The sequence below is a fragment of the Levilactobacillus angrenensis genome (genome assembly GCF_003946085.1).
GTDB lineage: Bacteria > Bacillota > Bacilli > Lactobacillales > Lactobacillaceae > Levilactobacillus > Levilactobacillus angrenensis.
This window is the reverse complement of sequence record NZ_RHOB01000006.1, coordinates 115,343-156,984: the sequence shown is the minus strand read 5'-3', so window position 1 is coordinate 156,984 and position 41,642 is coordinate 115,343. Positions and strand designations below refer to the sequence as shown.

Annotated in this window: 41 protein-coding genes (1 of these 41 cut by a window edge); 26 read left to right on the top strand and 15 right to left on the bottom strand. The window is 50.1% G+C overall.

Annotated features, from left to right (window positions below; translation table 11 throughout):
* Nucleotides 1-555: 555 nt before the first annotated feature.
* From EKM83_RS05220 to EKM83_RS05210, 3 genes are read right to left on the bottom strand one after another with little or no spacing between them, the layout of a single operon-like run.
* Nucleotides 556-1,119, bottom strand: a complete 564-nt coding sequence (locus EKM83_RS05220; RefSeq protein WP_125575573.1) for a Dps family protein — start codon at nt 1,117-1,119, stop codon at nt 556-558.
* A gap of 34 nt (nt 1,120-1,153) precedes the next feature.
* Entirely contained in the window at nt 1,154-1,381 is a 228-nt protein-coding gene (locus tag EKM83_RS05215) for a heavy-metal-associated domain-containing protein (RefSeq protein WP_125575572.1), read from the bottom strand.
* 22 nt (nt 1,382-1,403) lie between these two features.
* The gene (locus EKM83_RS05210) at nt 1,404-1,631 is read right to left on the bottom strand and encodes a heavy-metal-associated domain-containing protein (protein WP_125575571.1); all 228 of its coding nucleotides are present in this window, start codon (nt 1,629-1,631) and stop codon (nt 1,404-1,406) included.
* 238 nt (nt 1,632-1,869) lie between these two features.
* Here EKM83_RS05210 and EKM83_RS05205 point away from each other — a divergent pair, with 238 nt between their 5' ends.
* The gene (locus tag EKM83_RS05205; protein WP_125575570.1) at nt 1,870-3,039 is read left to right on the top strand and encodes an MDR family MFS transporter; all 1,170 of its coding nucleotides are present in this window, start codon (nt 1,870-1,872) and stop codon (nt 3,037-3,039) included.
* Between the two features lie 207 nt (nt 3,040-3,246).
* Entirely contained in the window at nt 3,247-4,365 is a 1,119-nt protein-coding gene (locus tag EKM83_RS05200; protein ID WP_125575569.1) for an AAA family ATPase, read from the top strand.
* 574 nt (nt 4,366-4,939) lie between these two features.
* Here EKM83_RS05200 and EKM83_RS05195 read toward each other — a convergent pair.
* The gene (locus EKM83_RS05195) at nt 4,940-5,698 is read right to left on the bottom strand and encodes an NADPH-dependent oxidoreductase (protein WP_164505598.1); all 759 of its coding nucleotides are present in this window, start codon (nt 5,696-5,698) and stop codon (nt 4,940-4,942) included.
* Entirely contained in the window at nt 5,695-6,165 is a 471-nt protein-coding gene (gene nrdI / locus EKM83_RS05190) for a class Ib ribonucleoside-diphosphate reductase assembly flavoprotein NrdI (RefSeq protein ID WP_125575568.1), read from the bottom strand. The genes EKM83_RS05195 and nrdI overlap by 4 nt, the downstream gene beginning before the upstream one ends.
* A 161-nt stretch (nt 6,166-6,326) precedes the next feature.
* On the opposite strand from nrdI, the gene EKM83_RS05185 reads away from it, so the two are divergent.
* The 3 genes from EKM83_RS05185 (at nt 6,327) to EKM83_RS05175 (ending at nt 10,469) form a co-directional block, all read left to right on the top strand.
* Nucleotides 6,327-6,914 (top strand): hypothetical protein, encoded by a 588-nt coding sequence (locus EKM83_RS05185; RefSeq protein WP_125575567.1) that lies wholly within the window; start codon nt 6,327-6,329, stop codon nt 6,912-6,914.
* A 475-nt stretch (nt 6,915-7,389) separates the two neighbouring features.
* On the top strand, nt 7,390-8,907 hold the full coding sequence (locus tag EKM83_RS05180) for an ABC-F family ATP-binding cassette domain-containing protein (protein ID WP_125575566.1): 1,518 nt from the start codon (nt 7,390-7,392) through the stop codon (nt 8,905-8,907).
* 128 nt (nt 8,908-9,035) lie between these two features.
* Nucleotides 9,036-10,469, top strand: coding sequence for a DHA2 family efflux MFS transporter permease subunit (locus EKM83_RS05175; RefSeq protein WP_125575565.1), 1,434 nt, complete (start codon nt 9,036-9,038; stop codon nt 10,467-10,469).
* 474 nt (nt 10,470-10,943) lie between these two features.
* On the opposite strand, the gene EKM83_RS05170 is transcribed toward EKM83_RS05175, so the two are convergent.
* The gene (locus tag EKM83_RS05170; protein WP_125575564.1) at nt 10,944-11,873 is read right to left on the bottom strand and encodes an AEC family transporter; all 930 of its coding nucleotides are present in this window, start codon (nt 11,871-11,873) and stop codon (nt 10,944-10,946) included.
* Nucleotides 11,874-12,007: 134 nt separating this feature from the next.
* Between EKM83_RS05170 and EKM83_RS05165 the strand changes: the two genes are divergently transcribed.
* Both EKM83_RS05165 and EKM83_RS05160 read left to right on the top strand, forming a co-directional pair.
* Nucleotides 12,008-12,202: a hypothetical protein gene (locus EKM83_RS05165; RefSeq protein ID WP_125575563.1), complete on the top strand. Its 195-nt coding sequence runs from the start codon at nt 12,008-12,010 to the stop codon at nt 12,200-12,202.
* Nucleotides 12,203-12,211: 9 nt separating this feature from the next.
* Nucleotides 12,212-12,391, top strand: a complete 180-nt coding sequence (locus EKM83_RS05160; RefSeq protein ID WP_125575562.1) for a hypothetical protein — start codon at nt 12,212-12,214, stop codon at nt 12,389-12,391.
* A gap of 55 nt (nt 12,392-12,446) precedes the next feature.
* Here EKM83_RS05160 and EKM83_RS05155 read toward each other — a convergent pair whose 3' ends face one another.
* A complete protein-coding gene (locus tag EKM83_RS05155; RefSeq protein WP_164505597.1) occupies nt 12,447-13,289 on the bottom strand; it encodes an SDR family oxidoreductase in 843 nt (280 codons plus the stop codon).
* Between the two features lie 13 nt (nt 13,290-13,302).
* Complete coding sequence (locus EKM83_RS05150; protein ID WP_125575560.1) at nt 13,303-14,283, bottom strand: zinc-dependent alcohol dehydrogenase; 981 nt, start codon at nt 14,281-14,283, stop codon at nt 13,303-13,305.
* A 119-nt stretch (nt 14,284-14,402) separates the two neighbouring features.
* Between EKM83_RS05150 and EKM83_RS05145 the strand changes: the two genes are divergently transcribed.
* The 3 genes from EKM83_RS05145 (at nt 14,403) to EKM83_RS05135 (ending at nt 17,666) form a co-directional block, all read left to right on the top strand.
* The gene (locus EKM83_RS05145; RefSeq protein ID WP_125575559.1) at nt 14,403-15,272 is read left to right on the top strand and encodes a LysR family transcriptional regulator; all 870 of its coding nucleotides are present in this window, start codon (nt 14,403-14,405) and stop codon (nt 15,270-15,272) included.
* Nucleotides 15,273-15,467: 195 nt separating this feature from the next.
* On the top strand, nt 15,468-16,241 hold the full coding sequence (locus tag EKM83_RS05140) for an SDR family NAD(P)-dependent oxidoreductase (protein ID WP_125575558.1): 774 nt from the start codon (nt 15,468-15,470) through the stop codon (nt 16,239-16,241).
* Nucleotides 16,242-16,331: 90 nt separating this feature from the next.
* Nucleotides 16,332-17,666, top strand: coding sequence for a gluconate:H+ symporter (locus EKM83_RS05135; protein WP_125575557.1), 1,335 nt, complete (start codon nt 16,332-16,334; stop codon nt 17,664-17,666).
* A 56-nt stretch (nt 17,667-17,722) separates the two neighbouring features.
* Here EKM83_RS05135 and EKM83_RS05130 read toward each other — a convergent pair whose 3' ends face one another.
* Nucleotides 17,723-18,721, bottom strand: a complete 999-nt coding sequence (locus tag EKM83_RS05130; protein WP_125575556.1) for a LacI family DNA-binding transcriptional regulator — start codon at nt 18,719-18,721, stop codon at nt 17,723-17,725.
* Nucleotides 18,722-18,820: 99 nt separating this feature from the next.
* On the bottom strand, nt 18,821-20,194 hold the full coding sequence (locus tag EKM83_RS05125) for a hemolysin family protein (RefSeq protein WP_125575555.1): 1,374 nt from the start codon (nt 20,192-20,194) through the stop codon (nt 18,821-18,823).
* Between the two features lie 403 nt (nt 20,195-20,597).
* On the opposite strand from EKM83_RS05125, the gene EKM83_RS05120 reads away from it, so the two are divergent.
* The 6 genes from EKM83_RS05120 to yjeM all read left to right on the top strand — a co-directional run bounded on the left by EKM83_RS05120 (nt 20,598) and on the right by yjeM (nt 24,859).
* Complete coding sequence (locus tag EKM83_RS05120; RefSeq protein ID WP_125575554.1) at nt 20,598-20,963, top strand: hypothetical protein; 366 nt, start codon at nt 20,598-20,600, stop codon at nt 20,961-20,963.
* A 219-nt stretch (nt 20,964-21,182) separates the two neighbouring features.
* A complete protein-coding gene (locus tag EKM83_RS05115; protein ID WP_125575553.1) occupies nt 21,183-21,641 on the top strand; it encodes a hypothetical protein in 459 nt (152 codons plus the stop codon).
* Nucleotides 21,642-21,790: 149 nt separating this feature from the next.
* On the top strand, nt 21,791-22,126 hold the full coding sequence (locus EKM83_RS05110; protein ID WP_125575552.1) for a type II toxin-antitoxin system Phd/YefM family antitoxin: 336 nt from the start codon (nt 21,791-21,793) through the stop codon (nt 22,124-22,126).
* Nucleotides 22,126-22,446, top strand: coding sequence for an addiction module toxin RelE (locus EKM83_RS05105; RefSeq protein ID WP_125575551.1), 321 nt, complete (start codon nt 22,126-22,128; stop codon nt 22,444-22,446). Before EKM83_RS05110 ends, EKM83_RS05105 begins: the two co-directional genes overlap by 1 nt.
* A 276-nt stretch (nt 22,447-22,722) precedes the next feature.
* Nucleotides 22,723-23,148 (top strand): Hsp20/alpha crystallin family protein, encoded by a 426-nt coding sequence (locus tag EKM83_RS05100; protein WP_125575550.1) that lies wholly within the window; start codon nt 22,723-22,725, stop codon nt 23,146-23,148.
* 217 nt (nt 23,149-23,365) lie between these two features.
* Nucleotides 23,366-24,859 carry a glutamate/gamma-aminobutyrate family transporter YjeM gene (gene yjeM, locus EKM83_RS05095; RefSeq protein WP_125575549.1) on the top strand — a complete coding sequence of 498 codons (1,494 nt, stop codon included), beginning with the start codon at nt 23,366-23,368 and terminating at the stop codon, nt 24,857-24,859.
* Between the two features lie 339 nt (nt 24,860-25,198).
* On the opposite strand, the gene EKM83_RS05090 is transcribed toward yjeM, so the two are convergent.
* Nucleotides 25,199-26,047 carry an aldo/keto reductase gene (locus tag EKM83_RS05090; protein WP_125575548.1) on the bottom strand — a complete coding sequence of 283 codons (849 nt, stop codon included), beginning with the start codon at nt 26,045-26,047 and terminating at the stop codon, nt 25,199-25,201.
* A gap of 101 nt (nt 26,048-26,148) precedes the next feature.
* The gene (locus tag EKM83_RS13280; RefSeq protein ID WP_164505596.1) at nt 26,149-26,307 is read right to left on the bottom strand and encodes a hypothetical protein; all 159 of its coding nucleotides are present in this window, start codon (nt 26,305-26,307) and stop codon (nt 26,149-26,151) included.
* A 191-nt stretch (nt 26,308-26,498) separates the two neighbouring features.
* On the opposite strand from EKM83_RS13280, the gene EKM83_RS05085 reads away from it, so the two are divergent.
* From EKM83_RS05085 to EKM83_RS05070, 4 genes are all read left to right on the top strand, one after another.
* Nucleotides 26,499-28,844 (top strand): cation-translocating P-type ATPase, encoded by a 2,346-nt coding sequence (locus EKM83_RS05085; RefSeq protein WP_125575547.1) that lies wholly within the window; start codon nt 26,499-26,501, stop codon nt 28,842-28,844.
* Nucleotides 28,845-28,933: 89 nt separating this feature from the next.
* The gene (locus EKM83_RS05080) at nt 28,934-29,458 is read left to right on the top strand and encodes a DUF1836 domain-containing protein (protein ID WP_125575546.1); all 525 of its coding nucleotides are present in this window, start codon (nt 28,934-28,936) and stop codon (nt 29,456-29,458) included.
* A gap of 94 nt (nt 29,459-29,552) precedes the next feature.
* A complete protein-coding gene (mazE, locus tag EKM83_RS05075) occupies nt 29,553-29,789 on the top strand; it encodes a type II toxin-antitoxin system PemI/MazE family antitoxin (RefSeq protein ID WP_125575545.1) in 237 nt (78 codons plus the stop codon).
* The gene (locus EKM83_RS05070; RefSeq protein WP_225418623.1) at nt 29,755-30,138 is read left to right on the top strand and encodes a type II toxin-antitoxin system PemK/MazF family toxin; all 384 of its coding nucleotides are present in this window, start codon (nt 29,755-29,757) and stop codon (nt 30,136-30,138) included. The genes mazE and EKM83_RS05070 overlap by 35 nt, the downstream gene beginning before the upstream one ends.
* Nucleotides 30,139-30,216: 78 nt before the next feature.
* Here EKM83_RS05070 and EKM83_RS05065 read toward each other — a convergent pair whose 3' ends face one another.
* Nucleotides 30,217-32,010 carry a glycerophosphoryl diester phosphodiesterase membrane domain-containing protein gene (locus EKM83_RS05065; RefSeq protein WP_125575544.1) on the bottom strand — a complete coding sequence of 598 codons (1,794 nt, stop codon included), beginning with the start codon at nt 32,008-32,010 and terminating at the stop codon, nt 30,217-30,219.
* Between the two features lie 406 nt (nt 32,011-32,416).
* Between EKM83_RS05065 and adhE the strand changes: the two genes are divergently transcribed.
* From adhE to EKM83_RS05040, 5 genes are all read left to right on the top strand, one after another.
* Nucleotides 32,417-35,035, top strand: a complete 2,619-nt coding sequence (adhE, locus tag EKM83_RS05060) for a bifunctional acetaldehyde-CoA/alcohol dehydrogenase (protein ID WP_125575543.1) — start codon at nt 32,417-32,419, stop codon at nt 35,033-35,035.
* 590 nt (nt 35,036-35,625) lie between these two features.
* Entirely contained in the window at nt 35,626-36,249 is a 624-nt protein-coding gene (gene apf, locus EKM83_RS05055; protein ID WP_125575542.1) for an aggregation-promoting factor, read from the top strand.
* A gap of 647 nt (nt 36,250-36,896) precedes the next feature.
* Nucleotides 36,897-37,541, top strand: coding sequence for an aggregation-promoting factor (gene apf, locus EKM83_RS05050; protein ID WP_125575541.1), 645 nt, complete (start codon nt 36,897-36,899; stop codon nt 37,539-37,541).
* A 215-nt stretch (nt 37,542-37,756) separates the two neighbouring features.
* The gene (locus EKM83_RS05045; RefSeq protein ID WP_125575540.1) at nt 37,757-38,107 is read left to right on the top strand and encodes an aggregation-promoting factor C-terminal-like domain-containing protein; all 351 of its coding nucleotides are present in this window, start codon (nt 37,757-37,759) and stop codon (nt 38,105-38,107) included.
* A 173-nt stretch (nt 38,108-38,280) separates the two neighbouring features.
* Nucleotides 38,281-39,468 (top strand): acetate/propionate family kinase, encoded by a 1,188-nt coding sequence (locus EKM83_RS05040; protein WP_125575539.1) that lies wholly within the window; start codon nt 38,281-38,283, stop codon nt 39,466-39,468.
* Nucleotides 39,469-39,554: 86 nt separating this feature from the next.
* On the opposite strand, the gene EKM83_RS05035 is transcribed toward EKM83_RS05040, so the two are convergent.
* The gene (locus tag EKM83_RS05035) at nt 39,555-40,352 is read right to left on the bottom strand and encodes an alpha/beta fold hydrolase (RefSeq protein WP_125575538.1); all 798 of its coding nucleotides are present in this window, start codon (nt 40,350-40,352) and stop codon (nt 39,555-39,557) included.
* 236 nt (nt 40,353-40,588) lie between these two features.
* Between EKM83_RS05035 and EKM83_RS05030 the strand changes: the two genes are divergently transcribed.
* Complete coding sequence (locus tag EKM83_RS05030; RefSeq protein WP_125575537.1) at nt 40,589-41,080, top strand: hypothetical protein; 492 nt, start codon at nt 40,589-40,591, stop codon at nt 41,078-41,080.
* Nucleotides 41,081-41,409: 329 nt separating this feature from the next.
* On the opposite strand, the gene EKM83_RS05025 is transcribed toward EKM83_RS05030, so the two are convergent.
* Nucleotides 41,410-41,642: the final stretch of an ABC transporter permease gene (locus EKM83_RS05025; protein ID WP_125575536.1), read on the bottom strand. Its footprint extends 1,390 nt past the window's final position; only the last 233 of its 1,623 coding nucleotides appear in the window; its start codon lies off the right edge, out of view; the stop codon is at nt 41,410-41,412.

The following is a 41,642-nucleotide window of genomic DNA, read 5'->3' as shown; positions in this document are numbered from 1 at the left end:
CCACAGGTGGCGATTGATTGGGCAACTAATCTTTAACTAAGACAGTGTTGCTGATAATCGCCAACTCGCCGGAGGCAGACAGAGGTGGAGCCAGCTGTGTCGACGGTGTTGGCTGAGGTCTTTTCTCAGCCTACAGCGTGGGGCGACTTTGGAGACTGGCGGTCTTAGCCAGGCTTCAAAGCGAACTGGAAGACCGCCCCTCAGGCTGGAGGTGTCCCCCATAGCAGGCGGAATCTCTGGCTGACGCAGGCTCCTGGTTTCACTAATTTTAGCGGATAGAAGACCGTCGTTTCAGGGACTATTGCGTTAATGCTACTTTCAACCTTTAGTCAAGTAACTGGCCACCGCCTTTAAAGCGGCTGCCAGCGGTTGGTGTGTTTCTACCAACCCTTTTTGTTAACCATGTTAGTTGGCAGCGGGCAATCGCTAAGGATCGCCGATAAGCCGCTTACCACCCTAAATAAAAACGCGATTCACTCAGCACCTCGCAGTGTACTGAGTGAATCGCGTTTTCTCGCAGGATGAAACAATTTCGTAAGTGAGTGAAGCTAGTGATTAATCTTCGTCATCATCATCGTCTTCTTCGTCTAGACCGTCACGGGCGTCGTTGCCCAGTACGGCTTGGAGTTCACGGATGATGTGGTTGTTGGTGCCACGTAGGTCGGTCAAGAAGCTGGCCAAAGCGGGACGTTCTTCCTTTTCGGCGAGCTTGATGGCCCGGTCGATGAAGAGGTTGTGGGTATCGGCGTCGTGGACCAGCTCACTGACTTGGTCTTCGGCGCTCAGGTACTTCTTGGCACCACTTTCTTGGAGCATGTTGTAGTCATGGTATTCCTTGGTCGTGGTCGAAACAGTTTCGCCCTCGTCCAAAAGTAATTCGCCCAGTGCGTCGAATTGGCGACGGTAGGTGTCAATGTAGCCGGCCAGTAATTGGCGGACGCTCAATGCCAGTGGGCCTTTAACGGACCAACGAACTTGGTGGAACTTCACGATGGAGATGTGCAGGTTAGACAGGATGTGGTTGGTCATAGCACCAGCCGTTGGCACGTGGTGGTCGTGTTCAGTTTGGGCTTGTTCGGCTGCGAAACGGTCTTCGATACTCATAGTAGTTGTCGTCATTGGATGAACTTCCTTTCGTTTTGAGGGGACTGGTTTAGAGGGCTTTGACTTTAGAACTCTTGACGGTGTAGCCAAGGTCGGTGACTGTGTCAGCGAGGCTTTCAGCGGTCACTTGGCTATCGTCGAAATCAGCTTTGATCTTGCTGGCGTTGAAGAGGACCTTGACGTTTTGCACGCCATCCTTCTTGCTCAGTGCGCCTTCAATCTTGGTCATGCAAGATGGGCAGGTCAATGCGTCTAACTTCATGGTTACTTTACTCATAATTGAAAACCTCCTAATGGTTTTAAAGTGCTTTAACTTTACTACTCTGAACGGCGTAGCCTAAGTCGGTTACGGTGGTGGCTAAATCTTCGGCAGAAACGGTAGCGTCGTCGAATTCGGCTTTGACCTTGCTGGCGTTGAAGAGGACCTTGACGCTTTTGACGCCGTCTTTCTTACTCAGCGCGCCTTCAATCTTGGTCATGCAAGACGGGCAGGTCAGATCATCTAACTTCATGGTTACTTTACTCATAATGAAAACCTCCTTCGGCTTTTTCGTTTGCCTTGATTACATGACTTAGTATACGGGGGACTGGGCGAAAAGAACTTGACTCAAATCAAGTTGACAAAATTTTCGAAAACTTTTTTTGAAAAATGAGCAAAGTGCTCATAAAATGGCGGTTTCATCGCCTTTTGAAGAGGTAACAGTTTCAGAATTTTGCTAAATATGCGACAATGAAGGCAGATCGAAGATAAGTGAGGGACAGTAAATGTGGAAAACCAAAAGAGAAGTCAGTATGGCGGGAATCGTGTCGGCGACCTTACTGCTTAATGCCGCCGCAGCGTGTATGTGGCCGTTAACCACGGTCTACATGCACAATCAACTCCATCAGACGTTAACGCTAGCAGGAATTGCGCTGTTGGGGATGTCGTTATGTATGATTCTAGGTAATTGGCTAGGTGGGTGGCTGTTTGATCATTGGTCGCCATTTTACTCGGGAATCGTGGGGACATTGTGCTCCTTCATTCCCATGACGACGCTGATTTTCTTCCATGGTTGGCCAATCTTTGGCGTGATGTTACTGTTGATTGGACTGGGCGACGGTATCGTCATGACCGTCGTCAATTCCTTTGCGGCCACGGTCAAGACGGTTCAGAGTCGTAAAGTTTTCAATTATCTATATATTGGTATGAACTTAGGGGTCGTCGTGGGGACGCTGATGGTCGGGGTCCTGATGAAACACGGTGTGACGCTGGTCTTCTCCGTTGCCGCAGTCAGTTATTTGGCGCTGTTACTGATTTTCTTCTTTGACTTCAGAGCAGACGTTGAGCAAAAGACTTACACGCATGCCAAGGGCCCAGCGAAGCCTGCGCGGCTGAACTTAATTTGGCTGATCAGTGCGCTGGTCTTTGCCTTGTACATGAGTTATTCCTTATGGGAAAGTGTCATCTCGGTCCACATGACCAACCTGGGCATCTCGTTTGAAAAATACAGTCTGTTGTGGACGCTCAATGGGTTAATGATCGTCTTCGGTCAGCCCATCGTGAACCGCATCGGCTCAGACTTCAAACTCAGCTCACAGATTTGGACTGGGACGTTGGTCTTCATCTTGTCCTTCCTGTTGCTGGTCTTTGCCAGGAGTTATGCGATGTTCGTGGTGACCATGGTCATCTTGACGCTGGGTGAAATGACCGGGTTTCCGGGAATTCCGGCGTGGATCGACAGTCTGGCCGGGGACAACGACAAGGGGAAATTCCAAGGTATTTACAACATGGCGATTTCCTTTGGTCGGGCAGTCGGACCGCTGTACGGTGGGCTGATCATCGAGTATGGCAGTTATCACTCCCTGTTCTGGTCGGTCACAGCGCTGATGCTACTGGCATTGGGCGCGGTGATGCTGGCCAATCACCGGGGGAACACTCGGATGAAGCGTGATTAAAAATTTAATGGTGGTGGCGTGATTTCTGCTGGGAATCACGCTTTTTTTGTGGTTGTGGCTAAACGTTGTTGTGGCGCGGTTTAATCAAGTTGAAGTCATTTTTCGAAGGATTATTAAATCCGTAATGGCAAATTTGTCCATTTCAGGTGAAAATCATTGTGAATTTTGGCGAGTAGCGTAATCTAAAAGCCAAAGGGAGGTCCTGTCATGCTAGTTGAATTCTCGTTGCAAAATTTTCGGTCGTATAAAGAAACGGCGACACTTTCCGTTGCCGATGCCAAATGGGTGGCGCTGAGTGGACTCAATGGTGCGGGAAAAAGTGCACTGTTGGCTGGATTAACGGTCTTTCAACAGATGGTGGTGGCCCCCACGGAACAGGTGACGGACACCTTGCCCTATGAGCCATTTGCGCTGGACACCACGAGTCACCTTCGACCGACACAGTTCGCCGTGACGATTGCCCGTGACGGTTACCGGTACCGCTATGCGCTACGTTACGACGCAGCTCGGGTGATTGATGAAGAGCTGACCCGACTCCTACCCAACGGTCAAACTCAACGGCTATTCAGCCGCCAAAATGGGGCGCTGGTTCAGGTGCCGACCGGCCAACAGGTGACGGCAGCTAACACGCGATCGAACGCGCTGTTTCTCTACAGCCTACAGGCAGCCAATTATCGGCCGGCCGCGACGGTCTTTCGGTGGTTTGCGACGGATCTAGTGGTCTTGACGGACCGCCCACAGGCTGATTTGACGCTGACCGATTGGATTGTGCCGCAACTGACCCAATTTCTCCACGCGGTGGGCAACGAAGTGGCGGGTGTGACCCAGCGGCAAATGGCTGTCCAATTCTTGGATGGATCTAGCTTTACGCGCCCAGAATTAGCGCTCTTGTATGAGAAATACGATGAAGAGGGCGAAGTGGAAGACGTCGCTGAATTGCCGCTCGACCGGGCCTCCAGTGGCACGCAACAGTTGGTCGCTGCAGGGTTGGCCTTCATCACGGCTCAGGTTGCCCGTACGCCCCAAACGGTCCTCGCTGATGAATTTGCCAGTGCTGTTCGCCCTGAAGTGGCCCGTGCCCTGTTGGGATTGGTCGCTGGCGACGTTAATCGGAGCCAGTTCATTTTCTCGACTGCTCATGAAGCCCTGTTGGGTCAGCCCACACCGGCCACTCAGCGTTATGTGGCCGAGAAAAATTACCGCGGTGAAAGTACATTACAACAGCTCACGGCCGCAACACCGGCTGTCCCAACGCGGTTTACCGAACCAGCGATCGATATTCGGACCTTGCAGACGGCGTTTTTGACAGATGCGGCGGGACTTTAGAACGATGCTAACTGTATTCACCCAATGTTGGTAATTAAAGGCTGAAAGCTGAATTAATGCCCTGATTCCTGGAGCAATAGCGTTTTGTCCACCAAAACTAGTGAAACCAGGGCCTGCGTTAGCCAGGGTTGGCGACTATCAGCAACAGTGCGTTAGAGACCAGTCGTTAAATTAACTACCATCTGGGGCTAAGCCGAATGTTACTAGCATATACCTTAGTAGCCGAGAGTCCGTCAAATATGGGTTCAGCCGTGGGAGTTTACTTAGCGGTACGGTTCTCACCGCTTAGCAAACTGGCGTCTTTGAGACGCGGGCTTCCGGCTCAAAGCGAGGCGTCGAGACCGGCCTTTGGCTCGACCCGTCCGCCCCAGCGTTCCAACCCATAGTTGGCGGACGGTAGGCGGCCAGTTTGAACTCCGAAGCTGCAAACGACTAATTTTAACGTGAGAAGTCGCGTGGTGATAATGTTCATAACTGATTTTCATCTTTCAACCTTCAGCTGGTAAATAAAAAAACCAGTCAGGACAAAATCCTGGCTGGCATGAGTAGCTAGTTTTGGCGATTATAAATTGAATTATCCCGCAGGATTCAACGAAAAGCCTTGTTGGGTCAATGCCACTAAAATTTCCGCCCGTTGCTTAGGGTCACGGCTCATTTCCGTGACGATGTGATGGGTGAACGTTTCATCGCGCTGATTACTGCCGCGGTCGTGGTAGTAAGTCGTGATGAGGTGGTTGTATCCGGAGAGAATGGGATCGTTGGGCGTAATGGGTTGATAGTCGTTGTCGAAGTGCACCAACTCTTGCGGTAGCCGCGGCTTCAATGCCGGCTTTTCAGCAGGATGGCCGACCGCCAGTCCCAGCACGGGGAAGGTCAATTCCGGCAGGTTGAACAGCGAAATGATCCGCAGCGTATCGTTTAAAATGCTCCCCATGACGGTACTGCCCAGGCCTAAGCTCTCGCCAGCCGTGACCATGGCCTCGGTGGCGATGGCGGCGTCAAAGATTCCCGCCAGTAGTTTGTCCACACTGTGGAGATTAGCGGTGGTGGTGGCGTTTTTCGGCGTCAATTGGGCGTTACGGTACTGATCGGCGACCAGCAAGAAGTAATGGCCAGCCCCTTCCAGCCAGTGGTGACCCGTGATTTCGCCCAAGACGGCGAGCTTTTGTGGGTCCGTGACACTGATGATGCTGTATTGTTGTGAAAAGGTACTGGTGGCGGCGTGTTGAGCCGCGCTGACCAGCGTGTCCACTTCGGCCGGCGTCAATTTTTCAGCTGTGAATTGACGAATGCTCCGGTGATTCAATAAGGTGGTTAAGGTAGGATTGATCATGCGTCCGCCACCTCCTTCGCGCGAGCGACCAAGGCGTCATAGACCCGGGTCTCATCGCGCGGCACACCTCGGAGTTCGTAGTTAGCAACGAAGGGCACGTTGAATTTGGCTGCGTAGCGCTTGGCAGTCAGGCAGTACTGCTCGTTAAAATTGCGGTTGCCACTACCAACGACGCCCAACAGATGCGTGGCGTTTTGCCCATAGGCGATGTATTCGCCCAATACATTGGTCATCAGCTCCTTGACGCCGTTGTCGATGCCATTGCCGCCGTCCAGGTAAGTCGGCACGAAGCAAAAGTAGGGTTGTGTCTCGGCGACAAAGTCACTGGCTTCACTGATTTCAGTGGCGGTGATGGTGGGCAGGTTCACATCGCTGGCATGTTGCTGGGCCGCATAGGTGGTGAGGTTTTCCACGAAGTTGCGCGTATTGCCTTCAATGGAAATAAATAAGATACGTAAAGGTTGCATGCAAGTCCCTCCGGTTTTGATAATGGATTTACTCTTAGTGTACTCGGATTTTAGGTAAAGTGTTGTAGAGTTTTTGGATAAACGGCGTAATCTTAGTCAACACATGGTTACGTGAAGGATTGGTCATTGAGAGGCAAAATTAAACCGCATAGGAGAGAAAAATGCTACGACAAATCAAAGGATTGTTTGTGGGGCTACTAGTGGCATCCGCAATCGGTAGTCTGTTCTTAGGGGCATCACCGGTGCAGGCACAAGCCGCTAATAAGCTAAGCAGAGTACCGGCTGAAATCGCGGGGAATTGGTTTATCCACGCCAAGCACATGGGCAAGTTTAGTCACGGAAAAACGATAACGATGCATTTCACCAGTAGGTATGCAGACACGCACTTGTGGAATAGCCAAGAATTGACGGCTGCACAGGAGAAGGCGAGACACCGACTTTCCAAAAAGGCGGTTAAGTTGGTGACCAAACATCCTAATCGCTCTCAATTCATGTTGGCTAAAGTAGGAAAATCAATGTGGAATCGCTATTACATCAGCAAAGCTAAAAATGGCAAACTCAAGTATGTAACCGATCATTATTGGGTACATGCGCCAGTCATTGATGGTATTGGCCGGAACGATTATTTGTACACTTGGAGAACGATTGCAACACATAAGTTCAATACACAACCATTGCGTGGTAAACGTGCTATCGTTCCTTGGAAAAAAGTGCAAAGCCAAGGAACTTGGTATATTAAGACACCGTAAATTGTGGCTGATTATCGTATTTCTGTTTAGTATTGCTTGCCAAAACAAAATGCCTATGCTATTCTGTGGGTACTTTAAGAAAGAACGAGGTATTCAGCCGATGCGCAACTAATCAATCTTCAAATGTTAGTCAGCTTCACCCAAAGACAAGGGGTGGAGTGGGCCTGCAATTGGGATTGATGGTGCACCGACTGAGTTGCCAAACGCAACCAGTGGGCGCCATTTCCGAACGGGAAATGCGGCCACTATTTTTGTACCTTCAATCCCTGCTCTTTAAAGGGGGATTACCAAATGACGCAAACAAATCATCATTCACTGTCGACCGATACTCAGTGGTCGCAGATTAACCCATTAGCCGCTTATCAAGTTGGTCAAAGCCAATCCACAGCGATTCATGCCCAGCTCACGTCGCCGGGAAACGCACCACACCCCAGCACGACCAACGACAATCAGTCACAGAAGGGGGGACGACCTTTTGACACAAATCAGCTTAAATCGACTCATCAAAACCATCGCGGGCGAGTCGCTATTCACCGCCGCACGCTTAACCGCCCAGGCCGGTGATCGGGTCGGTATCATTGGCGCCAACGGGACCGGGAAGAGTACCCTGGCCCACATCATTGCCGGCACGGATACCGACTTCACGGGTCAGCGTCACGTCACGGACGATGTGGTGTTGGTGCCACAGATTGCGCCTACCGCGGGCCGGTCTGGTGGACAAAGCATGTTGGACCGGATTCGCCGGGCTTTGGCGCAACGGCCAGCCATTTTAATCTTGGATGAACCATCGGCTAACCTTGACGATGAGCATCAGCGCTGGTTAACGACGCAGCTCCAACATTTCACCGGGCTCCTACTGGTCATTTCCCATGACCGAGAACTCTTGTCGGCCGTGGCGACGCAAATTTGGTCACTGGAAGACCACCAATACACGCAGTACAATGGGGGCTTCCAGCAGTTTACGACCTACCGTGAGCAGCGCCGCGAGAATGCGTTGAGTCAGTATCAACACGAACAGGCCGAGCGGCGGAAATTGAAACAAGCCGTGCAGGCCCGCCACGAAAAAGCCAACCGGATTCGCAAGGGCAGCCGCAACATGAGTCAAGCAGAACGGGCCAATTCACGGTCGATTCGTGAGCAAAATGCCGGGAAGATGGAACGGGGCGCCCGGGCCTTACGTGACCGTGCGGAACGGCAAACGATAGCCGTGAAGCCCCACGAGGCCGCAACTTTAAAGCTCGTGGCGACTGATTTGCCGCCAGTAACGGGCAAACGCTTGGTCGCCGCGGAGAATTTGCATCTGCAGCGCGGGCGTCACGACCTGTTACACCACGCCCGATTTGCTATCACCCCTGGCGAGCGGGTGGCGTTGGCCGGACCCAACGGTTGTGGCAAGTCCACACTGATCACGGCGATTCTCGACCACGCCCCGCATACCCGATTGGCGCCGAGTGCACGAGTGGGTTATTTCCATCAAGACATGACCGAGCTGCCAGCCAACCAGACCGTGTGGCAAGTCATGGCTACGGCAACGGCGCTAGATGCCGACCGGACCCGTCAAGTCATGGGGGCGTTTGGCTTAACCGCGCGCTTTTATGACCGATTGGTGGGGGATCTCAGTGGGGGTGAGCAGGTCAAGCTCCAGCTGCTGGCGATTCTGGTGAGTGCTAGCAACCTACTCATCTTGGATGAACCGACCAACTACCTTGATCTGCCGGCGCTTCAAGCGTTGGAGGACTACTTGATTGGTTATCCGGGCACGGTGTTGTTCGTTGCCCACGACCAGGAATTCCGCCAGCACGTGGCCACGCGGACACTAGTCTTCAAGGACCACCAGCTCGAAGACCCGGCGAAAACAGCCCAGGGCACGCCGCCCACTGACCTGCCGCGCCTGCAATTTGAATACGACCAGGCCATGCTGGCGCCCGAATTGGACACGGCCTTGTTGCAGCGGCTCCGCCGGAAAATTGCGGCCGCTAAAGCAGAAAAGTAAGCCAATTTGCCCAAAATGTCGTCTTGAAACCGTTTTAATTTAAATTTTTCTAAATTTGCTATTACGAAGCCGGCTTTTTTCTGCTAAAGTAATCCATTGTGTTTAAATGAAAGTGAGTGTGAAAACAAATGGATTCAGCACAAAGTAGCCAACCAGAAATGGCAAAGAAGGCGCGGGTTCAAGTCGCGCACCCAATGCTTGCCATGATGGGCATGCTAATCGGGGGCTTTGTCGGGATGTTTTCCGAAACGTCCTTAAATATCGCTTTACCACAATTAATGGCGCAATTAAACGTCTCCACGGCCACGGTTCAATGGCTCGTGACGGGGTACATGTTAATGGTCGGGGTGGTTTTACCTCTGTCCAGTATTATTACGAAATGGTTCACGACACGGCAGGTCATCCTGTTTGCCTTGATCGACTTCGCCGTGGGAGCCATTATCTCTGCTTCGGCACCGGGCTTCGGGGTTCTGTTGTTCGGCCGGATGATTCAAGGGATTGCCACCGGATTGATTTTGCCACTGATGTTTACCGTGGCCATGCAAATCTTCCCGCCGTATAAGTTAGGCGCAGCCATGGGGATGGTCGGACTGGTCATCATGTTCGCACCAGCCGTGGGGCCAACCTTAGCCGGTATCGTCTTGGGCGTCGCTTCATGGCGGTGGATCTTCTGGCTGTTCGTGCCATTCTTAGTAATTGCCTTTATCTTTGCGGTGACTTCCTTGAAGAACATCGCTGAAGTTTCGCGGCCTAAGGTGGATTTCTTATCCATCATTTTGTCCACGTTAGGCTTCGGGAGCTTAGTCCTCGGGGTTAGCCTGGCCAGTGACCAAGGCTGGGGCTCTGCCACGGTGATTGGCGCGTTGATTGTCGGCGTCTTAATCTTGGCTTGGTACACCCACCGGCAGTTAACGGTGGACAAGCCAATTTTAAACCTGCGGGCGTTTGCCATTCCCGGTTTCCGCATCGGAGCTATCTTGGTCATGATTAACTTCGGGATCATCTTGTCCGCGATGTACCTGTTACCAATGTACATTCAAAAGGGCTTGTTGGTACCCGTCGCCTTGACCGGGATCATCATGTTCCCAGGTGGGGTCATGAACGCCATCGTTTCCGCCGTTTCCGGCCGGTTATACGACCACGTCGGAGCGCAAATGCCAGCCCGGTTAGGCTTCATCATTTCAATGATTGGGGCCTTGATGCTGGCGTTTACGTCCACGCATTCTGCCATTTGGTACGTCATTATGGCGCACGTCATCTTGATGATTGGGGCACCATTAGCGATGTCACCATCACAGACGCACGGGTTAAATGCCTTGACCGGCCCAATTGCCGCCGATGGGAGTGCCATCATGAACACCTTGCAACAGATTGTGGGTGCGATTGCGACGGCGATTGCCACCAGCTTGTTGGGTATCGGCCAAGCCGCTTACATGGCCAATGGCGCGACCAACGCCGCTGGGGCCTTCGTCAACGGGGCGCACTACGGTTTCTACTTCACCTTTGTCTTGGCCTTAGTCGGCTTCCTGCTGGCTTTGCGCTTGCCTAAGGCAGAACGTTAATTTAACTGTTAAAAATGGTGTCCAACCACTGCGGCTGGGCACCATTTTTCTTTGGCGTAAATGAAATCTGAAAGGCCTAAATTGTGTAAACCAGAGCCTGCGTCAGCCAGGGGTTCCGCCTGCTATGGGGGACACCTCCAGCCTGAAAATCGGGTTTCCGGTTCGCTTTGAAGCCTGGCAAGCCCGGCCAGGCTCCAAAGTCGCCCCACGCTGTAGGCTGAGAAAGAAGCCCAGCCAACACCGTTATCACAGCTGGCTCCACCCCTATCTGCCTCCGGCAAGTTAGCTTTGATCTGCGACGTCGTGTTGGTCCCCAAGAGCTATTAGTCCGCCGCGGGAGTGCCTTTAGCGGCGAATTTTACCTGTTTAGAAATTGGTATCCTTAAGATGTGGACTATCGGCCTAAGACTTGGTCCGCGTTCTGCGCCACATTTAGCGAATGACCAGGCGACCAGCATGGCCAGTGCCGTTTAGTTAAATCAAGTTACTCAGAGCAAAGACCAACGGAATCGTGGCCATGCATAAGATGGTGGACAGGCTCATCAGTGTGACGGCCGGACTGGTATCGCCGTGGGCCTTCAGGGTGAACAGGACCACGTTTCCCGCTACCGGGCACGCCGCCATCAAAACCGTCGTGTACAGCGGAATGCCGCGCACGCCAAAGACCTGTAAAATCAGCAGACAAACCAGTGGAAACACGACGTTGCGGAGTACCAGGGGCCACCACAGTCGACGGTCTAACGTGTGGCGATTTAATTTGACCGCAGCCAGACTATTGCCAATGACAATCATAGACAGCGGCGTGTTGATGGAACTGACGTAAGTGATGGTCTGGTTGAGCAGGCTGGGGAGGTGAATCGCGCTCACGAAAATAATCAAGCCGACCACGATCGCCACGATGTTGGGATTCAGCAGAATTTGGCGCCAGTTAACGTGGTGGTCAACCGCCTGATGGGGCGTGAACAACGCGATGCCGTGGGTCCAGCAAAAGATGTTGAAGCCCGCCAGTGAGGCGACGGCAAAGAAGACGCCAGTGCTGCCAAATAATGCGCTGGCCAGGGGGACACCCATGAAGCCGGCGTTGGAGTAGACCGCGCCAAAGCGCATGATCCGCCGTAAATTGGGGTCGGCCACGTGTTTGAAGACCAACTGGGTGACGACGACCATGACGCCGTAGGTCAGCAGAATGCCCAGCATGACCCAGGCCAATGCCTGTAGCCGGCTGGCCGAGAAATGCTGCTCGAAGGCGTTGACAATCAAGCAGGGCGACACGATGTACAGCAGAATATTGGTCAGATCCGTTGCCGTTTGTCCGTGCATGAAGCCCAGCTTGTTGGTCAGCAGGCCGACCGCCATTAAAATAAACATGAGAATAATTTGATTTGATAATTGCGTGATATCCAAGCGCTTAGCCTACCTCTCTTTGACTGCCTACGTTCATCTTGGGACTAATTTCTAGGTGTGTCAACGATTGGTTAGTCAATCCCCTAATCATTCGTGCTAAAATGGAAAGTAAACAGAAAGGCGGCAGTGTCGAAATGTTTAATAAGGAATTTTATCGGTCCTCCAATTTCTGGGGCGGCCTGGTCGCGTTGGTTCTGAGTGGCTGGGGCTTTTCACCATTAACGGGTAATAGCGTCTACGAAATCGTGGTGTCCGTGATCCTGGTCGTGATTGGGATTTACGAGCTGTCTCGGGGGTTGTTTGTCCCAACGCGACAACAGAAAAAATAGGAGGTAGCCATGCAATTTAATCAGCGCTTCGTCCATTCATTGGATTTCTGGAGTGGACTGTTAATTATGTTTTTAATGATTTGGAATATCCTGCCATTTCGGGTAACCAGTGTATTCTGGTGGGTGTGCTTCCTGTTATTCTTGGGCGGCGTGTTCTACCTGGTCAAAGGGTTAGTGCGCTTGCGGTAAAGGGTATACATATGAAAAACGGACCGGCCACGTGGTGTGGTTGGTCCGTTTGTGGTTAGGCTTTGACGGCCAAGACTTCGTCGACATACTGACTGAAGGTCTTGGCGGGGCGTCCCATGAGGGCGTTGAAGTCTAAGGGGTTCCCCTTATAAGGATGGTTACCGTGGTACGTAGCAATACGGCCGAATTGGTCGTTAGCGTGGACGGACGGGAAGTCGGGAACAGGGATCAAATTGATTTTGAGTTCCTTCCCAGCCTTGTCGCAAACTTCTTGCGCGTATTCGCGAGTAGTTCGGTTGCCAGCTGAGCACAGGTCTAGTGAGCAAGCGTAATAGTCGTCGTCACTCAGGAGAACCTTGACGTTGGCGGCCGCGATATCATTTAGGCTGATCAGGTTAGATGGCTGGTCAACTTTGATAAAGGTCGTCAAGACGCCGGTCTCAAACAAGCTGTCGGGACCAGTGGGAAAATGGCCTTCCATGTAACCGCTGGGTTTAGTAATGGTGTAGTTCAAGGTGGATCCCATCAAGCGGTCTTCAATTTCGTACTTTTCCCAATGTTGTGCTAGTTCCATGACGGTGTTGAGACATGAGGAGAAGACAAAGTGCGTAACGTGGGCCTTCTCTGCGGCGGTGATGAGGCGTTCAGCCATGGGGACCATGCCATCAAGGGCATCTGGCAGAATCAGTAGAATCTTATCGACGTCGGCCACAGCCTGGTCGATAATCTCATCGCGGCGGATATCACCGACGATGACCTGACTCGCACCCAAAGCCTTCAGTGGGGCTTGATTAGCTGGATCAGGATCAACCGCCACGACTTCGACATGTTGTTGAGCCAGTAAGGGGATAACTTTTTGACCAATGTGACCGTATGAAGCTGTAACTAGTGCTTTCATGAAAGAGTCCTCCTTAGCGCCATTTGAAAATGGGATTGTTAATCGTATTATCGTGTTTAAGTACCTTGCCGTAGAGCATCTTGATATTTTCATCAGTTGGCTGGTAAATCGTATCGTGATGGTCAGGCGCTGAAATCTTTTGCGTTGACAGTAACCACAGGAAATTCTTGATAGCGCGACGTTGCCGGTCCATTTCCGTATTGACGAAGTCGCCTAAAATTGTCAGATTCTTGATGAAAAATTCGCCGTAGTTCAGGGTTTGCTGGTCGTTGTTGGCGGTACAGAAGACGACTTTCCCCAGTGGGCGAGCGAGGTGGATAGCCAGGTTCATCCCGGCATTGCTGCCAGAAACATCGAGGGCTGCGTCTACCCCGCCGGCTAGGTCACCGATGACCTTTTCGATAGCAGCTTCATCATTAGGGTCTAGCACAATGTCGGCTCCCGCTTGCTGGGCCGCTTGTCGCCGCTGTTCTTGAATATCAAAAGCGATGATGGGATGCAGGCCATTAGCCTTGGCTGCCTGAATAGCAATTTGGCCGACCACCCCAGCACCAATGATGGCCACGGACTGGCCGAGGTGCAGGTCCGCTTTATCCAGGGTAAAGAGCGCCGTCATGCCTAGATTGTAGAATACGGCATCGTCAAGCTTGACGTTGTCAGGCACCGCGTAGACTGCATTTTCATCAACGTAGGTGTAGTTGGAGTGAGCGCCGTAGACGGGTGAGCCAATGACCCGGTCGCCGGGTTTGAAGCGCGTGACGTCAGGTCCAACGGCTTCGACCACCCCAGCAGAGCTATAACCGGGGATGAAGGGAAAAGTGGTGCCCAACACCACATGAGCCTTGTCATTCACAAACCAACTGTGCTCACTACTTTGACTAATTAAAGAATATTGTGTAGCGATGAGCACAAACTTGCCAGTTGGGTCACTGATTTCTTCTTCGTGATACTCGGCCACGCCGGCACTAGGCCAATAAACTGATTTCCGTAACATGGTGGTTGCCTCCTTTATTTGCTTACAAGTCTATTTTAGAAGCGTTTACATCGAAACGGAAATAGCGGATAATTGTTACTGATGATAAGTGAATTTTATAACAAAGTGGGTGAGCAGACTTGGATTTAACGACGTGTCAGTATTTTATCGACGTGGTTGACTTGGCAAATTTTACCAAGGCGGCAGAACGCAATTTCATTTCGCAACCAGCAATCAGCGCTCAAATCAAGCAGTTAGAAGAAACGGTGGGTAAGCCACTGTTGATACGAGACCATCACCACGTCTCGGTGACGCTGGCGGGACAGCGTTTCTACCGAGCAGCCCAGCAAATGCTGGCGACTTACCACGGGGCAGTGCGAGATATTTGGCAGGAGCAGAGCCGAACGCCTGCCAAACTGCGGGTGTCCTTCTACATTGCTCAGCAGTTTCAACCATACATCGACCAATTAGTGCGTTTTCGAACAGATTTCCCAAATATTTCGGTGGACTTGGTCGAGCGCGACTCGGAGCAGGCCGTCCAGGATATTTTGACAGATCAGGCTGACCTGGGCTTTGGCATTATTGATCGGACGGAACGGCGACTGACTTGGAAACAGGAATTGGCTGATCGGCTAGTGGTGGTTGCGTCGCCAACAACGATGACTGGCCAGCCCTCGGCAGTTACCTTGAATGAGCTGGCGGCTTTAACTTACGTGACATTGGAAAATGTTCCAGCCACTCAGTTTGAACAGGTGACTAGTCAGTTATTAGCGGGACACGCCTTTCAGGTTGAGAAATTACCAAGTCTCGACGTCTTGTTTACTCGCTTACAAATGACCGCCAGTTTTGCGCTATTGCCGGAGTCTCAGGTGCCCAAGACCTTGACCGGACTAGCAACTTGGACATTGCGGACGCCGCAACCCAATACGATGCCGGTCGGCTGGTGTTACCGGCGTCAACCCTTGGATCCAGTAGTGGGGGCGTTTCTGGCTTATGCGAATTTGTTGTAATGAAAATAAACATGCGATGATGAAATCCGTAGGCCATTCTTAGGTTTACGGATTTTTTGGGTGATAAGTGAGGTTGACAGAAAAAAATGAAGCGATTATACTCTTTGGTGTATCGATACACCTTTTTAAAAAACAAATATGTAATCGCTATCACCCGACGGAGTTCTTAGTGATTTAGATAGGGAAGTTGATCAAATGACGAAATTTAATGCAGAAAGTTTTTCTTTGAAAGGGAAAGTTGCCCTTATTACAGGTGGTGCTCACGGATTAGGCAAATATTATTCACTCGCACTATCGCTCTATGGTGCGGATATCTTTGTCGTAAGTAATTCTCGAGACGGCTGGGATGAACTCAAAAAAGCCGTTTTGGCGAATGGTCAACGCGTAGAATTCCTATTACAAGATATTACGGTTCCTGGTTGTGCTGACCAAATTATTGCCGAGGCGGTTAAGCGTTTTGGTCATTTGGATATTTTGATCAATAATGCTGGTATGCAATTACGTAATGATGTTTTAGATTTTAAGGACGCTGACTGGCAAAAGGTGATCAATTTAAATCTTAACGCATTGTACTTCTTATCCCACGCGGCGGCCAAGCAAATGGCTAAGCAACAGGCAGGGAAAATCATCAATATTGGTTCCATGCAGTCTTATCGTGCGGGTAAGTTTATTTTCCCCTACACAGCTAGCAAGCATGCGGTAATGGGATTAACGAAGGCCTATGCCGATGCATTATCGCCGTATAATATTCAGGTCAATGGCATCGCACCCGGATACATCAGCACGGATATGACTAAGCCACTTCAGGAGGATCCAGTGCGGGGTCCAGAAATAAAAGCGCACATTCCTTCTGGTGAGTGGGGTGTCCCAGAACAACTGATGGGACCTATGGTATTTTTGGCTAGTGCCGCTTCGGATTATGTCACTGGGGTAATGTTGCCAGTAGATGGTGGTTATTTATTACGTTAGCTGGTAAGCAGGCAGTGCAAAAATTAATAGCACTACCTACTTACTAATGTGAATTAAGTAACAATCAGGCTTAGAAAGGATAAGATTAAGATGCCATTACTTATTGTTGCTTTTGGAGTTGCTTTGCTAATATTTCTAATTGTTAAAGCAAAGTTGAATACATTTGTCTCGTTAATTATTACTTCGTTCGTGATTGCTCTAGTTTTGAAGATACCTATTAGCCAAATTCCTACGAGTATCGAGACTGGAATTGGCGGCCAACTTGGCCATCTAGCAGTCATCTTCGGATTTGGATCAATGCTTGGTCGTTTAGTTTCTGATGCAGGTGGTGGTTTTCGAATTGCACGTACGCTAATTGATAAGTTTGGCCGCCGTCAAATCCAGATTGCGGTTGTCCTAGCTTCGTTCATCGTCGGACTTGCGCTTTTCTTTGAAGTAGGACTGGTTGTCTTGCTCCCAATTATTTTCGTGATTGCACGAGAAATTGACTTGCCATTGATATATCTTGGAATTCCAATGGCGGCTACGCTGAATGTGACACATGCATTTTTGCCGCCTCATCCAGCACCAACTGCTATTTCAGGTATTTTTCATGCAAATTTAGGCCATGTTTTACTATTAGGAGTTATCGTAGCTATTCCAACAATTATAGTTTGTGGGCCAGTCTTTAATTGGGCGTTACATAAATTTTATCCGCGAGTATATCGGAAAGATGTAGATATTAGTGTACTGGGGGACTTTAAGGAATTTCGTTTAGCAGAAACACCACATTTTGGTATCAGTGTCTTGACAGCAATGATGCCGGTTATTCTGATTGCCATTGCAACAATTTGTTCGTTTGTTTTACCGAAGGAGAACGTGGTGAATCAAACGATTCAGTTTATTGGGGCGCCGGATGCTGCTATGCTATTGTCACTATTGTTTGCTGTTTATACCATGGGGATTTCACGTCATCTAAACATGAAACAGGTTAGTCAGTCGATGGTTGAAGCGTCAAAACAAATTGCCATGATGCTGTTGATTATTGGTGGGGGTGGCGCCTTCAAGCAAGTTCTAGTTGATGGTGGAATTTCCCAGTACATTTCCACAATTTTTGCTCATACTAATATGTCACCACTATTAGCTGCATGGCTAGTAGCTGCTTTATTACGAGTCAGTTTAGGGTCTGCGACGGTGGCCTCCTTGACAGCTGCAGGATTAGTGGCACCGTTGATTGCTCAAACTGGTGCCAATGCGGCTTTGATGGTCTTAGCTGTTGGTGCGGGATCGGTTTTTGCAGATCATGTTAATGACGCAGGCTTCTGGATGATCAAGGAGTACTTCGGTCTGACATTGAAGGAAACATTTTTATCATGGACGACGCTTACTTCAGTTCTATCTATAACCGGGTTACTCTCGGTATTAGGGGTATCTCTATTCGTCTAAATTAAACTTTAAGACAAAACGAGCTCGGACCATTTGTTGTCCGGACTCGTTTTGATTCACAATGATGCTTTCTCGATCGTTTTTACTGGAATATAAGTCATAGTGGTAATCGGCGTTTGCTGAATCTGTTGCAACAATTTCTCAGCAGCCACGTGACCCATGAGTTCAGGCTGCTGCTGGAGTAGGAAGATTCCGTCATTCACGTACTGTGACCAGGTCCAGTCATCGAAGCTAATCAGACCGATATCGTTAGGAAAGGTCAGGTGAAGTGACCGACAAACAGCCAAGAGGTCAAACAAGACGGGACCCATGAGAGAAACAACCGCAGTTTTTCCAATTGTAGTCGCTATTTTAGAGTGAAGTTGTTGCTGTAACCAGTTGCGATCATGGTGGGCCGTTTCTAAATTAGTCATGGTTTGTTGTGATTGGATAGCACCAGCTGTGAAACCAGCAATTCGTTTTGATTGCGCGGAGGTCTCGGCTAATGTTCGGCTTACGGTAATGATGTGTTGATATCCTTGACTGGCCAATCTGACAGCTAGTTGGTGGCTAGCATCGAAGTTGCTGGAAACAACAGTGGCAACGTCTTGGGGCTGATTCAGTGTTTCCCGGTCCACCATTACTAGTGGTAATTGTGCTGTTTGAATTTGCTGGTAAGGGGTGAATGTTTTGGCGTTAGGCTGTAAAATTAAGCCATCTACCTGTTGAGTAAATAGCCGAGCTAATTCATTTTGTTCAGTTATCAACGAGTTGTTAGAGTTCATAAGCAAAACGTCGTATCCAGCTGGTTGTAAGACATCATAGATTCCCTTGAATAGTAATGAAGAGAAAACATTAGATATATCGCCGACCACGACACCAATCATTTGACTGAAGTCTTGGCGCATCTTGCGGGCAGAGGCTTTGGGTGCATAATGCAAATTGGTGATGGTTTGCTGAACACGTTGCTTTGTTGTATCACTCATTTTTTTATAGTTGCCGTTAATGAACCGTGAAACGGTAGTGACGGACACCCCTGCGGCTTTGGCAACATCAGCAATCGTTACGTTTTTCATGACGAATCTCCCTTAGTTTGGTTACTTAGTAGTTTAGCATAAGTTAATCGATATCCACACAAAGCCCCGCTGCTCAACTAAGAGCAACGGGGCTTTTCATTACTTATCTTTCTTGTCAGTATCTTCAGCATCCGCCGTGGTGATTTGTTTTTGCGGCGGGTTGACCGTGACCTCTAACCAATTGATGAAGGAGTTTTCGTAATCCAAGACCTTCAAATCGAAGTTCTTTAGTTGGATGACGTCGTTGACCTTCACGTCCGGGTAATTGTCAATGATGAACCCGGCCATCGTGACCGTATCGGAGGCCTCAAAGCCCTTGATATCGGTGTTGAAGTACCGTTCAAAGTCGTAGGTCGTCATCTTCCCGTTGACCTGGTAAGTGCCATTGGGTTGCTTGAAAATGTACTGGTCGTTGGCATCGTCGATTTCATCGCGGACGGTCCCGAACAACTCTTCATAAATATCCTTATCGGTGATGATCCCGGAAGTCCCACCGTATTCGTCAACGACAACGACGATAGGGGTCCGCTTCTTGATCATTTGTTGCAGTACCTGGGTGATTGGCGTTGTTTCGGGCGTCGTCGAGATATCCCGAATTAATTTATCAATGCGAATGTGAGAATCCACTTGCTGTTGACGAATCAAATCGTAATTGTAGACGTATCCTAAAATCTTATCCTTATCCCCATCGGCAACGACTGGCAACCGGCTAAAGCGTTCTTGCAGGTAAACGTTCAAGGCTTCCTTGACGTTGGCCGTGATGTCGATGACCACCAGTTGGGTCCGGTCGATCATGATATCCTTAGCGACCTTATCATTTAACTCAAACGCCCGTTGCATGTAGACCAGGTCGTTTTTTTCCAGTTCGCCACCCTCAACGGCACTGCGTGAGAGGTTTAAAATTTCAGCTTGAGAGAAGACTTCGTCACTTTCGTTGGCCACCTTTAAGCCCATCAGTTTGACCACACCAGACGCGCTGCTGTTGAGTAACCAAACGAACGGGTAAAAGAGGACGTGGCAGTAATGCAGTGGCGTGACCACTAGCATCAAAACCTTCATGGGCATATCAATGGAAATGTTCTTCGGGACAATTTCCGTGAAGACCACTTCGAGGTACGTCAGTAATAAGACCCCGACGATAACCGCGATAGTGTGGGCCGTAGCGCCGTTCAGGTGAGCTGGGGCGATGCCGCCTAATAATAGGTCAACGAAGAACGTCTCCCCAATCCACCCTAAGATGATCCCAGCGAGGGAAACCCCCACTTGAGTCGTTGATAAATATTCATTTAAATTGGTAACCATTTTCATGGCCCGATTAAGCTTGGTCGACGGCTTGTCTCGTTCGGCAATTTTTTCCTCCAGAGCACTAGGCCGCGTTTGGACCAAAGCAAATTCGCAGGCAACAAAGAAAGCTGCAAAAAAGAAGGTAATTAAAATAATAATTAGATTCACAACTATCTGACCGCTATCCACACATCATTCCTCATTTCATATCGTTCTATCTCTTCATTATAGCGCGTCTCATCCCCTTTTCACAGGGGGTGAATTGAAGCAAATTTTACCCTTTCTGGGGCCGTATAGCAACCGAACATCGTAAAATTTTAACGATTTCCCCGAAAATTGACCACGTCACCGGTCGTTGCCAATCACATCCACTGACTGATTGTGGCTAAACGCCGGTCTGGCGGGGATTAGAAAACAGATAGGCGCAACCATTTTGGCCCACATTTAGTCACTCAGAAAGGCATTTCAATTGCAACCAACTGGCTTGGTTGGACTAATGATTCACCAACTCTTCTAAATGGCGAAGGAATACTTAACGTTTCGGCCAAAAAGGACTAGACTGAAGTCAGTAACATCAAAGGAGATTTTGATTATGGCAGATACACCTAAAGATAAGGAAAAAGCAGAAACGACCGTACAAATTCCTAAGGAAGACGTGGAAAAAGCGGCGAAGTTGGTTCTTGATCCGGGGTATGTGACGAAGAAAGATTTACCAAAGATGGCAGATTTAGAATGGGCAACCGCTTTATCTGATGCAGTTATGAAGCATTTCTTAAACGACGACGATGACCACGATCCTTACGTCTACTTCGAACAGTTCGACTTTGACGGTGGTGACATTGATTCCATCATCTTCAATATGGATATCGTGAAGACCCGTGAAGCCGGGCTACACAAGTTGTCAGAAGCCTTAGGCGAAAAGATTATCAATAACGTTGTCAAGCAAGAAACCTACTAAAGTTAATGAGAGAGCAGCTGGGATGACCTGGCTGCTTTTTTTTGCGACTGCTAATCCCAACTACTCTTGTGGGTGACCGCACTGGGCTGGCTAGGCCTGCTGGGGCGGTGGGTCGTTTGGCCACGCAAATAACCCTTTGGCTTCAGAACCATCAGGGGTATGATAAGAGGTAGCTAGTATTTAATACCGCTAAATAGGTGATTGAGGAGTGAGTTAGGGATGAAAAAAGGTTGGGTCACACTGACCGTTTTACTGGCGCTAATCGGTGGTGTCACGCTGATGACGAGCAGTTCGGTGACTGCGCAGGCAGCTAAGAAACATTACACGGTGGTGCCGAAATCCTTGCGAGGCCATTGGCGCAGTTACAATTCGCGAAAGCATGGTTATGACAAGGTGATTTTTACCAAATGGCAGTGGAAAACGAAGAACGCGGGCCAGCGTAAATGGCATCGCTTATCTGGCAAGACGTTTAAGGTTGCCAAACGCGTTGGCGATTCGACATGGTACAGTGATCTGTCAATTTCCAAGGGCAAATGGGGTTATTACGTGGGCCAAAGTTACTCGGATCAGTGGCCTTACTGGAAAAAGCTGAAGCATCACGGCAAGACGACTTTGCGCTGTTACTTGCCACCAATGGGACCAGGCAAGGGTCAAACTGGTTATTATTATCGTTACTAAATGAAGTGGAGTGGCTGGGATGACCTGGCTGCTCTTTTTTTAGATGATGTAGTCTTTTTAAAGACTGCATAAAGTTTTTTTATAAGCCGTTTGGCTATCTTAACATCGTGATATCCGGTATAATCAGAGCAAAAAGGGAGGCTCAAGACATGCGGACAATGAATATCCCCTTCAGTAATATCACAGATTTAAAGAAGTCACCGACCAAGCTGTTTGCCCGGGCAGCAGCAAAGCAGACTGGGGTTTACATTTTCAATCGGGATCAACCGGCCGGTGTGGTTCTGGACGTGGCGGACTATGAGGCATTGGTCAATCAAAACGAGGCGCTCCAAGATCGCGTATTTGAGTTAGAACAGGATTATCTGGTGGCCCAACGCTTGCACCGCCAAGACCACGAACAGGCACCGTTAGCGGATGATCAAACGGTGCGTGGATCAGTGGCCAACGAGACCCCGCACCTTGACAAAAATGATGGGTGGGACTGATGGCCGATCAGAATCACCCTTACCAACTCACGTATCTTTCTGCAGCCTGGCGAGACTATCAGCAACTCGATGGGTCGCAAAAGGTCTTTGTCGACAAGGGGTTGGACCGTATTCGCCTTCTAGGAGTGCGTGCTGGACAACCGTTAGCCGGTGAGCTCAGCAGTTGTCGTAAATTAAAAAATAAGCGGCTGGGACTCCGTATCGTCTTTCGCCAGGTAGACCAACAGATTCAGGTCATTCAAATTGTGGCAATTGGGCGGCGTGCGGACAAAAAAGTCTATCATACTGCAGAAAAGCGGTTATCTAAATTTAAAGAGTGACAGCAGAAGAGTTTGCCAGCGTGGCAAGCTCTTTTAATTTGTGTCGACCAGGAGGTAAGCAGCCGCAAGCCGACTAGTTTTTCTTTGACCTTTAAACAAAATAATTGACCTTTATGATGGCTGGATTTAAAATGCATTTACATAAACACCTAAGCAACGGTATTTATGAACGAGTATTAGCACTCTGGATAGTCGAGTGCTAATTACTTGCAATTCTGACTAATACTGACTATTATAGAAAATGTAAACAAGGAAGACAGAAAGGGGTTATTGATTATGACTAACGATGTTATGAACCGGAACTTTGATTTCTTTGATCCAATGAATTTCTTTAATGAAGTGGGCAACCTGGGACGCGACATGTTTAGCGGCGATGGCTCCATGAAGACTGATGTGGTTGAACACGATAAGGATTACGTGGTTACGGCTGAGATGCCTGGCTTCAAGAAGGAAGACATCCACGTCGATTATCGTGACGACACGCTGCGGATTTCTGGGAAGTCCGAAGTTAAGCAAGCCACGAAGGATGACGATGGCCGGGTTCTCCGTCAAGAACGTAGCAGCCAAAACGTTGCGCGTTCCTTCTACCTGCCAAGCATTGACTTGAAGAAGGTTGAAGCCAAGTATGATGAAGGCGTCTTGACCTTGACGTTGCCAAAGCAAACTGAGGTTGAAGACAACCATCACATTAGTATCGACTAATCGATTCGTAAACAATGAAGCGTCCTCGCTGAAATTGGCGAGGGCGCTTTTTTGCGACCGTGAGTTTGTTTCGCCCCACGCCGCATTAGAAAACATTCAGTTATCACACGAAAAATTCACCCAGCTATTATTGAAATGCCAGCGGATTGTATTGTCTCTCATGTAAACTAATAAAGCGCCTACAAACGGGCAGTTTAAAAATATTGGAGAGAGAATAATGGCTGATAATAATAACAATAAAATCACCTTAATGGCTTTAGTCATGATGATCTTTACGACCGTTTTTGGCTTTGCCAACAGTACGGTAGCCTATTTCTTGATGGGTTACTCTTCGATTCTATTTTACTTAGCCGCCGCAGTCCTGTTCTTCATTCCGTTTGCTTTAATGATGGCGGAATATGGGGCTGCCATTAAGTCTGACGAGGGGAGCGGGATGTACCAGTGGCTGGACCGCAGCGTCGGACCGCGATTTGCGTTTATCGGGACCTTCATGTGGTTTGCGTCTTACATCATCTGGCTGGTCTCCACTTCCGCCAAGGTTTGGATTCCGTTTACCACGACCTTCTTTGGCCGTGACCAAACGCAGAACTTCGCCTTTGCCGGGATGAACGCCACGCAGGTCATTGGGATTCTGTCGTGTCTATGGATGATCTTGGTGACGTGGGTCTCCATCAAAGGGGTCAAGGGTATCGTCCGGATCACCAGCCTGGGTGGATTAGCCGTCATGAGCTTAAACGCCATCCTGCTGGTCATTTCCGGCATTGTCTTGGCCTTACGCCACGGCGAATTTGCCCAACCACTGAATACCTTCCTACATTCGCCACACCCGAATTACCAGCAACCAATGGGCATCATGAGCTTTGCCGTGTTTGCCATCTTTGCTTACGGGGGGCTAGAAGTCCTCGGGGGGATGGTCGATAAGACTAAGAACCCGGAAAAGACTTTCCCCAAAGCCATTGTCATCTCGGCCATCGTCATCACGCTGGGGTATGCCATTGGGATTCTGTGCTGGGGAATCAGCACGAACTGGCAAAAGGTCCTGTCCGACCCGACGACCAACATGGGGAACATCAGTTATGTGATGATGCGCAACCTCGGGGATGTCTTGGGTGAGTCGCTGGGATTGAGTGCCGCAACGAGCACCACAATCGGCCTGTGGTTCGCCCGTTACACGGGGCTGGGGATGTTCCTGGCTTACTCAGGGGCCTTCTTCACGTTGACGTATTCGCCACTGAAGACGTTGATCATGGGGACGCCCAAATCCATGTGGCCGAAGAAGTTTACCAAGCTCAATGCCAATGACATGCCGAGCTACGCGATGATGCTGCAGTGTGCGGTGGTTATCGTCATTATCCTGCTGGCCTCCTTTGCTTCAACGGACGCCTCGGCGTTTTACAACATCTTGACCTTGATGGCCAACGTCTCCATGACGTTACCATACCTGTTCTTGGTCTACGCCTTTCCGAAATTCAAGCACAACCGCGATATCATGAAGCCATTTGAGGTCTACAAGTCCCCAACTTGGACGACCATCATCAGCTGGGTCGTGTTCATCGTGGTCTTGGGCGCCAACACCTTTACGCTGGTCCAACCTATCTTGGAAAACGGCGACGTACAAAGCACGATTTGGATGCTGGTCGGGCCAATCCTGTTCGGGGTCATGGGGATTATCTGGTACGATATTCGCCAACGCAAGCATGCTAACGATTAAAAATATTGTGTTATAGAAAAGCAACCGACCTGCTGAAATGGTAAGTTGGTTGCTTTTTTGCGGTTGGCGAAACCAGGAGCCTGCGTCAGCCAGCGTTCCGCCTGTTCTGGGGAACACCGCCAGATTGCTATTAGAAAACGCAACCGACTCGCCGAGATGACAAGTCGATTGCGTTTTTTAAGCAATGATGATATTAATAACTAATAGCCGATGGCAGTTGAAACAACGTAATCGCTGCTGACAATCGGCACCGTAGCCGGGAGTCCACCAAATATGGGTTGGAACGCTGGGGCGGACGGTAGGCGACCAGCTCTCACAGCGTTGCCCAGTCCAGCAGGCTTAGTATTGCTTACCGGTTTCGTAAACGATTTCTGGTTCGTTCCCCGTCCGCTCATTGCGGTTGAGGATGTCGATCATGGTCATTTCATCAACGTCCAGGTCGAAGTCAAAAATTTCGGCATTTTCCTTGATTCGGTCGGGATGCGTGGACTTGGGAATCGTAACCAGTTCGTGTTGGAGTTCCCAGCGCAAGACGATTTGCGCGACTGATTTCTGGTGGTGTTTGGCCATCTTCATCAGCATGGGGTTGTCTAGCACGGCACGCCGGCCCAGCGGACTCCAGGCTTCCGTCACGATATTTTTTTCTTTGTCGTAGTCAAACAGCGCCTGTTGGTTCAGGTAGGGGTGATATTCCACCTGATTGACGACGGGCATTTCCTTGGCTTGCGTGGCGAGCAGTTCCAGGTGAGAAATGGTGTAGTTGGACACGCCAATTGAACGGACTTTGCCGTCAGCCTTGAGCTGTTCCATGGCTTTCCAGGTATCAAAGAAGTGTTCGCGGACAGGCCAGTGGACCAGCAACAAGTCCAAGTAATCGGTCTGTAGGCGCTTCAGGGAGCCTTCGACGGCCTTCATGGTCCGGTCATACCCCTGGACGACTTCGGCGACCTTACTGGTCAAAAACAGGCCTTCACGAGGTAAGCCTAGCTGCTGTAACGTTGGTCCCAAGATGTCTTCGTTACGGTATAACATGGCGGTGTCAAACATCCGGTAACCCGCATTCCAAGCCGCGTCGATGGCGGTGTTCATGGTTTCCTGGTCGCCGATTTTGTAAGTCCCAAAGCCCATGACCGGCATGCGATTGCCGTCCGCGAGCTTGATGGTGTTGGTGATTTTGGTAGGTGCCATTAAATTTCCTCCTTGACGGCAGATACCGTCAGTCATTTCGTGTGTGGTACGCCACACATAATACTTCTAATCTTAAGCTAAAACTATAGAAATGACAACGCTTACCGACGCTTGAATTGGTCGTAAAGGTTCACGCCAGCCTCAATCAGCATGCCAAAGGTCATCAACCACATGGCTAACATATCTTGGTGGGCTAACATGCATCCCAGCAAAATAACGTAGAGAATAAATAAAATAACCGCTGTAGATTTATGATTCAAAATAAACCCTCCCCTTGAATAGTTTGCTACCAATTCCAGTATAGTCTTCTCTTCACGTTGCGGGGCATTCGCCGACAAAATTGGTTGCGATTCCGTAAAAGATTACCCAAAACTAAACGAAATAGGGGCGATGAGGTGGGGATATCTAGTACAATGAAAGGGTAAACAATTGTGAAGGAGGCTACGGGGATATGACCACAACAAAACGTGAAGATACGCCGTTAGATTTAGGATTAACGGCCGCTGAGGTGGCCCAGCGAGTGGCGGTCGGTCAGCAGAATGACCCCTTGCCCCCGCTGACCCGTAGTGTGCAACAAATCTTTCGGGATAATCTATTAACCCTCTTTAACTTGATCAACGTGCTCCTGGGGGCCTTGGTGTTGGTGACCGGGAGCTATAAAAACTTACTTTTCTTAGGGGTCGTGGTGGTCAACACCGGGATCGGTATTTTCCAAGAGATTCGGTCAAAACGTCAGGTCGATAAGCTGGCCCTGTTGTCGGAAGGCAAGATCAACGTCTTGCGGGACGGACAGGTGGCGGCGTACCACCAGGATGCCATCGTCCAAGACGATATCCTCGAACTCGGCCGGGGTGACCAGTTGCCGGTCGATGGCCGTATCCGCGACACCGCGGGACTGGAGGTCGATGAGTCGCAAATTACTGGGGAAGCCACGCCCATCAGCAAGGCCACCGGGGATGACTTGGTCTCCGGGAGTGTCATCCTCGGTGGGCGGGCGATGGTCCAGGCCACGACGGTTGGCCACGGGAGCTTCGTCAAACAACTGGCCCACTCCGCTAAGCAAAAACGTCGTAGTGCCAGTCAATTACTCACGATTATTAATCGCATTATCAAGGTCCTGACGTTTGCCATTATTCCGTTGGGGGCCGCCTTGTTCATTACCGCCATGCTCCGCGGACAGAGCCAAAATCGCGCCATCCTGGGCACGGTGGCTTCCATGGTGGGTATGATTCCCGAAGGCTTGGTGTTACTGACGTCGGTGGCGTTGGCCGCGGGGGCCTTCACCCTGGGGCGGCATCACGTGCTGGTGCGGGAGTTACCCGCCATTGAGGCGTTGGCCCGGGTTGACGTGTTGTGTCTGGATAAGACCGGGACCATTACCAACGGCCAGCTTCAATTAGACCGGGTCGAACCGCTCGGCGCCGTTACCCAGCAGGCCGCCCAAACGCAGCTGGCCCAACTGGTCGCCGCTACTGGCGATGACAACGAAACGGCGCAAGCCATTCAAGCCGCGTTGGGAACGCCGTCAGTGCAGGCTGGCCAAGTCCTACCATTTTCCTCCGGACGCAAATGGAGTGGCGCCATCCTCGCTGGGCAAGCCACCATCATGGGCGCGCCCGAGTTTATCTTCGAGACCGTTCCCGCCGCAGTCCATCAACGGATTCAAACGTTGGCGGCGCAAGGCTACCGGGTGCTCATCCTGGCCACCGCCGCTGATTTAGCCACCCCGCGGCCGACTGCGCCGCAAGCCATTGGGTTGGTGCTGATTACCGATGAGCTCCGACCGCGGGCCAAGGATACCTTTGGCTACTTTGCCAATCAGGATGTTGCCCTGAAGGTCATTTCCGGCGATAACCCCGTTACCGTCGCGAGCATCGCCGCACGGGCAGAAATTGCTGGTGCCCAGCAACTGATCGACATGAGTCAGGTGGGGCCAAGCCCAGATTACGCCCAACTCGTGGCGGACTACAACGTGTTTGGTCGAGTGACGCCGCAGCAAAAGGAGTCGCTGATCAAGGCCTATCAGGAAGCCGGGCACACGGTTGCCATGACTGGTGATGGGGTCAACGATCTGTTGGCCTTACGCCAGGCCGACTGCAGTATTGCCATGGCCTCGGGGAGTGAAGCCACCAAGAGTCTGGCCGACTTCGTGCTGGTCAATTCCAACTTTGACGCGATGATCAACGTCTTAAATGAGGGTCGCCGGGTCATCAACAACATTGAGCGAGTGGCCTCACTCTTCTTGATCAAAACCATGTATTCCGTGGCGTTGACACTGATTTTTATCTTTATGAGCCGCAGCTATCCGTTTGAACCGATCCAGCTGACGCCAATTTCGTCTTTGATGGTGGGGATTCCCACGTTCTTCCTGGCGCTGCAGCCCAACTACGCCCGCATCACGGGGCGCTTTATGAAACAAGTTATGGAGATTGCCGCCCCAGCCGCCGTCTGTGTGGTCGGCTACATTCTGGTCATCATGGGGATAGGCACGCAATTCAACCTGAGCTTTGCGACGACTTCGACGCTGAGTGTGTTGATGACCGGCCTCATCAGTCTCAATGCCCTGGTCATGGTGGCGCGGCCACTGAACCGCTTCAAGGTCGGCTTGGTGGCGTTGATGGCGGGGTTATTTGCCATCATCTTCATCTTCTTTGGCCCAATCTTCTCGTTGGTCAGTCTATTCAATTGGAAATTAGCGCTACTCTATCTACCGCTGATGATTAGCGTCATACCGGTCTTTATTCTGGTTCAAGATGTCTTGGGTCACCGGATTTTAAGTAAGATTCGCTGGCGCTAGGTGAATTGTCAGATTTAGGCTTTAGCTAGTCGCTGGGACTAGATTATATGTTATAATTGAAGCTAGAAACGGAAGGTTAGGGAAAAGACATGGCTGATTTTAATCAATACACCCGTTGGGAACACCAGATGCACGGCGTTAAATTACCACGCTGGGATGATTTACCGAAGTTTGACCTCTATATGGACCAGGTGACCGCACTGATCAACGATGTGCTGGGGCCGTTGGGCGTTGACATGATTACGCCCGCGATGATTAACAATTACGTGAAGCATAACGTGATTTTGGCACCGGTGAAGAAAAAATATCAGACCATGCAGCTGACCGATATTTTAATGATCAGCCTCCTCAAGCCCATGTTCCAGACGGATACGGTGCGCTCGGGGATCGATCAGATTACGGCAGGCGATTATCCCAAGCAAGCCTATGATAACTTCATTGACCGCCTGGAAGACCGGCTCCACCACTTGGGTGAAGACCAGGTCCAACCCGCGGCCAAGGACTTGAATGAAAAGCTCATGCAGGTCGCTGTCGATGCCGTGGTAGCGCGCTTACAGTCAGAAAAGTTACTGCACCTGATCAAGCGGCCGATTCGTAAAATTGAAAAGAAGTAAAGGAAAATACCATCTCCGGGTTGCTGGGGATGGTATTTTTAACGAATAAGCAAAAATATTGCGAGAACTTGTAATTACATCGGAGGCGAAGATAATGACTGTAAAGGCACGAAAACAAGGTAATTCACTAATGGTAACAATTCCGGCTAGCATTGACGCCAAGGAAGGAACAGAATTTGATGTTATACAGGAAGCGAACGGGGTAATTTCCTTGGTACCGGTGCATAGGAATATTTTCGAAAAGTCTCCTGAGTATAACTTACGTGCAGGTATTGCAGAATTAGGACTTGGTGACAATGGCCAAGCAGTGGGTAAAGAAAATGTCTGGTAAATATCCTGATCAGGGCGATTTAATTTGGATTGATGCAGAGCCACATACTGGCCATGAGTATGGTGACCATAATGAAAAGAATATTCGACGACCAATGTTGGTGATGAGTTCCAGTTTGTATAACGAGCGAACTGGAATGATTGCTGGCTTTCCAATAACCTCTAAGCTGCCTGCGCATTTTCCCGTGGGGCTTAAAATTCAGGGAAATAAGATTCATGGGTTTGCGGTATTGAGCAATCTGTTGGGGTATGATTTTATTGCACGAAATGGCGAAGTCGTCGATCATGTTAATCAGGTAACGCTCAAGCAAGCGCTAAGTGGCATTAGAGATATGTTTGAACTTTATTAGGTGAAATTAAAGGCCGAAAGAAAGAACGACTGCCGACCAGGCTAAGCCCTGTGTCGGCGGTCGTTTTCGTGTGTACAGTTATTGCGTCTGCGATTCCAGTGATAAATCATTCATCAGCGTCAACAACAGGTTGGCGTAGCTCGGATGATCCGTGTTGTCCTTGATTTCTTGTTGGATGACAGACAGGTTGTTGGTAATGACCCCGTTGGCCCCCAAAAACATCATCTGGTCCAGGTTGATAATCGTATCAATGTCCCAGGCATAAACTTTCTTATGCTGGCGATTGGCCTGGTCGATGAAGGTGTCATTGAGTGTCGTCGATTCCATGGTGTAGGCGTTAGCGCGGGTGTGCGGGAACGTCAGGTTGTACGGCATGATGTAGCTGACGAACAGGTCGGGATGTTCCGTCTTCAGCTGATTCATAATTTTATAGCTGAGGGTGTGAATCTGCTCGTGGTTAGCGAGGATGCGCTTACCAAATTGCCGATAGAAGCGTTGGGTGAGATCGGGCGTATCGGCGCTGCCTGTCTTGATTTCAATCAGTAATTTTTGGTGGTGGCGAATGGCCGTGTTCAGGTAGTGGTTGAAGCTGGGAATCTTGGCCTGATAGCCATTTTCCGTGACGGTTACCTTAGTCAATTGCTTGAGCGTCATCTTGGCCACGGACCGTTTCAGCCCGGCTAGTGCCTTTAGGTTGCCATCATGCATCACGACAAATTGGTGGTCCTTGGTCATGCGGACGTCCATTTCCACGAAGTCCGGCTTTTCCCGGCTAGTCTTGACCATGGCGGGGATGGTGTTTTGCACGCCATTGCCATCGTCGACCCCGCGGTGAGCAATCGTCAGCGGCTTGGTCATGGCCAGGCCGTTTAAGTAAATGAGGTTGAAGCCGACCAGGGTCGCGCTGATGACGGCCAGACCACTGATGATTAGCAGGCGGGTTCGCAGCTTGGTCTTGGCGGGTTCGCGGAAACTAAAGAGCGACAGGGGCGTCTGCTGGTGAGTGTCGTGACTGCTCAAGATGATCATCATGAACAGCACTGTGGCGTAGCACACCAGAAATTCCGTGATCACTTCCATCAAGAAGAGGTTGGCGGTCGCCGCTACCAGTGCCACGCCGGTCTTGTCGAACAGCACCTGACCGATGTACAGGATGGCGTAAATGACAAAAACCACGGCACTGATCAAGACCAACGTCAAAACAATTTTACTAAAGTAATTCCAGAAATTGTGGCGCGTCCGTTGCCAGCTCAAGCGGATGGCCTCGCGACTGTGGTAATGGTCAAGCATCATCAGCGGGAGGACCGCAATCAAGCGGATACCGATGTAGGCCGCCACCACGTAGACGATGCCTAGTAACCCGGCCCACAGTGGGTTAGCCAGGAGGTAACTCACGATAAACGCGGGAATCTTGGCCTTATTGAGTAGGGGCGTGGTGAACAGCTCACTACCAAATGGAATGATGACGATGAAGTAGCCAATAAAGAAGAAAAAGGTACTGGGTGAGGCGCCGGCAATGCTGCGGACCGTGTCCCCCAGCAAGGCGCGGGTAGATTCCGGTCGGCCGTTGCGGATATTGATGATCCCCAGTAGTAGGTAAGCGAATTGCCAGTAGATCAGGGTAACGACCGCCAGTAAAATCAAAAGCAGGCCAACGATGGCCAGGGGATGGTTTAACGCGATGGCGCCAATATTGGTATAAGACACGTAGGGAACGTGTTGCCACGCCATCAGCGCGGATGTCAGCCAGGTTAAGGCTGGCACCGCCAAATAACTGATAGCCAGGTTGGTCACGAAGACCAGCGTGACGTAACTCCCCCAGTGCTGGAAAAAGTGGTGGGTTGCTTCCCGCCAGAACCGCCAAGCTTGCACAGTTCTCAACTCCTCTCGATGCACGAAAAGCCCCAGAGATTGTCGGAACTTTCGGGTATGTGTTTACCTACTACTTTAGCACAATGGTACGACGGTTACCTGAGAAAATAACCGGCGCGACCGGCAAGATAACGGGCGTTTTATGAAAAAGACGGTCGATAGTTATGAAAACGAAATAGTCAGGTAGTGATATTATTCACAGAAAATAAAATGGCTGATTTGTTTTGAATAATGTGTATGCGCTTACATATCAATCACCCGTAAGTCCTGCTACATAAGCGATAGTAAGCTAGTTAAATTAATTGTGATTATTTTAACAAAAAGGTCTTGCGTAATTCTGAAATCATGATATGATATATCTCGTGAAGAAGTTAACAAAGATGTTTTCAAAGATGGAGGCATAACCATGTTAAAAGACGTGAAAGAGAAAACTACTAATAAAAAACAAGAAAACCATGAAACTGTTGATCAAATGATCGACCGCTTAACTGCTAAGGCCCACGACGCCCTGTGCGCCATGGACGATTTCGACCAAGCCAAGGTCGACCACATCGTGCATCAAATGGCCATCGCCGGGCTGGACCACCATATGGAATTAGCCAAGGCGGCCTTTGACGAAACCGGTCGGGGTGTGATGGAAGACAAAGCCATCAAGAACATGTACGCCACCGAAGAAATTTGGCACTCAATCAAGAAGGACAAGACGGTGGGCATCATTAAAGACGACCACGAACGGCAACTGATCACGGTGGCTGAACCACTGGGTATCTTAGCTGGGGTTACGCCAGTCACGAACCCAACGTCCACGACGCTGTTCAAGTCATTGATCGCTGTGAAAACGCGGAACCCAATCATTTTCGCCTTCCACCCCCAAGCTCAGAAGTCTTCCGTGATGGCGGCCAAAGTCGTTCGCGACGCTGCCATTGCTGCTGGTGCTCCTGAAGGGGTCATCTCTTGGATCGAGACCCCAAGTATTGAAGCGACGACGGCCTTAATGAACCACCCCATGGTTGCCAGTGTCTTGGCAACTGGGGGTCCCGGCATGGTCAAAGCCGCGTACTCCACTGGGAAGCCAGCCTTAGGGGTCGGTCCTGGTAACGGGCCTGCCTACATTGAAAAGACGGCCAACATCAAGCGCGCCGTATATGACATTGTGTTGTCCAAGACGTTTGACAACGGGATGGTCTGTGCTTCTGAAAACAGTGCCATCATCGATCAAGAAATCTATGCAGAAGTTAAAAAAGAAATGCAAGACCGGGGCGTTTTCTTCATTAAGAAGAGTGACGAAAAGGCCTTAGCCGAAGCAATGTTCAAGCCAGAAGGCGGCGTTAAGGGACCCGTTCCCGGGATGTCTGCGCAAAAGATCGCTGACATTGCCGGCATCAAGATTCCTGCTGGGACCAAGGTCTTAGCTGCTGAAATCACTGGGGTGGGGCCTAAGTTCCCACTGTCTCAAGAAAAACTTTGCCCAATGATTTCTGTGTACAAGGCTACCAGCAAGGACAACGCCTTTGACCTCTGTGACCAACTGCTCCACTTCGGCGGGCTGGGCCACACGGCGGCTATCCACACCATGAACGATGACTTGGCCACGGAATTTGGCATCAAGATGAAGGCCAGCCGGGTCTTGGTCAACACGCCATCCGCCATTGGTGGGATTGGGAACCTCTACAACGAAATGGTGCCATCACTGACCTTGGGGACTGGTTCATGGGGTAAGAACTCTGTATCCCACAACGTTTCCTCATTTGACCTGTTGAACATCAAAACGATTGCAAAGCGGCGAAATAATATGCAATGGATTAAATTACCTCGAGTTTACTTTGAAAAGACTTCTGTCCGTTACCTGGACGACATGCCTGGCATCAAGCGCGTCTTCTTAGTGACCGACCCAGCCATGGTTGAGTTAGGTTACGTCGACACGGTTTTGAATGAATTGAAACGCCAACCAAACGGCATCGAATACTCCCTGTTCTCCGACGTTGAACCTGATCCAACGACTGATACGGTCAACCGTGGGGTCACGCAAATGCGGATGTTCAAGCCAGATACGATCGTGGCTTTAGGTGGGGGCTCCGCAATGGATGCTGCCAAGAACATGTGGTTATTCTACGAAGACCCAGAAGCCAGCTTCTTTGGTGCTAAGCAAAAATTCCTGGATATTCGGAAGCGGGCTTACAAGTTCAACAAGCCACACAAGGCCCAATTCGTGGCCATTCCAACGACCTCTGGGACTGGTTCTGAAGTGACACCATTCTCCGTGATCACGGATTCCAAGACCCACGTGAAGTACCCACTGGCTGACTATGCATTGACACCAGACGTGGCTATCGTGGATTCACAATTTATCGAAACGGTGCCAAAGAAGACGGTGGCTTACTCTGGACTGGACGTCTTGACCCACGCCATCGAATCCTACGTATCCAACATGGCTTCCGACTACACGCGGCCATGGTCGCTGCAAGCCATCAAGTTGGTCATGGACAACCTGACCAATTCCTACAACGGCGATATCACGGCGCGCGAAGAAATGCATAACGCTTCGACCTTAGCCGGCATGGCCTTCGCCAACGCCTTCCTCGGGGTCGACCACTCGATTGCCCACAAACTGGGTGGGGAATTTGGCTTACCTCATGGTTTGGCCATCGCCATCACCTTGCCACACGTCATTCGCTACAACTTCAAGGAACCTTCCAAGTTGACCATGTGGCCGAAGTACGAATACTTCCGGGCCGACGAAGACTACGCCCAAATTGCCCGTTACCTGGGCTTACCAGGCACGACGAAGGAAGAATTGAAGGAAGCCTTGGTCAACAAGATCATCGACTTGGCTCACTCAGTCGGCGTTACGCTGAGCCTGAAGGCCAACGGGGTCGACAAGGCGCACTTCGACAAGGCCGTCGACAAATTAGCCGAATTGGCCTTCGAAGATCAATGCACGACCGCTAACCCACGTGAACCACTTGTTTCTGAACTGAAACAAATTATGATTGACGAATACGACGGGAAGAACGTTGAAAAATAACGCATCTCGCTAGTATTCATAGCCCAACTCTCGTTAAAACTAGGTCAGTTTCCCTTTACCCGGGGAGGCTGGCCTAGTTTTTCTTGTGGTGATTTCGGGTGAGTTAATGGGTCAATCCGGCTACTGGCGTGGGTTCAGTGGGGATTGGTCCCCTGAAAAATGCCGGTTTCTACTATATTATAGCGGTAATTAAGCGTAAATGATGATGGGGGCTGAGCATTGGGCAAGCTAATCATTGGTGGTTTTAGGCAAAATCGACAGAAATTTCGGCCGATTTTACTTAACTATTAACGATTGCAACCATAAAATCCGCGCAAATTCGGCTGATTTTCATCAAATTTTCATGAAAAATGACAAGTTTTTCGGGATTTTTCGTGCAAAAAGCACCGAAAAATCCCGGTCGTTTGCGCCAAAATGGGTAAAAATTGGGCTAGAAAAGCGTTTTATATAACAAACCCGTTACAAATATTACAGATTGTCATACTGTAATATTTTTCTTAATGCGGGCGTAACGTAACCCCAACCTAACTGACACAACCATCAGTTATTCTAATACCCGTTAAGCAAACAAAGGAGGACATTCATTTATCATGAATATCAAAAAAGCTTTAGTTAATACTTTGGGTACGGTTGCCGTTGTCGGTGCCGGCCTGTTCGCCACCAACGTCACGGCCAACGCCGACACTAATGTTACGGTCAAGCAGGGGGATTCTGTTTGGTCATTAGCTAACCAATACGGTTCATCCGTTAGTGCCATCGAAAGTGCCAACAGTTTGAGCAACAGCAACTTGATCTACGTGGGTCAAACCTTGAACGTGCCAACCAGCACGAAGACGGCGACGACTAACAGTTCTAGCGTTGCTAGCCAAAACTACACGTCTACGAACAACCAAGCTAGCCAATCCACGACTAGTCAAGCAACCACTAACCAAGCAACGACGACCAACAACACCCAATCAAGCAGCAACTCTGCTTCAACTGGTGTGTCTGGTTCCGAAGCTAGTGCCAAAGCTTGGATCGCTAACAAGGAATCTGGCGGTTCATACTCAGCTACTAACGGCCAATACATTGGTAAGTACCAACTGAGCTCTTCTTACTTGAACGGTGACTACTCAGCTGCTAACCAAGAAAAGGTTGCGAACTCATACGTCGCTTCCCGTTACGGCTCATGGTCTGCTGCCCAATCTTTCTGGCAAGCAAACGGCTGGTACTAAACCTACCAACTTTTAGATAAGCCAACTAATTTACGTTTAAAATCAAGTAACGCCCCCGGATGCAGGTCCGCGGGCGTTTTTTGTTGGCCAACTAAAGATTGAAAGTAACATCAAAGCGGTAGTTCCCGGAACGACAGTGTTCTGTCCACTAAAACTAGTGAAACCAAGACCTACGTCGGCCAGGGTTCCGCCTGCTACGGGGAACACCTCCAGCCTGAGGAGCGGTCTTCAGGTCCGCCCACCGCGTCCCAACCCATAGTTGGCGGACGGTAGGCGGCCAGATCGAACTATAAAGTTGTAAACGACTAGGCTTAACGCGAGAAGTCGTGTGAGGCTAATGCTTCTAGCTGACTTTCGGCTTTCAACCTTTAGATTATAATCCGCGCCACAAAACGTTGTCAGCCAGATTCTATTTGCGAGCAACGTTGCAGTACCGTGGTTGCCGTCACACCCGTGCAACGTAAGAACCGAAAACCCGGTTAATGTTGCAACCGGATTAACCACATTACGCTTTGTCATTTAAGCTAGTATTTCTTAACGTGGGTGTAACTCAGGAACAATCGCGGTGTAACCTCCGCGGGTTATGATAGGTCTCGTTAAGTAATTGATAGACAGATTCACTAATCAAAAGGAGGACATTCATTTATATGAATATCAAAAAAGCTTTCATCACTACTTTAGGAACTGCAGCCATCTTAGGTGCCGGCATCTTCGCCGGGACTACTTCCGCTAACGCCGACGTCCGGGTAACGGTGAAGTCGGGAGACACGGTTGCTAAAATCGCTAACCAATACAACTCCAGCATTTCTGCTATCGAACAAGCCAACAACTTAAAGAATGTTAACTTGATTTATGTGGGCGAATCCTTAGAGATTCCTAACGCCACGAGTGCCTCAACGACTACGACTAGCGCTACGACGACGCCTAGCCAATCCACGACGCAAACGACTAATAACACGAACTACACGGCTAACACGGCCAATACTAACACGAACACGTACAGCAACCAGGCCAGCACCTCAACTGGGACGACTAGCAACGCTTCTACGGCATCGACGTCCACGAGTGGCTCTAGCTCTTCAGCGAAGGCTTGGATTGCCAACAAGGAATCTGGTGGCTCTTACACCGCTACGAACGGTAACTACTACGGTAAGTACCAATTGAGCAAGTCTTACCTGAACGGTGACTACTCAGCCGCTAACCAAGAAAAGGTTGCGAACTCATATGTTGCTTCCCGTTATGGCTCATGGTCTGCTGCCAAGTCTTTCTGGCAAGCAAACGGCTGGTACTAAACCAGTTTAACCAAATAAATCTTAGAAAAATGGATGGTCCAGTGAAAGATTGCTGGCCATCCTTTTTCGTGTCTAGACCGGGCCGTAGCGACATATTGTTACACCAGGTTACCAGAAATGGTGGACCCCGTTACAAGTTTGTAACATACGGACAATCTGGCTGTAACTTAAAAACGTTATGATATTCTTAACAAATTCATTAGGAGGGCTCGTTGTTGAAAGTAAAAACCGTTTTCATGTTAATCGTGATGGTCATTGCAATGGCCCTTCCTAGTGTGTCCTCAGTCATCACCCCCGCAACGACGGCCGAAGCCAGTGTGACCTACACGAGCACGCTGTCCAAGAAAGAAAAGCGGGCCAAGGCCTGGATCGCCGTCAAGGAATCTGGTGGCAATTACCGCGCCAGAAACGGTCGGTACTATGGTAAGTACCAACTGACCATTTCCATGTTGAAGGGTGACTACAGTAAAGCCAACCAAGAAAAGACCGCGGATCGTTATGCGCACAACCGCTACGGTTCTTGGGTCAAAGCCAAGCGTCATTGGTTGGGGTATGGCTGGTTCTAGCTAATTTAATCAGATGATGAAATGAGTCACGGCTGCGGTCGTGGCTTTTTTGCATGCTGGGACTGGAAGCCGACCCTAAAAATTCTCACAGAAAGCCAATCTTTTCTTGAAAGCGGTTACAAAATCATTTAAACTGGGAAGTAACCGAGAAAATGATTGGGAGGATCAGGACGATGGCAAAGACATTAGCAATTAACGCAGGAAGCTCAACATTGAAGTGGAAGTTATTTTCCATGCCAGAGGAGACGGTGATTGCCTCAGGGATGGTTGACCGGTTGAATCTACCGGGGTCCATTTTCAAGGTCAAGCTACCCAATGGTAAGAAAATTACTGATACACAGGACAATATCACCAATAAGTTGGCGGCAGCCATGGTACTGACGCGGCTGAAGTCTTATGGCATCGTTAAGCACCTGAGTGAAATCACGGGTGTGGGCCACCGGGTCGTTGCCGGCGGGGAAGTCTTCAAGGACTCCGCCGTGATCACGCCCATCGTGTTGAAGCAGATCAAGGAACTCAAGGATTACGCACCATTACATAATCCCGTTCAGGCTTACTATATTGAGGTCTTCCAGCAACTCTTGCCAGAGGCCAAGCAGGTCGCGGTCTTTGACACGTCGCTTTACACGGAAATGCCAGCAGTCAACTATATGTACAGCATTCCTTATGAATATTATGATAAGTTGGGTGCCCGGAAATACGGGGCCCACGGTACCAGTCACCGCTACGTGGCCCACCGGACGGCTGAAATCTTAGGCAAGCCGTTAGCCGATTTGAAGCTGATCACGTTGCACCTGGGTTCGGGGTCGTCCATCACGGCCTTTGACCACGGTCACGCACTGGACACGTCCATGGGCTTTACGCCGCTGGCGGGGGTCATGATGGGCACGCGGTCCGGCGATATCGACGTTTCGCTGGTGGCCTTCTTAGCTGAAAAGCTACACAAGACCATGCCAGAAATGATCGACATTTTGAATCACAAGTCTGGCCTGCTGGGTATTTCCGAACTGTCACCTGACCAACGGGACTTGGAAAAGACCCAAGACGAACGGCCCAAGTCCAAGCTGGCACTCCAGATGTTTGTCGACCGGGTCGTGAGCTACGTCGGCAGTTACATCGCTGAATTAGGTGGTGTCGACGCCATCGTCTTCACGGCGGGTTCCGGTGAAAACGGTGTGGACATGCGCCAAGCCGTGGCAGACAAGCTGAACTACTTTGGCATCGCCATCGACCCCGCCAAGAATGATTTCAGAGGCGAGGAACACATCGTTAGTCCCGACGGCAGTAAGGTTCAAGTGCTGGTCGTCCCAACGAATGAAGAATTAATGATCGTGCGGGATGTCGCGCGGTTGACTAAATAAAAGCGAGACTGGCTGCCTTAGGGCGGATGTTTCGGCCATTTAAATAAGAGCACAAAAGTCTGGGATGTTTTGGTCCCAGACTTTTTTTAGGCGAATGTGGTGAGAAAATGCTGGAAATAAGCAGCCATCATGCCGTACTGGTCGATGGGCAGATTGTGGCCGGCGTCGGCGAGGAGTCCCAGAGAGCCATTTGGTTGGTTGGCCATGAAAGCCAGATGGTCGGTGTACCCAATCGTGACATCATGGCGGCCGGACAGCAGGGTGATTGGTTGGGTAAAGCGGGTGGCCTTGAGGTCCGTTTCAAAGGTCAGGCGGTAGTGTTGACCGTGGTCGCGGTGGAGCTGGTGTAAGGCGGCGAGATCAGTGCGGCGGATGCCGGGAATGACCTGTGTTTGAAAGGCTTGCCAGGTCGCCGGCGTTTGCACGACTGTGACCTTTTGATAGTTGGCAAAGTAGTCCGCATTGGTCGTCACATCAATTGGCGTGGTCGTGATGACCCGGTGGGGCGCCACGTGACGCTCACTTTTGACACCGGTGAGCGTTGGGCAGACCAAGAAGAGCCGCTGTACGCGTTCGGGCTGCTGAAAAGCCAGACCCAACGCCAGGTAGCCGCCGTAGGAATAGCCGACGATGGTGTAAGGCTGCGTGCCCAAAACGGCGTGGATGGTTTCTTGAATCGCGGCTAAGACGTGGTTACTGTCCGTTTGGTCGGGTGGTAAGGCGGGCGTTTGCCCCATGCCTGGTAAGTCGAGATAAAGCCGAGTGTGCGGCTGATCAGCCATGAGCGGCTCAAACCACTGAACCATGGCGTCGTGGTCGATGGCGGCACCGTGAATGAAGACGATGGGACTGCCTTGGCCGCGTAAATCATAATGTAATTGCATCGATGGACCCTCCTCAAAAAAGCCGATAAGTTGCCTTCATTATACCGTAGCATCACCATGTTAAGGGGACCTTAATTGGGGGCTTAACCCTTTCTTGACCACTATGTCAGTTAGGTAAAGACCGTGACAATTTGTCATGAAAGCCGGCATTCTTTAATTGAGTGGTAACGTATTGCTAACGACGTTGAGATATCGCGGCGGTATGCTAGGGTCAATCAAAAGGGAGGAACCATTCGATGATTAGAAAAGTAATTATTACCACCTTCAGCGCCGTTGCGGTTTTCGCCGCCGGCATCGGTCTTTCCGGCGTCAATGCCAGTGCTCACGCATTGCGCGGTTCGGCGCAAAACACCCAATACCAACAACCACAAGCGAGCACTTACGCAGCTTCAACCGTCAGTCTGAGCACACCGGCGGCCAATTCGACCAGCACCACGAGTTCCGCAACTAGCAACAACGCCACCGGGGCAACGATTACCGCCGCGCAGTTTGAACAGCAAGGCGTCGTCTATCTCAATGGCAATAAATGGACGTATTATTCAGGTAGCCTGACCGCTGACGGTACGCAAATCAGCGCCAACGGGTTGGATCCCAATGGGTATCGGGTCGTTGCGGCCCCCGCAAATATTCCCTTTGGCACCAAGATCATGACCCCCTTAGGCATGGGCGTCGTGCATGACCGCGGGACGGCCATTACGGGCAACCACTATGACGTGGTCCTGCAGTAGCGGTCGAGGATAAACGTAACCGCACCTCTTCGGTTGAACCGAGGGGGTGCGGTTTTGTTTACGTCTAAATGGCTGGGGGAGCCAACGTATCTATAGCATACCTGATGTTTAGCCGAATTGCGAGTGATATCTAATTAATTTAGTTGGTCGCTTAGGGGTTAACCAATTGAACTAAAAATGATGGCGTCCAGACAGTTGTTTTGATAAATAAAGCGATGATAAAATGTTGATAACGTTATGGATAGTTAACTGTTGCAACTTGGTCAAAAATCAAGTAAACTGAAAAAACGAGGCTAGCGTAATCGTCCAGCCTCGTTTTTTCTTTAAAGTTAGCTCATCTGTAAATCACGCCGCCGGTAGCCCAACCAGCCAATTAGGATCAACACCACGGCGAGGACGACCATCCAACTGAAAGTCGTCCAGTCCAGGGCGTGCTGGGGAACGCGGGGCATCCAGCCAGTGGGGGTCACATTTTTTACCCAATCCGGTAGTTTCAGTAAGCTCCCCATGTAAACGCTGATGAATCCCAACGCTAGGTATAACCAGCTCAGTGTTTTCAACC

What these genes read in the sequence shown, in the direction of transcription:
- EKM83_RS05220 (WP_125575573.1), bottom strand. Translation starts at nt 1,119, where the DNA reads ATGACGACAACTACTATGAGTATCGAAGACCGTTTCGCAGCCGAACAA.
- EKM83_RS05215 (WP_125575572.1), bottom strand. Translation starts at nt 1,381, where the DNA reads ATGAGTAAAGTAACCATGAAGTTAGACGCATTGACCTGCCCATCTTGC.
- EKM83_RS05210 (WP_125575571.1), bottom strand. Translation starts at nt 1,631, where the DNA reads ATGAGTAAAGTAACCATGAAGTTAGATGATCTGACCTGCCCGTCTTGC.
- EKM83_RS05205 (WP_125575570.1), top strand. Translation starts at nt 1,870, where the DNA reads ATGTGGAAAACCAAAAGAGAAGTCAGTATGGCGGGAATCGTGTCGGCG.
- EKM83_RS05200 (WP_125575569.1), top strand. Translation starts at nt 3,247, where the DNA reads ATGCTAGTTGAATTCTCGTTGCAAAATTTTCGGTCGTATAAAGAAACG.
- EKM83_RS05195 (WP_164505598.1), bottom strand. Translation starts at nt 5,698, where the DNA reads ATGATCAATCCTACCTTAACCACCTTATTGAATCACCGGAGCATTCGT.
- nrdI (WP_125575568.1), bottom strand. Translation starts at nt 6,165, where the DNA reads ATGCAACCTTTACGTATCTTATTTATTTCCATTGAAGGCAATACGCGC.
- EKM83_RS05185 (WP_125575567.1), top strand. Translation starts at nt 6,327, where the DNA reads ATGCTACGACAAATCAAAGGATTGTTTGTGGGGCTACTAGTGGCATCC.
- EKM83_RS05175 (WP_125575565.1), top strand. Translation starts at nt 9,036, where the DNA reads ATGGATTCAGCACAAAGTAGCCAACCAGAAATGGCAAAGAAGGCGCGG.
- EKM83_RS05165 (WP_125575563.1), top strand. Translation starts at nt 12,008, where the DNA reads ATGTTTAATAAGGAATTTTATCGGTCCTCCAATTTCTGGGGCGGCCTG.
- EKM83_RS05160 (WP_125575562.1), top strand. Translation starts at nt 12,212, where the DNA reads ATGCAATTTAATCAGCGCTTCGTCCATTCATTGGATTTCTGGAGTGGA.
- EKM83_RS05155 (WP_164505597.1), bottom strand. Translation starts at nt 13,289, where the DNA reads ATGAAAGCACTAGTTACAGCTTCATACGGTCACATTGGTCAAAAAGTT.
- EKM83_RS05150 (WP_125575560.1), bottom strand. Translation starts at nt 14,283, where the DNA reads ATGTTACGGAAATCAGTTTATTGGCCTAGTGCCGGCGTGGCCGAGTAT.
- EKM83_RS05140 (WP_125575558.1), top strand. Translation starts at nt 15,468, where the DNA reads ATGACGAAATTTAATGCAGAAAGTTTTTCTTTGAAAGGGAAAGTTGCC.
- EKM83_RS05135 (WP_125575557.1), top strand. Translation starts at nt 16,332, where the DNA reads ATGCCATTACTTATTGTTGCTTTTGGAGTTGCTTTGCTAATATTTCTA.
- EKM83_RS05130 (WP_125575556.1), bottom strand. Translation starts at nt 18,721, where the DNA reads ATGAAAAACGTAACGATTGCTGATGTTGCCAAAGCCGCAGGGGTGTCC.
- EKM83_RS05120 (WP_125575554.1), top strand. Translation starts at nt 20,598, where the DNA reads ATGGCAGATACACCTAAAGATAAGGAAAAAGCAGAAACGACCGTACAA.
- EKM83_RS05115 (WP_125575553.1), top strand. Translation starts at nt 21,183, where the DNA reads ATGAAAAAAGGTTGGGTCACACTGACCGTTTTACTGGCGCTAATCGGT.
- EKM83_RS05110 (WP_125575552.1), top strand. Translation starts at nt 21,791, where the DNA reads ATGCGGACAATGAATATCCCCTTCAGTAATATCACAGATTTAAAGAAG.
- EKM83_RS05105 (WP_125575551.1), top strand. Translation starts at nt 22,126, where the DNA reads ATGGCCGATCAGAATCACCCTTACCAACTCACGTATCTTTCTGCAGCC.
- EKM83_RS05100 (WP_125575550.1), top strand. Translation starts at nt 22,723, where the DNA reads ATGACTAACGATGTTATGAACCGGAACTTTGATTTCTTTGATCCAATG.
- yjeM (WP_125575549.1), top strand. Translation starts at nt 23,366, where the DNA reads ATGGCTGATAATAATAACAATAAAATCACCTTAATGGCTTTAGTCATG.
- EKM83_RS05090 (WP_125575548.1), bottom strand. Translation starts at nt 26,047, where the DNA reads ATGGCACCTACCAAAATCACCAACACCATCAAGCTCGCGGACGGCAAT.
- EKM83_RS05085 (WP_125575547.1), top strand. Translation starts at nt 26,499, where the DNA reads ATGACCACAACAAAACGTGAAGATACGCCGTTAGATTTAGGATTAACG.
- EKM83_RS05080 (WP_125575546.1), top strand. Translation starts at nt 28,934, where the DNA reads ATGGCTGATTTTAATCAATACACCCGTTGGGAACACCAGATGCACGGC.
- mazE (WP_125575545.1), top strand. Translation starts at nt 29,553, where the DNA reads ATGACTGTAAAGGCACGAAAACAAGGTAATTCACTAATGGTAACAATT.
- EKM83_RS05070 (WP_225418623.1), top strand. Translation starts at nt 29,755, where the DNA reads ATGGCCAAGCAGTGGGTAAAGAAAATGTCTGGTAAATATCCTGATCAG.
- adhE (WP_125575543.1), top strand. Translation starts at nt 32,417, where the DNA reads ATGTTAAAAGACGTGAAAGAGAAAACTACTAATAAAAAACAAGAAAAC.
- apf (WP_125575542.1), top strand. Translation starts at nt 35,626, where the DNA reads ATGAATATCAAAAAAGCTTTAGTTAATACTTTGGGTACGGTTGCCGTT.
- apf (WP_125575541.1), top strand. Translation starts at nt 36,897, where the DNA reads ATGAATATCAAAAAAGCTTTCATCACTACTTTAGGAACTGCAGCCATC.
- EKM83_RS05040 (WP_125575539.1), top strand. Translation starts at nt 38,281, where the DNA reads ATGGCAAAGACATTAGCAATTAACGCAGGAAGCTCAACATTGAAGTGG.
- EKM83_RS05035 (WP_125575538.1), bottom strand. Translation starts at nt 40,352, where the DNA reads ATGCAATTACATTATGATTTACGCGGCCAAGGCAGTCCCATCGTCTTC.
- EKM83_RS05030 (WP_125575537.1), top strand. Translation starts at nt 40,589, where the DNA reads ATGATTAGAAAAGTAATTATTACCACCTTCAGCGCCGTTGCGGTTTTC.